This is a genomic window from Pseudomonas sp. IT-93MI4, assembly GCF_949767635.1.
GTDB lineage: Bacteria > Pseudomonadota > Gammaproteobacteria > Pseudomonadales > Pseudomonadaceae > Aquipseudomonas > Aquipseudomonas putida_A.
On record NZ_CATKPP010000006.1, the window covers coordinates 57,672 to 114,965 of the forward strand.

49 protein-coding genes and 1 riboswitch (2 of these 50 running past the window's edge) are annotated in these 57,294 nt (G+C 60.2%); of the genes, 28 read left to right on the forward strand and 21 right to left on the reverse strand.

The window, feature by feature from the left end; all coding sequences use genetic code 11:
• Positions 1 to 644, forward strand: the 3' portion of a protein-coding gene (locus tag ACM6I7_RS05105) for a gamma-butyrobetaine dioxygenase (RefSeq protein ID WP_414888091.1). It extends 520 nt beyond the left edge of the window; the window shows 644 of its 1,164 coding nt (coding positions 521–1,164); its start codon lies off the left edge, out of view; it ends in the stop codon at positions 642 to 644.
• A gap of 324 nt (positions 645 to 968) precedes the next feature.
• Positions 969 to 1,232, forward strand: a complete 264-nt coding sequence (locus tag ACM6I7_RS05110; protein ID WP_007962640.1) for a hypothetical protein — start codon at positions 969 to 971, stop codon at positions 1,230 to 1,232.
• Between the two features lie 87 nt (positions 1,233 to 1,319).
• Here the strand turns inward: ACM6I7_RS05110 and ACM6I7_RS05115 are convergent, their stop codons facing one another.
• Positions 1,320 to 2,423: a GlxA family transcriptional regulator gene (locus ACM6I7_RS05115; protein WP_007949927.1), complete on the reverse strand. Its 1,104-nt coding sequence runs from the start codon at positions 2,421 to 2,423 to the stop codon at positions 1,320 to 1,322.
• A 600-nt stretch (positions 2,424 to 3,023) separates the two neighbouring features.
• On the reverse strand, positions 3,024 to 4,400 hold the full coding sequence (locus ACM6I7_RS05120) for an L-serine ammonia-lyase (protein WP_007962642.1): 1,377 nt from the start codon (positions 4,398 to 4,400) through the stop codon (positions 3,024 to 3,026).
• Between the two features lie 436 nt (positions 4,401 to 4,836).
• Here ACM6I7_RS05120 and ACM6I7_RS05125 point away from each other — a divergent pair, with 436 nt between their 5' ends.
• From ACM6I7_RS05125 to choV, 3 genes are all read left to right on the forward strand, one after another.
• The gene (locus tag ACM6I7_RS05125) at positions 4,837 to 5,784 is read left to right on the forward strand and encodes a choline ABC transporter substrate-binding protein (RefSeq protein WP_027610641.1); all 948 of its coding nucleotides are present in this window, start codon (positions 4,837 to 4,839) and stop codon (positions 5,782 to 5,784) included.
• Between the two features lie 66 nt (positions 5,785 to 5,850).
• Positions 5,851 to 6,696 carry a choline ABC transporter permease subunit gene (choW, locus tag ACM6I7_RS05130; protein ID WP_007962645.1) on the forward strand — a complete coding sequence of 282 codons (846 nt, stop codon included), beginning with the start codon at positions 5,851 to 5,853 and terminating at the stop codon, positions 6,694 to 6,696.
• Positions 6,693 to 7,871 carry a choline ABC transporter ATP-binding protein gene (gene choV, locus ACM6I7_RS05135; protein ID WP_007962646.1) on the forward strand — a complete coding sequence of 393 codons (1,179 nt, stop codon included), beginning with the start codon at positions 6,693 to 6,695 and terminating at the stop codon, positions 7,869 to 7,871. Before choW ends, choV begins: the two co-directional genes overlap by 4 nt.
• A gap of 200 nt (positions 7,872 to 8,071) precedes the next feature.
• On the opposite strand, the gene betT is transcribed toward choV, so the two are convergent.
• Complete coding sequence (gene betT / locus ACM6I7_RS05140) at positions 8,072 to 10,069, reverse strand: choline BCCT transporter BetT (RefSeq protein ID WP_414888092.1); 1,998 nt, start codon at positions 10,067 to 10,069, stop codon at positions 8,072 to 8,074.
• Between the two features lie 428 nt (positions 10,070 to 10,497).
• Between betT and betI the strand changes: the two genes are divergently transcribed.
• From betI to yccS, 9 genes are all read left to right on the forward strand, one after another.
• On the forward strand, positions 10,498 to 11,118 hold the full coding sequence (gene betI, locus ACM6I7_RS05145) for a transcriptional regulator BetI (protein WP_041063389.1): 621 nt from the start codon (positions 10,498 to 10,500) through the stop codon (positions 11,116 to 11,118).
• A gap of 62 nt (positions 11,119 to 11,180) precedes the next feature.
• Positions 11,181 to 12,653 carry a betaine-aldehyde dehydrogenase gene (gene betB, locus ACM6I7_RS05150; protein WP_027610639.1) on the forward strand — a complete coding sequence of 491 codons (1,473 nt, stop codon included), beginning with the start codon at positions 11,181 to 11,183 and terminating at the stop codon, positions 12,651 to 12,653.
• A 152-nt stretch (positions 12,654 to 12,805) separates the two neighbouring features.
• A complete protein-coding gene (gene betA / locus ACM6I7_RS05155) occupies positions 12,806 to 14,509 on the forward strand; it encodes a choline dehydrogenase (RefSeq protein WP_027610638.1) in 1,704 nt (567 codons plus the stop codon).
• Positions 14,510 to 14,795: 286 nt separating this feature from the next.
• Positions 14,796 to 16,238 carry a TldD/PmbA family protein gene (locus ACM6I7_RS05160; RefSeq protein WP_027610637.1) on the forward strand — a complete coding sequence of 481 codons (1,443 nt, stop codon included), beginning with the start codon at positions 14,796 to 14,798 and terminating at the stop codon, positions 16,236 to 16,238.
• Entirely contained in the window at positions 16,238 to 17,575 is a 1,338-nt protein-coding gene (locus tag ACM6I7_RS05165; RefSeq protein WP_414888093.1) for a TldD/PmbA family protein, read from the forward strand. The genes ACM6I7_RS05160 and ACM6I7_RS05165 overlap by 1 nt, the downstream gene beginning before the upstream one ends.
• Positions 17,576 to 17,671: 96 nt before the next feature.
• Positions 17,672 to 19,174, forward strand: coding sequence for a multidrug transporter subunit MdtD (gene mdtD / locus ACM6I7_RS05170; protein ID WP_414888099.1), 1,503 nt, complete (start codon positions 17,672 to 17,674; stop codon positions 19,172 to 19,174).
• 281 nt (positions 19,175 to 19,455) lie between these two features.
• Positions 19,456 to 20,841 (forward strand): ATP-dependent RNA helicase DbpA, encoded by a 1,386-nt coding sequence (gene dbpA, locus ACM6I7_RS05175; RefSeq protein WP_007962660.1) that lies wholly within the window; start codon positions 19,456 to 19,458, stop codon positions 20,839 to 20,841.
• Positions 20,842 to 20,994: 153 nt separating this feature from the next.
• Positions 20,995 to 22,173 carry an NAD(P)/FAD-dependent oxidoreductase gene (locus ACM6I7_RS05180; RefSeq protein ID WP_027610634.1) on the forward strand — a complete coding sequence of 393 codons (1,179 nt, stop codon included), beginning with the start codon at positions 20,995 to 20,997 and terminating at the stop codon, positions 22,171 to 22,173.
• Between the two features lie 229 nt (positions 22,174 to 22,402).
• Positions 22,403 to 24,586 (forward strand): YccS family putative transporter, encoded by a 2,184-nt coding sequence (gene yccS / locus ACM6I7_RS05185; RefSeq protein WP_097089032.1) that lies wholly within the window; start codon positions 22,403 to 22,405, stop codon positions 24,584 to 24,586.
• 127 nt (positions 24,587 to 24,713) lie between these two features.
• Here yccS and ACM6I7_RS05190 read toward each other — a convergent pair whose 3' ends face one another.
• Complete coding sequence (locus ACM6I7_RS05190) at positions 24,714 to 25,451, reverse strand: substrate-binding periplasmic protein (protein WP_027610632.1); 738 nt, start codon at positions 25,449 to 25,451, stop codon at positions 24,714 to 24,716.
• A 256-nt stretch (positions 25,452 to 25,707) separates the two neighbouring features.
• On the opposite strand from ACM6I7_RS05190, the gene ACM6I7_RS05195 reads away from it, so the two are divergent.
• On the forward strand, positions 25,708 to 26,160 hold the full coding sequence (locus tag ACM6I7_RS05195) for a GNAT family N-acetyltransferase (RefSeq protein WP_097089030.1): 453 nt from the start codon (positions 25,708 to 25,710) through the stop codon (positions 26,158 to 26,160).
• A gap of 115 nt (positions 26,161 to 26,275) precedes the next feature.
• On the opposite strand, the gene ACM6I7_RS05200 is transcribed toward ACM6I7_RS05195, so the two are convergent.
• The 3 genes from ACM6I7_RS05200 to ACM6I7_RS05210 are packed head-to-tail and all read right to left on the reverse strand — an operon-like array spanning position 26,276 to position 29,251.
• The gene (locus tag ACM6I7_RS05200; protein ID WP_096795726.1) at positions 26,276 to 26,572 is read right to left on the reverse strand and encodes a winged helix-turn-helix domain-containing protein; all 297 of its coding nucleotides are present in this window, start codon (positions 26,570 to 26,572) and stop codon (positions 26,276 to 26,278) included.
• 20 nt (positions 26,573 to 26,592) lie between these two features.
• The gene (locus ACM6I7_RS05205; RefSeq protein ID WP_027610629.1) at positions 26,593 to 27,084 is read right to left on the reverse strand and encodes a M48 family metallopeptidase; all 492 of its coding nucleotides are present in this window, start codon (positions 27,082 to 27,084) and stop codon (positions 26,593 to 26,595) included.
• 43 nt (positions 27,085 to 27,127) lie between these two features.
• Positions 27,128 to 29,251 carry a putative bifunctional diguanylate cyclase/phosphodiesterase gene (locus ACM6I7_RS05210; protein ID WP_097089028.1) on the reverse strand — a complete coding sequence of 708 codons (2,124 nt, stop codon included), beginning with the start codon at positions 29,249 to 29,251 and terminating at the stop codon, positions 27,128 to 27,130.
• A gap of 333 nt (positions 29,252 to 29,584) precedes the next feature.
• Between ACM6I7_RS05210 and ACM6I7_RS05215 the strand changes: the two genes are divergently transcribed.
• Positions 29,585 to 30,253: a polysaccharide lyase family 7 protein gene (locus tag ACM6I7_RS05215; protein ID WP_097089026.1), complete on the forward strand. Its 669-nt coding sequence runs from the start codon at positions 29,585 to 29,587 to the stop codon at positions 30,251 to 30,253.
• Between the two features lie 92 nt (positions 30,254 to 30,345).
• Here ACM6I7_RS05215 and ACM6I7_RS05220 read toward each other — a convergent pair whose 3' ends face one another.
• The 8 genes from ACM6I7_RS05220 to tkt form a co-directional block, all read right to left on the reverse strand.
• The gene (locus ACM6I7_RS05220) at positions 30,346 to 30,735 is read right to left on the reverse strand and encodes a hypothetical protein (RefSeq protein ID WP_103369182.1); all 390 of its coding nucleotides are present in this window, start codon (positions 30,733 to 30,735) and stop codon (positions 30,346 to 30,348) included.
• A 319-nt stretch (positions 30,736 to 31,054) separates the two neighbouring features.
• Entirely contained in the window at positions 31,055 to 31,480 is a 426-nt protein-coding gene (locus ACM6I7_RS05225) for a hypothetical protein (RefSeq protein ID WP_414888094.1), read from the reverse strand.
• A gap of 620 nt (positions 31,481 to 32,100) precedes the next feature.
• Positions 32,101 to 33,165, reverse strand: a complete 1,065-nt coding sequence (gene fba / locus ACM6I7_RS05230) for a class II fructose-bisphosphate aldolase (RefSeq protein WP_003229012.1) — start codon at positions 33,163 to 33,165, stop codon at positions 32,101 to 32,103.
• A gap of 279 nt (positions 33,166 to 33,444) precedes the next feature.
• Positions 33,445 to 33,777, reverse strand: a complete 333-nt coding sequence (locus ACM6I7_RS05235; RefSeq protein WP_098966020.1) for an MliC family protein — start codon at positions 33,775 to 33,777, stop codon at positions 33,445 to 33,447.
• Positions 33,778 to 33,834: 57 nt separating this feature from the next.
• Positions 33,835 to 34,056, reverse strand: coding sequence for a hypothetical protein (locus ACM6I7_RS05240; protein ID WP_007961876.1), 222 nt, complete (start codon positions 34,054 to 34,056; stop codon positions 33,835 to 33,837).
• A gap of 34 nt (positions 34,057 to 34,090) precedes the next feature.
• Positions 34,091 to 35,254 (reverse strand): phosphoglycerate kinase, encoded by a 1,164-nt coding sequence (locus ACM6I7_RS05245; protein WP_027610625.1) that lies wholly within the window; start codon positions 35,252 to 35,254, stop codon positions 34,091 to 34,093.
• Positions 35,255 to 35,280: 26 nt separating this feature from the next.
• Complete coding sequence (gene epd / locus ACM6I7_RS05250; RefSeq protein WP_027610624.1) at positions 35,281 to 36,339, reverse strand: erythrose-4-phosphate dehydrogenase; 1,059 nt, start codon at positions 36,337 to 36,339, stop codon at positions 35,281 to 35,283.
• 180 nt (positions 36,340 to 36,519) lie between these two features.
• Positions 36,520 to 38,517 (reverse strand): transketolase, encoded by a 1,998-nt coding sequence (tkt, locus tag ACM6I7_RS05255; RefSeq protein WP_115988724.1) that lies wholly within the window; start codon positions 38,515 to 38,517, stop codon positions 36,520 to 36,522.
• 258 nt (positions 38,518 to 38,775) lie between these two features.
• Here tkt and ACM6I7_RS05260 point away from each other — a divergent pair, with 258 nt between their 5' ends.
• The 4 genes from ACM6I7_RS05260 (at position 38,776) to ACM6I7_RS05275 (ending at position 43,383) form a co-directional block, all read left to right on the forward strand.
• The gene (locus tag ACM6I7_RS05260; protein WP_097089016.1) at positions 38,776 to 39,771 is read left to right on the forward strand and encodes an ArsR/SmtB family transcription factor; all 996 of its coding nucleotides are present in this window, start codon (positions 38,776 to 38,778) and stop codon (positions 39,769 to 39,771) included.
• A gap of 18 nt (positions 39,772 to 39,789) precedes the next feature.
• Entirely contained in the window at positions 39,790 to 40,980 is a 1,191-nt protein-coding gene (gene metK, locus ACM6I7_RS05265; RefSeq protein WP_027610621.1) for a methionine adenosyltransferase, read from the forward strand.
• Positions 40,981 to 41,215: 235 nt separating this feature from the next.
• Positions 41,216 to 42,892 carry an NAD-dependent DNA ligase LigB gene (ligB, locus tag ACM6I7_RS05270; protein WP_414888095.1) on the forward strand — a complete coding sequence of 559 codons (1,677 nt, stop codon included), beginning with the start codon at positions 41,216 to 41,218 and terminating at the stop codon, positions 42,890 to 42,892.
• Positions 42,893 to 42,987: 95 nt separating this feature from the next.
• Complete coding sequence (locus tag ACM6I7_RS05275; protein ID WP_007961884.1) at positions 42,988 to 43,383, forward strand: DUF1090 domain-containing protein; 396 nt, start codon at positions 42,988 to 42,990, stop codon at positions 43,381 to 43,383.
• Positions 43,384 to 43,509: 126 nt separating this feature from the next.
• On the opposite strand, the gene ACM6I7_RS05280 is transcribed toward ACM6I7_RS05275, so the two are convergent.
• Positions 43,510 to 43,959 (reverse strand): c-type cytochrome, encoded by a 450-nt coding sequence (locus ACM6I7_RS05280; protein ID WP_027610619.1) that lies wholly within the window; start codon positions 43,957 to 43,959, stop codon positions 43,510 to 43,512.
• A gap of 128 nt (positions 43,960 to 44,087) precedes the next feature.
• On the opposite strand from ACM6I7_RS05280, the gene ACM6I7_RS05285 reads away from it, so the two are divergent.
• A complete protein-coding gene (locus ACM6I7_RS05285; protein ID WP_027610618.1) occupies positions 44,088 to 45,272 on the forward strand; it encodes a murein transglycosylase A in 1,185 nt (394 codons plus the stop codon).
• Positions 45,273 to 45,411: 139 nt separating this feature from the next.
• Here the strand turns inward: ACM6I7_RS05285 and ACM6I7_RS05290 are convergent, their stop codons facing one another.
• Entirely contained in the window at positions 45,412 to 45,795 is a 384-nt protein-coding gene (locus tag ACM6I7_RS05290) for an MAPEG family protein (RefSeq protein ID WP_027610617.1), read from the reverse strand.
• Positions 45,796 to 45,834: 39 nt separating this feature from the next.
• The gene (locus ACM6I7_RS05295) at positions 45,835 to 46,668 is read right to left on the reverse strand and encodes an EamA family transporter (protein ID WP_414888096.1); all 834 of its coding nucleotides are present in this window, start codon (positions 46,666 to 46,668) and stop codon (positions 45,835 to 45,837) included.
• Positions 46,669 to 46,823: 155 nt separating this feature from the next.
• Here ACM6I7_RS05295 and ACM6I7_RS05300 point away from each other — a divergent pair, with 155 nt between their 5' ends.
• Positions 46,824 to 48,086, forward strand: coding sequence for a cation:proton antiporter (locus ACM6I7_RS05300; RefSeq protein WP_103369190.1), 1,263 nt, complete (start codon positions 46,824 to 46,826; stop codon positions 48,084 to 48,086).
• 31 nt (positions 48,087 to 48,117) lie between these two features.
• Here the strand turns inward: ACM6I7_RS05300 and ACM6I7_RS05305 are convergent, their stop codons facing one another.
• Entirely contained in the window at positions 48,118 to 48,981 is an 864-nt protein-coding gene (locus tag ACM6I7_RS05305; RefSeq protein ID WP_097089010.1) for a LysR family transcriptional regulator, read from the reverse strand.
• Positions 48,982 to 49,072: 91 nt separating this feature from the next.
• Between ACM6I7_RS05305 and ACM6I7_RS05310 the strand changes: the two genes are divergently transcribed.
• Both ACM6I7_RS05310 and ACM6I7_RS05315 read left to right on the forward strand, forming a co-directional pair.
• Complete coding sequence (locus tag ACM6I7_RS05310; RefSeq protein ID WP_027610613.1) at positions 49,073 to 49,486, forward strand: VOC family protein; 414 nt, start codon at positions 49,073 to 49,075, stop codon at positions 49,484 to 49,486.
• 39 nt (positions 49,487 to 49,525) lie between these two features.
• Positions 49,526 to 50,815, forward strand: a complete 1,290-nt coding sequence (locus tag ACM6I7_RS05315; RefSeq protein WP_346649874.1) for a cation:dicarboxylate symporter family transporter — start codon at positions 49,526 to 49,528, stop codon at positions 50,813 to 50,815.
• Between the two features lie 2 nt (positions 50,816 to 50,817).
• On the opposite strand, the gene ACM6I7_RS05320 is transcribed toward ACM6I7_RS05315, so the two are convergent.
• Both ACM6I7_RS05320 and ACM6I7_RS05325 read right to left on the reverse strand, forming a co-directional pair.
• Entirely contained in the window at positions 50,818 to 51,714 is an 897-nt protein-coding gene (locus ACM6I7_RS05320; RefSeq protein ID WP_115988718.1) for a formate/nitrite transporter family protein, read from the reverse strand.
• Between the two features lie 174 nt (positions 51,715 to 51,888).
• Positions 51,889 to 52,296: an acyl-CoA thioesterase gene (locus tag ACM6I7_RS05325; RefSeq protein WP_027610610.1), complete on the reverse strand. Its 408-nt coding sequence runs from the start codon at positions 52,294 to 52,296 to the stop codon at positions 51,889 to 51,891.
• 196 nt (positions 52,297 to 52,492) lie between these two features.
• Positions 52,493 to 52,591, forward strand: a riboswitch (S-adenosyl-L-homocysteine riboswitch).
• Between the two features lie 23 nt (positions 52,592 to 52,614).
• Here ACM6I7_RS05325 and ahcY point away from each other — a divergent pair.
• The 4 genes from ahcY to ACM6I7_RS05345 all read left to right on the forward strand — a co-directional run.
• Entirely contained in the window at positions 52,615 to 54,024 is a 1,410-nt protein-coding gene (ahcY, locus tag ACM6I7_RS05330; protein WP_027610609.1) for an adenosylhomocysteinase, read from the forward strand.
• Between the two features lie 160 nt (positions 54,025 to 54,184).
• Complete coding sequence (metF, locus tag ACM6I7_RS05335) at positions 54,185 to 55,030, forward strand: methylenetetrahydrofolate reductase [NAD(P)H] (RefSeq protein ID WP_003229047.1); 846 nt, start codon at positions 54,185 to 54,187, stop codon at positions 55,028 to 55,030.
• A gap of 146 nt (positions 55,031 to 55,176) precedes the next feature.
• Positions 55,177 to 55,989: a substrate-binding periplasmic protein gene (locus ACM6I7_RS05340; protein WP_115988717.1), complete on the forward strand. Its 813-nt coding sequence runs from the start codon at positions 55,177 to 55,179 to the stop codon at positions 55,987 to 55,989.
• 221 nt (positions 55,990 to 56,210) lie between these two features.
• Positions 56,211 to 57,294: the 5' portion of a DEAD/DEAH box helicase gene (locus tag ACM6I7_RS05345; protein ID WP_027610606.1), read on the forward strand. It continues 782 nt past the right edge of the window; 1,084 of the gene's 1,866 nt are visible here — the first part of the coding sequence; its start codon is at positions 56,211 to 56,213; its stop codon lies beyond the right edge, outside the window.

Consider the following 57,294-nt stretch of genomic DNA (forward strand, 5'->3'; position numbering starts at 1 on the left):
AGCTGATCGCGCAGCGCATTTCGTTCATCCGCGAGAGCAACTTCGGCGTGCTGTTCAACGTGCAGTCCAAGGCCGATGCCGACAGCAACGCCTACACCGCTTTCAACCTGCCGTTGCACACCGACTTGCCGACTCGCGAACTGCAACCGGGTCTGCAATTTCTGCATTGCCTGGTGAATGATGCCGAGGGTGGCGAGAGTATTTTTGTCGACGGTTTTGCGATTGCCGACGCGTTGCGTCAGGAAGCACCGGAGCTGTTTCAGGCGCTGTGCGAAATCCCCGTGGAATTCCGCAACAAGGATCGCCACAGCGACTATCGCTGCCTGGCGCCGATCATTGCGCTGGACGCGTTGGGCCGGGTCGCGGAGGTGCGCATGGCAAACTTTCTGCGCGGCGCATTCGATACATCGGTGGAGCAAATGCCGCTGCTGTACCGGGCCTATCGGCGCTTCATCGCCATGACCCGTGAGCCACGTTTTCGCCTGATGCAGCGACTCAATCCGGGTGAACTGTGGTGCTTCGATAATCGCCGCACGCTGCATGCGCGCAATGCGTTTGACCCGGCCAGCGGGGCGCGGCATTTCCAGGGTTGCTACATCGATCGGGATGAGTTGTTGTCGCGGATTCTGGTGTTGCAACGGTAAACCGCGTCATCGTTCTTCGCGAGCCTGCTCGCGAAGGCGTCAGCGCCAACCACACCCCTCTCCCGGATTCACAGGCAAAAAAAGCCCCGATACAAGCCGTGACAGGATCGGGGCAGAGGGTACTGTTGAGGAGCTGCCAGTCGAGGGTGACCAAACCGTCTGTAGCGAGCTGAGGTCAGTGTGCCGACTCCCCTTGGCACTGAGTTAGCCGAAAACGACCTGTTCATAGCCGTCGCGGCCACTGCGACAAATCGCCCTTGCCGTGCCTCCACATGCCCACCAGAATCGAGTCACGACCTCCGTTGCCGAAGAAGGAAGCGCGCCATGATGTATGCCGATTTGATCGATCAGGAAGACTTGTTGGGCCAGCTCAAGGCATTGGGTTTTCAAGTACCGAGCGGTTCGACCGCCGAGCAGGCCTGTGAGTGTGCGGTGCGTGGTCTGGACAATGTTCGCGCGTTTGAATTGCGCAAGATGGTCAAGGACATGTACACCAGCGGCGCCAGTATCCAGCCTGCGGTGCGCCAGGCGATCGACAAGCAGTTGTTGCCGGCGTTGGCGGATTACCAGCAAAGCCATAGCGCCTGATAAATCCATTCGCGAGCAGGCTCGCTCCCACATTTGAAGTGCATTCCAGGTGGGAGCGAGCCTGCTCGCGAAGAACGATGACTCGGTCTACAGCCTTACGCTGGCAAACGTCGACTCATTACGCGCCTGACTCAACGCCGACATCGGCCCCGATAGCGGCGACATCACGATCGCCTGCGGCAGCGGCAGCATCGCCACTTGCTGGGTGGTGTTGGAGCCTACGCGTTCGTCACGCGGCGGAATGCCGAAGTATTCGCGATAGCACTTGGAGAAGTGCGGCGTCGAGACGAAACCACACACCGACGCGACTTCGATGATCGACATCGGCGTCTGCTTGAGCAGTTGCCGCGCGCGGATTAGGCGCAGCTTGAGGTAGTAGCGCGACGGCGAGCAGTGCAGGTATTTCTGGAACAGCCGCTCCAGCTGGCGACGCGACACGGCGACGTACACCGCCAGTTCGTCGAGGTCGATCGGCTCTTCCAGATTGGCTTCCATCAGCGCGACGATTTCCTGCAGTTTCGGCTGGTTGGTGCCGAGCATATGCTTGAGCGGCACACGCTGATGATCCTGCTCGTTGCGGATGCGTTCGTAGACGAACATTTCCGAGATCGCGGCGGACAGTTCGCGACCGTGATCGCGGCTGATCAGGTGCAACATCATGTCCAGTGGCGCGGTGCCGCCGGAACTGGTGAAACGGTTACGGTCGAGGGTGAACAGACGGGTGCTCATCGCCACGCGCGGGAATGCTTCCTGCATCGCCGCCAGACATTCCCAGTGCACACTGCAATCGAAACCGTCGAGCAGACCGGCGCAAGCCAAAGCCCAACTGCCGGTGCACACTGCGCCCAGACGCTTGGACTGACGCGCCTGGCTCTGCAGCCATGACACGTGTTCACGGGTCACGGTGCGTTGAATGCCGATCCCGCCGCAGACGATCACGGTGTCCAGGGGCGGAGCTTTGTGCATGGAGGCATCGGGGGTGATTTGCAGACCGTCACTGGCCCACACCTGACCGCCATCGACGGTCAGTGTGCTCCAGCGATACAGCTCACGACCGGACAATTGGTTGGCCATGCGCAGGGGCTCGACTGCGGAGGCCAGAGAAATCAGCGTGAAATTGTCCAGCAGCAGAAAGCCGATGGATTGAGGCGCACGGTTCTGGGGTTGGGCCCCGGAGTTGAACGACGTCATCGCGGTATCTCCTCACACAAAGCGGGTGATGGCCTCAGGCGGAGGCTCTTGTTATTGCCGGCGTTCTCGCGTGGGAGACGGGCTTTGTTATGACAGAGCAATTGCCATGCCTAAAATTGAATGGCTGTTCAATAACTCCTGAAAACGACGTCGCGACGTGTCTATTCAAGACGTCGGACACACGGTGTTTCGAAGTGCCATCAGCGGCGCCGAGAGCCCTGCCCCGCTGCCTGTGAGCAGATCGGTAGCACTTGTGGGAACGGGCTTGCGCGCAGTTGTTTCAGAGTGTCACCGCAAGCACGGGTGACGGACGGCAGGGAGTGCGAATGGCGCACTGCGAGTGGGAAAAGCTCTTATCTGATTGCGACGCGCTAAAAGGTGGCGCCTGCGGTTATGTGTGTTCCGTTAGCGAGCAGTTTTGACTGGTCTGACGCTTCCAAATCAAACATAAATCCTGTGGCGAGGGGATTTATCCCCGATCGGCTGCGCAGCAGCCGTAAACCATTCAGCGCGGTGTGTCAGGCAACACTCGATTGCAGGATTTGGGGCCGCTTCGCAGCCCATCGGGGATAAATCCCCTCGCCACAGGACATCTCGGTCTCAGCATTCTACGGCGCTAACCGCCAACCCACCCCGCGAGGTCTCTTTATATTTGTCATGCATATCCGCGCCGGTATCACGCATGGTGCGGATCACCCGGTCCAGCGAGATGAAGTGCTGACCATCGCCACGCAGGGCCATCTGCGCTGCGTTGATCGCCTTCACAGCGGCAATTGCGTTGCGCTCGATACACGGCACCTGCACCAGGCCGCCGACCGGATCACAGGTCAGGCCGAGGTTGTGTTCCAGGCCGATTTCCGCCGCGTTGCACAGTTGCTCCGGCGTCGCGCCGAGAATCTCCGCCAACCCCGCCGCCGCCATCGCGCAGGCCGAACCAACCTCGCCCTGGCAGCCGACTTCGGCACCGGAGATTGAGGCGTTCTTCTTGCACAGAATCCCCACCGCCGCCGCGCCCAGGAAGTAATCGACCACATTGGCGTCGGTGACCGCTTCGCTGAACTTCATAAAGTAGTGCAACACCGCCGGAATGATCCCCGCCGCACCATTGGTCGGTGCGGTGACCATGCGCCCGCCCGCCGCGTTTTCTTCATTGACCGCGAGGGCAAACAGGTTGACCCACTCCATGGCACTGAGGGTCGAGCCGATCACGTTGGGCTTGTTCAACTCCTGCAGGCTGCGATGCAACTTGGCCGCGCGCCGGCGCACATTGAGACCGCCGGGAAGGATGCCTTCGTGCTTGAGGCCCTGCTCGACGCAATCCTGCATCGCCCGCCACAGCTTCATCAGCCCGGCACGGATTTCCTCTTCGCTGCGCCAGACCTTTTCGTTGGCCATCATCAGTTCGGCGACGCGCAGGTTGTTCTTTTGGCACAGCTGCAGCAGTTCCACCGCGCTGGAAAAGTCATAAGGCAATTCGGTGCGATCCAGATCGACCACACCGCTGGATGCCTGCGCCTGATCCACGACAAAACCGCCACCGACCGAATAGTAGGTGTCGCGATGAATCTCGCCGTGATCGCCTTCGGCAACCAGAGTCATGGCGTTGGGATGGAACGGCAGGTTTTCATCGATCAGACGCATGTCGCGGGCCCAGACAAACGGCACCGACAGACGACCATCCAATAACAGCGTGTGAGTTTCACGCAGCGCCTGAATGCGCGGGCCGATCTGCGACGGGTCGATTGCGTCCGGCCATTCGCCCATCAGGCCCATGATTACTGCGTTGTCGCTGCCGTGGCCGATACCGGTAGCCGACAGTGAGCCGAACAGTTGCACTTCTATACGCCGTACCTGCTCCAGCAGGTGCCGGTCGCGCAGCGCTTCGACAAACAAGGCGGCGGCGCGCATCGGGCCGACGGTGTGGGAACTGGACGGGCCGATGCCGATTTTGAACAGGTCGAAAACGCTGATAGCCATTGCTGCAGAGCTCCTGAGGATGCCGTTCCCGGGCGTTAAGCGCCCGCTGGCGGAGCTGCTACGCTCAAGCTGCGATCCGCCGGAATGCCCGCATCATCAGGCTTTTGTCAGGTCGCTCGGCGTCTGACACCGACGCACTCATGCCCACCAACGCCGTGCCGGTTTCCTCCCGTGTTTTCGCCGTTTTTATGCGGCTCAGATGGCCAAACGGGGCGGAAAAAAGCTGTAAACGACGTCACTGACACTGGATGCGACCATCCCTGTACTGGATACGACCCACCCTGTAGGCGTCAGATTTTCACTGGTACATGATCGTTATGACTCGATTGCAAGGCGCCGTGGTAGAGCTGTCTCCAGAACGCCATCCAACCGCAACCTATAAGTGCGGTGGTCCACAGTCGGAACACTGCCAAAAAAAACACCAAGGAGTCCATCCATGAAAGGTTCCCCGTCGTTGTTGTTGGCCGCCATGCTGAGTCTGCCGTTACTGGCGCAAGCTGCAGAACCGGCGCAGTGCAGTACCGTTAACTTCTCCGATGTCGGCTGGACCGACATCACCGCCACCACCGCCACCACCTCGGTGGTGCTCGACGCCCTCGGCTACAAAACCAAGACCACCATGATCTCCGTGCCCGTGACCTACAAGTCGCTGGCCGACGGCAAGAACATGGACGTGTTCCTCGGTAACTGGATGCCGACCATGGAAAACGACATCAAGGCCTACCGCGATGCCGGCACCGTCGAAGTGGTGCGCACCAACCTCAAAGGTGCCAAGTACACCCTCGCCGTACCGCAAGCCCTGTACGACAAGGGCCTGCATGACTTCGCCGACATCGCCAAATTCAAGAAAGAGCTCGATGGCAAGATTTACGGCATCGAGCCTGGCAACGACGGCAACCGCCTGATCCAGAGCATGATCGACAAGGACGCTTTCGGTTTGAAAACCGCCGGCTTCAAGGTCGTCGAATCGTCCGAAGCGGGCATGCTCTCGCAGGTCGACCGCGCGCAGAAACGCGACACCGCCGTGGTCTTCCTCGGCTGGGCGCCGCACCCGATGAACAAGCGCTTCAAGATTCAATACCTGACCGGCGGCGATGACTTCTTCGGCCCCGATTTCGGTGCTGCCACTGTGGCGACCAACACCCGCAAGGGCTACACCACCGAATGCAGCAACGTCGGTCAGTTGCTGAAGAACCTGGAGTTCACCGTCGACATGGAAAGTACCCTGATGGGCAACATCCTCGACGACAAGATGAAGCCTGAAGCGGCCGCCAAGGCCTGGCTGAAAAAGAACCCTCAGGTGCTCGATACCTGGCTCGCTGGCGTGACCACCATTGACGGTAAACCAGGCCTGGAGGCCGTGAAAGCCAAGCTCGCACAGTAATTGCCTTACGCCGGGCGAGTTCGCTCGCCCGGGCTGTTTATTCCTTGCATGCGGACGTTCACTACCATGCTGATTGATCAGAAAATCCCTTTAGGCCAGTACATCGCGGGCTTCGTCGAATGGTTGACGCAACACGGCGCCAGCACCTTCGACGCAATCGCCGTGACACTGGAAACGATGATCCACGGCGTGACGTTTGCGCTGACCTGGTTCAATCCCTTCGTCTTGATCGGCCTCATCGCCCTGCTCGCGCATTTCATCCAGCGCAAATGGGGGCTGACTGTTTTTGTGATTGCCTCGTTCCTGCTGATCCTCAACCTGGGGTACTGGCAGGAAACCATGGAAACCCTCGCCCAGGTCATGTTCGCGACCCTGGTCTGCGTGGTCATTGGCGTGCCGTTGGGCATCGTCGCCGCCCACAAGCCGATGTTCTACACTTTAATGCGTCCGGTACTCGATCTGATGCAGACCGTACCGACCTTCGTTTACCTCATTCCTACCCTGACCCTCTTCGGGCTGGGTGTGGTGCCGGGCCTGATCTCCACGGTGGTGTTCGCCATCGCTGCGCCGATCCGCCTGACCTACCTGGGCATCCGCGATGTCCCGCAAGAACTGATGGACGCCGGCAAGGCCTTCGGCTGCTCGCGTCGCCAATTGCTCTCACGGATCGAACTGCCTCACGCCATGCCGAGCATCGCTGCCGGCATCACCCAGTGCATCATGCTGTCGCTGTCGATGGTGGTGATCGCGGCACTGGTGGGCGCCGACGGACTCGGCAAACCGGTGGTCAACGCACTGAACACTGCTGATATCGCCCTGGGCTTCGAAGCGGGCCTGGCGATCGTACTGCTGGCGATCATGCTCGACCGTATCTGCAAACAACCCGACGCCAAAGTAGGGGGTGACGCATGAGCATAATTCGCTTCGATAACGTTGACGTGATCTTCACCAAGGATCCGCGCGAAGCACTGAAACTTCTCGATCAAGGCTTGACCCGCAGCGAGATCCTGAAAAAGACCGGGCAGATCGTCGGCGTGGAAAAGGCCAGTCTGGACATCAACAAGGGCGAGATCTGCGTACTGATGGGCCTGTCCGGCTCCGGCAAGTCGAGCCTGCTGCGCTGCATCAACGGCCTCAACACCGTGAGTCGCGGCAAGCTGTTCGTCGAGCACGAAGGCAAGCAGATCGACATCGCCTCCTGCACCCCGGCCGAACTGAAAATGATGCGCACCAAACGCATCGCCATGGTGTTCCAGAAGTTCGCCCTGATGCCGTGGCTGACGGTGCGCGAGAACATCAGCTTCGGTCTGGAAATGCAGGGCCGACCGGAAAAGGAACGGCGCAAGCTGGTCGACGACAAGCTCGAACTGGTCGGCCTGACCCAATGGCGCAACAAGAAGCCCGATGAACTCTCCGGCGGCATGCAGCAGCGTGTCGGACTGGCCCGGGCGCTGGCGATGGACGCCGACATTCTGCTGATGGACGAACCGTTCTCGGCACTCGACCCGCTGATCCGTCAGGGTCTGCAGGATGAACTGCTGGAACTGCAACGCAAGCTGAGCAAGACCATCGTTTTTGTGAGTCACGACCTCGATGAGGCACTCAAACTGGGTAGCCGCATTGCGATCATGAAGGACGGCCGGATCATCCAGTACAGCGTGCCGGAAGAGATCGTACTGAACCCGGCGGACGACTATGTGCGCACCTTCGTGGCCCATACCAACCCGCTCAACGTCCTGTGTGGCCGCAGCCTGATGCGCACGCTGGACAACTGCAAACGCATCAATGGTTCGGTGTGCCTCGACCCGGGTGGCGATTCGTGGCTGGACCTGGCCGAAGGCAACACGATCAAGGGTGCGCGGCAGAACGGTTCGGTGCTGAACCTGCAGAACTGGGCACCGGGGCAAGCAGTGGAAGCCCTTGAGCGCAAGCCGACACTGGTGGACTCGAACATCGGCATGCGCGACGCGCTGCAGATTCGCTACCAGACCGGCAACAAACTGGTGCTGCACGACAACAACCATGTGGTGGGGATTCTGGGCGACAGCGAGCTGTATCACGCGTTGCTGGGCAAGAACCTGGGGTAAGAACCGCAGACACAAAAACGCCGCGAGAGGATCGCGGCGTTTTTGTTTGTCAGGGAATCAGGTCAAACCGTGTTGTGGCTGATGGCCCTTTCGCGAGCAAGCCCGCTCCCACAGTTAAAATGCATTCCAATGTGGGAGCGGGCTTGCTCGCGAAGAATGCGGCGCGGTGCATCAGACAGAAACACCGCACCACCTACAACTTAGCTATACACCCGGCCAAGGAGCTGCCGATGGCTTTCAAACTGATCGAGCACATCGCGTGTGATCTGATCCTGCGTGAAGCCCATCAGGTCGTAGTCCTGGCTGCCGTTGTGCAAATACACCTCGGCGCGGTAGTAACGCTGGCGCGCTTCATCGGACTGGGCCGATTCGGTCGGGGTCGCCAGGTAGCCGTCCAGGCTCACTTCATAGACGAAAGGGTTGCCCTCTTCCATCTCGACGCGCACGCCCATGCAACGCTTGGATTTGCCCAGCAGCGTCTGCACTTCCAGACCCTGTGCACGCAGTTGTGCAGCAGCGTCGTCCAGTGCCGGCGTCACATGTTTGTCCATGAAGCGCTGCACGACCGATTGGCTCGGTTGCAGATCCAGCTGCGTCAGACGCTCGCTGAAACCACGACGACCGCGCTCAGCCAGTTGCGCCTGCTCCTGTTCGATCTGCACGTCCTGGCGCATGGCCTTGTGCAGCCCGAACATGAAGAACACCAGCACCACCGAGAACGGCAGACCGGCCAGCACCACCATGGTTTGCATGGCTTCGAAGTTACCGGCGAACAGCAGACCGATGGTCACCAGCGTGATCACCACCGACCAGAAGATCCGCAGCCAGTGCGGCGCATCTTCATCAACGTTGCCGCCCTTGCAGGACAGATTCGCCATCATTACCGCGCCGGAGTCGGCGGGGGTCAGGAACAGCACGAAACCGACGAAGATCGACACGCCGATGACGACTTTCGACGCCGGGTAGTGTTCCAGCAACTGGTAGATCGCCATCGACGGTTGTTCCAGCGCCGTCTTGCCGAGTTCGACCGCCCCCTGGTTCATCACCAGATCCAGTGCCGAGTTACCGAAGATCGACAGCCACGCCAGGGTGAAACCCAACGGGATCAGCAGTACGCCAGCGACCAGCTCACGCACGGTACGACCACGGGAAATACGCGCGATGAACATGCCTACGAATGGTGCCCAGGAAATCCACCAGGCCCAGTAGAACAGGGTCCACAGGCCCAGCCAGCGGTCGGACTTGGCGCTGTCGCCTTCATAGACGTACAGGTCGAAAGTCTTCAGCACCACGCCGTTGAGGTAATCGCCGATGTTCTGCACGAAGCCGTTGAGCAGGTGCAGCGTCGGGCCGAACAACAGGACGAAAATCAGCAGACCGCTGAACAGCACGATGTTCAGGTTGGACAGACGACGGATGCCGTTTTCCACACCGGACACGGCAGCGATGGTCGCCACGGTGCTCATCACGATGATCACGATCAGCAGGTTGGTGTTGCTGTGCTCCATGCCGAACAGGTTTTCCAGACCCGAGGACACTTGCAGCGAACCGATCCCCAGGTTGGTCACCAGCCCCAGCAGGGTCACGAACATGCCGAAGCCGTCCACCGCGTGACCGGCGGCGCCTTTGACCCAACGCTCGCCGACCAGCGGATACAGCGCCGAACGCAGGGCCAGCGGCTGGTTATGACGGTAAGCGAAGTACGCCACAGCCAGACCGACCAGCGCATAGATCGCCCAGCCGTGCAGGCCCCAGTGCAGGAAGGTCAGTTGCACCGCCTGACGCGCGGCCAGGTTGGTGGCCGCTACGCCTTCCGGCGGATTGAAGTAATGGTCCAGCGGCTCGGACGCGCCGAAGTACAGCAGCGAAATACCGATACCCGACGAGAACAGCATCCCCGCCCAGGCGCCGTAACTGAAATCCGGGGTGTCGTCCTTGCTGCCCAGTTTGAGTTTGCCGTAGGAGGAAAACGCCAGGCCCACCACAAACACCAGGTACGCGGCGATCACCACCATGTAGTACCAGCCGAAGCTGCGCGACAACCAGGCCTGAGCGATACCCAACAATCTGCCGGCCTCTTGCGGGGCGATGATCAGAATGGCGGTCAACAACAGAATCAACGCGGTAGAGGTGTAAAACACCCAACCGTTGACCGTCACCTTCTCGGGCGGGGTCTTTATAAGAGAGGCAGAACTCATGGCACAAATGCTCCAGGCAGTGCGAGAGAAGAACACAAGGCAACACGGAACCCGACCAATCGGTTGGTTGGCAGCCGACCGGCGGGTGATATAAAGACACCCCGAAAAAAGCCCGAACCTGCCGAAATGGCGTTGCGAATCGCTTTCGTGGCCAAAGCTGTGCGGACGTTCATCCGAAACCTGGCCCCGAGCGTCTTGCCCATTCAACACGTCCATCGAACAGCGAACCGCGCCATGCCCCACGCAGGTTTCAAGCATTTTCGGATGTCGTTTTATCGCCATTTACAAGCAGAAAAAATCTGTAGGCAGCGACGATTTGTCGCAGATCTTATTCTTTGTTGATTGAACGTTCAATCAAAACAAAATAGACTGGCCCTCAATCCGATAGGCGTTTATCGCCCGTCGGAAGGCCTAAGGAGATGTGCAAGATGCCCAAGGTCGGTATGCAACCCATCCGCCGCCAACAACTGATCGAAGCCACGTTGCAGGCGGTCGATCAGGTCGGTATGGGGGACGCCAGCATTGCGCTGATCGCCCGTTTGGCCGGTGTCTCGAATGGCATCATCAGTCACTATTTTCAGGACAAGAACGGCCTGATTGCCGCCACGATGCGGTATCTGATGAATGTCCTCAGCGAGAACGTCACCGCGCGCCGGCAGGCGCTGGCAGACAGCAGCCCACGGGCGCATCTGCAGGTGATCATCGAAGGCAACTTCGACGCCAGCCAGGTCAATGGCCCGGCAATGAAAACCTGGCTGGCCTTCTGGGCCACCAGCATGCACCAGCCGTCTTTGCACAGGTTGCAGCGGATCAACGATCACCGTCTGTATTCCAACCTGTGCTGCGAGTTCCGCCGTGTGTTGCCGCTCGAAGATGCGCGCAGCGCCGCGCGTGGACTGGCAGCGTTGATCGACGGCTTGTGGTTGCGCGGCGCGCTGTCGGGAGACGCTTTCGACACGGCGCAGGCGCAACAGATCGCGTACGAATACATGGATTTCCAATTGGCCAAGCAGGTGAGCCAGAGCACACAGAAAACGCTCGGTACCTGAACCGCCACCGCAGTTTCAGCGCGGTGGTCGACGCCAACCACTAATGCACTTGCGAGGACACTATGGCCCGTTTCGAACTGCAAAAACTCTACATCGATGGCGCGTACTCCGACGCTGGCAGCGATGCCACTTTCGAAGCCATCAACCCGGCGAACGGTGAAGTCCTCGCCCAAGTGCAACGTGCGACCAAGGAAGACGTCGAGCGTGCTGTGGTCAGCGCTGAAAAGGGCCAGAAAATCTGGGCCGCGATGACCGCCATGGAGCGTTCGCGCATCTTGCGTCGCGCCGTCGACATCCTGCGCGAGCGCAACGATGAGCTGGCTGCTCTGGAAACCCTGGACACCGGTAAAGCCTTCTCCGAAACCAAATACGTCGACATCGTCACCGGCGCCGACGTGCTGGAATACTACGCAGGCCTGGTGCCGGCGATCGAAGGCGAGCAGATTCCGCTGCGCGACACTTCCTTCGTCTACACCCGTCGCGAGCCGCTGGGCGTGGTCGCCGGTATCGGCGCGTGGAACTACCCGATCCAGATCGCTTTGTGGAAATCCGCACCGGCCCTGGCCGCCGGTAACGCAATGATCTTCAAGCCAAGCGAAGTCACCTCGCTGACCACCCTGAAACTGGCCGAAATCTACACCGAAGCCGGCCTGCCAAACGGCGTGTTCAACGTGCTGACCGGCAGCGGCCGTGAAGTCGGCACCTGGCTGACCGAGCACCCGCGCATCGAGAAAGTCTCCTTCACCGGCGGCACCGACACCGGCAAGAAAGTCATGGCCAGCGCTTCGGCTTCGTCGCTGAAAGACGTGACCATGGAGCTGGGCGGCAAGTCGCCGCTGATCATCTGCGACGACGCCGACCTCGATCGTGCCGCCGACACCGCGATGATGGCCAACTTCTACAGCTCCGGTCAGGTCTGCACCAACGGCACTCGCGTATTCGTACCGAGCCACCTGAAAGCCGCGTTCGAAGCCAAGATTGTCGAGCGCGTCGCGCGCATCCGCATCGGCAACCCGGAAGACGAAAACACCAACTTCGGCCCGCTGGTCAGCTTCGCCCACATGGAAAGCGTGCTGGGCTACATCGCCAAGGGTAAAGAAGAAGGTGCCCGTGTGCTGTGTGGCGGCGAGCGTCTGACCGACGGTGAATTCGCCAAAGGTGCATTCGTCGCTCCGACCGTGTTCACCGATTGCACCGACGAGATGACCATCGTCCGTGAAGAAATCTTTGGCCCGGTGATGGCGATCCTCTCCTACGAGACCGAAGAAGAAGTGATCCGCCGCGCCAACGACACCGACTTCGGCCTGGCCGCCGGTATCGTCACCAAAGACCTGAACCGCGCGCACCGCGTGATTCATCAACTGGAAGCCGGTATCTGCTGGATCAACGCCTGGGGCGAGTCCGACGCGAAGATGCCGGTTGGCGGTTACAAGCAGTCGGGCGTGGGCCGTGAAAACGGCATCAGCTCGCTGACCAACTACACACGCATCAAATCGGTACAGGTCGAGCTGGGCGATTACGTCTCGGTGTTCTAAGCCCGAGTCTTGTATTGCTCGTGAGGCCGTCTTCGCGAGCAGGCTCGCTCCCACATTGAAATATGTCTCCTGTGGGAGCGAGCCTGCTCGCGAATCGAGTGCGCAGCACTCGCCGAGGCCCGACCTGACCACATCTAAAGAGGGTGCATTCAATGTCCCAAGAATTCGATTACATCATCATCGGTGCCGGCTCGGCCGGTAACACCCTGGCGACCCGTCTGACTGAAGACGAAGGCGTCACCGTGCTGCTGCTCGAAGCAGGCGGCCCGGACTATCGTTTCGACTTCCGCACGCAAATGCCGGCTGCACTGGCATTCCCGCTGCAAGGTCGTCGCTACAACTGGGCGTACGAAACCGATCCGGAGCCACACATGGACGGTCGTCGGATGGAGTGCGGTCGCGGCAAAGGCCTCGGCGGCTCCTCGCTGATCAACGGCATGTGCTACATCCGTGGCAACGCGATGGACTACGACGGCTGGGCGAAGCTGCCAGGCCTGGAAGACTGGACCTACCTCGACTGCCTGCCGTACTTCCGTAAAGCGGAAACCCGCGACATCGGCCCGAACGACTACCACGGTGGCGACGGCCCGGTCAGCGTGACCACGCCGAAGGCGGGCAACAACCCGCTGTTCCACGCCATGGTTGAAGCCGGCGTGCAGGCCGGTTACCCGCGCACCGAAGACTTGAACGGCTACCAGCAGGAAGGCTTCGGCCCGATGGATCGCACCGTGACGCCGAACGGCCGTCGTGCTTCCACCGCCCGTGGCTACCTCGACGTCGCGAAAAAGCGCTCGACCCTGACCATCGTCACCCACGCCCTGACCGACAAGATTCTGTTCGAAGGCAAACGTGCGGTCGGCGTGCGTTACCTGGTCGGTTCGGCGGAAGAGCGCGTTGAAGCCAAAGCGCGCAAAGAAGTCCTGCTGTGCTCCGGCGCCATCGCTTCGCCGCAGATTCTGCAGCGCTCCGGTGTCGGTCCGGCAAAACTGCTGGAAAGCCTCGACATCCCGGTGGTGCATGACCTGCCGGGTGTCGGTGAAAACCTACAGGATCACCTTGAGCTGTACCTGCAATACGCCTGCACCCAACCGGTCTCGCTGTACCCGTCGCTGCTCTGGTACAACCAGCCGGCCATCGGTGCCGAGTGGCTGTTCAACGGCACCGGCATCGGCGCCAGCAACCAGTTCGAAGCCGGCGGTTTCATCCGTTCGCGTCCGGAATTCGAGTGGCCGAACATCCAGTACCACTTCCTGCCGGTAGCGATTAACTACAACGGCAGCAACGGTGTGAAAGAGCACGGCTTCCAGGCACACATGGGTTCCATGCGTTCGCCGAGCCGTGGTCGCATCCAGTTGAAGTCCAAGGATCCGCGTCAGCACCCGAGCATCCTGTTCAACTACATGGCCACCGAGCAGGACTGGCAGGAATTCCGTGACGGCATCCGCCTGACCCGCGAAATCATGCAACAGCCTGCGCTGGACGCTTTCCGTGGCCGCGAAATCAGCCCGGGCATCGACGTGCAAACCGATGAGCAGCTGGACAAGTTCATCCGCGAGCACGCCGAAACCGCGTTCCACCCGTCCTGCTCGTGCAAGATGGGCACCGACGAGATGGCGGTTGTGGATGGCGAAGGTCGCGTGCACGGCATGCAGAGCCTGCGTGTGGTCGATGCCTCGATCATGCCGATCATCACCACCGGTAACCTGAACGCGCCGACGATCATGATCGCCGAGAAAATCGCCGACAAGATCCGTGGCCGCAAGCCACTGCCGCGTAGCAATGCTGCCTACTACGTGGCTGGCGGTGCGCCAGTGAAGGGCAAGCCGATGCGTGATATCACGCCTGTTGCTCAGTAAGACGTAATACCGCGTCACGGCTAATCGCGAGCAGGCTCACTCCTACAAGGATCTCCAGCGACCACACATTATGTGGACACTGGAGATTAACTGTAGGAGTGAGCCTGCTCGCGATGAGGCCCTGCAATTCAATACCCCTCCCCCCTGCTGCACAGTAAATCCTCCTACACCCCCTCTTCACTTGATCCTACCCCCACGCAGGCCTACTCTAGACCTCGCGCAATCGTTTCACCCCTCCCCCGCCGAATCGCTTCACCCCGCAACTCCATAACAAGGAGGTTCCCGAATGTTCGATTTCCACCCCCAGCTCAAGCAGCGCTTCGCTGCCTTGCGCACGGGCGCCGAGTTTTTTTCCCTGCGGTATGTACGCGAGTCCGGCCAGTACCTGTCGGTGCGCAAGAACGTCGCCGAGCCGCCAAGCCTGAGCCGCGACGAAGGCGCGATGCTCACTGTGCGCGTCAACGGCGTCGAGGCTTACGCGGCGACCAACGACCTGTCGCAGCAAGGCCTGCAAGCCGCCCTTGAGCGCGCCGAACAGCAGGCCCGGCGACTGAAGCCGCACGCCTTGCTCGACCTGCGCAACCAGCCGGTGTCGAGCGATCGCGCCGACTACTTTTCGCCCAATCTTGAGCAACCCTTCCCGTCCCTGAGCGAATGCTTCGAGCTGCTCGGCGCGGAATCCGCCTCGGTGCCAAAGGATGAGCGCCTGGTGAATTGGGAAGCGAGCATCGGCATCACCCACGTCGAGCAGATCTACCTGAGCAGCGCCGGCGCCGAATTGCGCCAGGCCCAGCGCTTCGTCTATCCAGGCCTCGACGTCACCGCCTACGACGGCCACGACAGCCAGACCCGTTCCCTCGGCCGCGAGAACTTCGGCCAGCAGGGTGGCGCGGACGTGATCAGCCGTTGCGGCCTGGTCGGCGCCGGCCCGAAGGTGGCCGATCAGGCCCTGCAACTGCTGCTCGCGCCGAACACCCCGCAAGGCCCGCGCGATCTATTGCTGATGCCGGACCAGATGATGCTGCAGATTCACGAGTCGATCGGTCACCCGCTGGAGCTCGACCGCATCCTCGGTGACGAGCGCAATTACGCCGGCACCAGCTTCGTCAAAACCAGCGACTTCGGCAGCCTGCAATACGGCTCGAAGCTGCTCAACGTGACCTTCGATCCGGACATTCCCGAAGAGCTGGCCAGTTACGGCCACGACGACGATGGCAGCAAGGCCAGCAAGCAATTCCTGATTCGCGAAGGCTTGCTGTTGCGGCCATTGGGCGGCGCGCTGTCGCAGTTCCGCGCTGGTCTCGACGGGGTTGCCAACAGCCGCGCCTGCGGCTGGAACCGGCCGCCGATCGACCGCATGGCCAACCTCAACATCGAGCCGGGCGATCAGTCGCTGACGCAACTGATCAGCGGCATCGAGCACGGCATTCTGATGAGCACCAACCGTTCGTGGTCGATTGACGATGCGCGCAACAAATTCCAGTTTGGTTGCGAGTGGGGTCAGTTGATCGAGAACGGTGAACTCAAGGGTGTGGTGAAAAATCCGAACTACCGGGGCATTTCCGCGCACTTCTGGAAGAGTCTGCGCGCGGTCGGCAATGCCGGCACCCGAATGGTGCTGGGCACGCCAAACTGCGGCAAGGGCGAGCCGAACCAGGTGATCCGCGTCGGCCACGCTTCACCGGCCTGCGTATTCAGCAACGTTGATGTATTTGGGGGAGACGCCTGATGAGCATTTCGAAGAGTCAGTCCGACGCCTTCAAGGTCATGGTCAATTGGCTGCGCGACAGCGTGCGCGAGCCGGAACAATTCACCCTCAGTTACGCCGCCGAATCCTCGGCGTTCGTACGGTTCAATCACGCCAAGGTGCGTCAGGCCGGCCAGGTGCAGCAAGCCGACGTCGGGCTGAAGCTGATCAATGACGGCCGCCATGCCGACCTGCACATCACCCTGTCCGGTGATCAGGAAGCCGATCTGCAACGCCTCTCCGAAGGCCTGCAACAACTGCGCGAAACCCTGCCGCTGCTGCCACAGGATCCCTACCTGCTGCTCAACCACAACGGCTGGCAGAGCAACAACGTGCAGGAACATCCGCTACCGGACACCGAGCAGGTGGTCGAGGAAATCTGCAGCGCTGCTGAAGGTCTGGATCTGGTCGGCTTCTATGCTGCCGGCCCGATCAGCCGCGGTTTTGCCAGCTCCTCCGGGGCGTTCGGCTGGCATCAGGCCAACAGCTTCAACTTCGACTTCAGCCTGTTCCACGACAATGGCGAAGCGGTGAAAGCCAGCTACGCCGGGCACGAGTGGAGTAGCGAAGGCTTCGCCCACCGCTTCCAGCAGGCCCGCGAGCAACTGGCATTCCTCGGTCGACCGTTGCGGACTCTGGCACCGGGGCAATACCGCGCGTACCTGGCGCCGGCCGCGCTGGAAGAAATCATGGGCATGCTCAGCTGGGGCGGTTTCTCGGCGCAGTCGATTGCCAGCAAGAGCAGCCCGCTGCAGAAGCTGTATGTCGGCGATCAGGCGTTCAGTCCGCTGGTCTCGCTGGATGAGCAAGTCAGCGGTTCGTTGAGCCCGGCATTTTCCGGCGAGGGTTATCCGCGCAGCGATCTGCGGCTGATCGTCGAAGGCAAGGCCGGTGATCAACTGGTCGGTTCGCGCAGTGCCGCCGAATACGGCCTGACCGCCAACGGCGCCGGCGGCGGTGAAATGCCAAGTGCACTGAACATGGCCGCCGGTGATCTGTCACAGGCAGAGATCCTCAAGCAGTTGGGCACCGGGCTGTACATCAGCAATCTGTGGTACCTGAACTACTCGGATCAACCAGCGGCGCGCCTGACCGGCATGACTCGCTTCGCAACTTTCTGGGTCGAGAACGGCGAGATTCAGGCGCCGGTCAGCACCATGCGCTTCGACGACAGCGCCTACAGCCTGCTGGGTTCGCAGCTGGAAGCATTGACCGCCGAGCGTGAGTTGCTGCTGTCGGCGAGCACGTATAGCCAGCGCAATACCTCGTCGGCACTGCTGCCGGGGGCGCTGGTGAGCCGACTGACCTTGACCCTGTAATACCAGGATCTCCAAAACACTGGAGATCTACTGTGGGAGCGGGCTTGCTCGCGAAAGCGTCGTGTCAGTCACTAACAACATCGACTGATTCACCGCATTCGCGAGCAAGCCCGCTCCCACCAAAAGCCTGCGCATCAACGCCCAACCACAAGAGGTTCCATGCCCACTCGCCCGCCTCTCGACGCCATCACCGCCCGCTGGTTGCCGTGGGTCGTCGCCATTGCATTCTTCATGCAGTCCCTCGACGGGACCATTCTCAACACCGCCCTGCCGGCCATGGCCCGGGATCTGGCCGAAGACCCGTTGCGCATGCAAGGTGTGGTCATCGCCTACATGCTCACCGTGGCCTTGCTGATTCCGGCCTCGGGCTGGATCGCCGACCGCTTCGGCACCAAGAAGATTTTCTTCGGCGCGATCCTGCTGTTCAGTTTCGGCTCGCTGCTCTGCGCGTTATCCAGCAGCCTGAGCATGCTGGTCGGCGCGCGGGTGATCCAGGGTCTGGGCGGCGCATTGATGCTGCCGGTCGGACGGCTGGTGGTGCTGCGCGCCTACCCGCGTTCGGAACTGGTGCGGATCATGGGCTTCATCACCATTCCCGGCCTGCTCGGCCCGCTGATCGGCCCAACCATGGGCGGATGGATGGTGCAGTACCTGACGTGGCACTGGATCTTTTTGATCAACCTGCCGGTCGGTGTTCTCGGCTGCTACGCGGTGTGGAAATTCATCCCCGACCTGCGCGGTACTGAACGCACGCGCTTCGATAGCCTCGGTTTCCTGCTGTTTGGCGCGGCGATGATCCTGATCACCATCGCCATGGAAGGTCTGGGCGAATTGCACTTGCCGCATCTGCGGGTGATGTTGCTGCTGTTCGGCGGTCTGGCCTGTCTGGCGGCGTACTGGCTGCGCGCCGGGCGTATCGAGAATCCGCTGTTCGCCCCGTCGTTGTTCAAGACGCGAACCTTCGCGGTCGGAATCATCGGCAACCTGTTCGCCCGCCTGGGCAGCGGCGCCCTGCCGTTTCTGGTGCCGTTGCTGCTGCAGGTGGCGCTGGGTTATTCGCCATCGCAAGCCGGGATGAGCATGCTGCCGCTAGCGGCTGCGGCGATGTTTGCCAAGTGGATGGCGCGGCCGCTGATCGAACGCCTCGGCTATCGCATTGTGCTCACCGGCAACACTCTGGCGCTGGGGATCATGCTGGCGAGCATGGGCCTGGTCAGCGAGCAGACGCCGTACTGGCTGCTGTTGTGCCTGCTGGCGGTTCTCGGCGCGATCAACTCGCTGCAATTCACCGCGATGAACACCGTAACCCTGATCGACCTCGACGACGCCAGCGCCAGCAGCGGCAACAGCTTGCTGTCGGTGGTGGCGCAATTGTCGCTGAGTCTGGGCGTAGCCTGCGCCGGTGCATTGCTCGGCGGGTTTACGGCGGAGATCGGCAACGATGGCGTCGAGACCGTGCTGGGCGCGTTCCAGCTGACGTTTGTCACGGTCGGAATCATGGCGATGCTGGCAGCGACGATCTTCTCGCAACTGTCGAAAGAGGACGGTCGCCGGGTCAAACGCCCGGATGAACATCCGGATGAGCACATCGAACACTAGGCAGTGTCATGTCTGGTGGAGGCTTTTGTAGTGAGGGGATTTATCCCCGATGGCTGCGCAGCAGCCCCAGAATCTGCCACCTCAGTACATCAGGCTGATCGCATTCAACCTTTTCAGGGGGTGCTGCGCACCCCATCGGGGATAAATCCCCTCGCCACAGGTTTATCTTCATTCAAGAAAAGCTTGGGCGAATGAATTCAGGCACTGTTCGTCCAGAACTTTCGAGGAAAGTGGCACGGGGCTGCTACACTGCGCGACATTTTGTTTTGCAGGCCAGTCCCGTGACCACCATCGCCACCGCTTTTAATACTCTGCCGCTGTCCGCCGCCATGCTGGCTAACCTCGAATCCCTCGGTTATGCCCAGATGACGCCGATCCAGGCGCAGAGCTTGCCGGTGATCCTCAAGGGGATGGACCTGATCGCCCAGGCCAAGACCGGCAGCGGCAAGACCGCCGCGTTCGGCATCGGCCTGCTCAACCCGATCAACCCGCGTTACTTCGGTTGCCAGGCGCTGGTGATCTGCCCGACCCGTGAGCTGGCCGACCAGGTCGCCAAGGAAGTCCGGCGTCTGGCCCGTGCCGAAGACAACATCAAGGTCCTGACCCTGTGCGGCGGCGTGTCGTTCGGCCCGCAGATCGCTTCGCTGGAGCACGGCGCGCACATCATCGTCGGCACCCCGGGGCGTATCCAGCAACACCTGCGCAAGGGTTCGCTGGTGCTCGACGGCCTGAACACGCTGATCCTCGACGAAGCCGACCGCATGCTCGACATGGGCTTCTACGACGCCATCGAAGACATCATCGAAAAGACTCCGGCACGCCGCCAGACCCTGCTGTTCTCCGCCACGTACCCGGTGGGCATCAAGCAACTGGCGTCGAAATTCATGCGCGATCCGCAAACGGTGAAAGCCGAAGCGTTCCATGACGACACGCAGATCGAGCAGCGCTTTTACGAAATTTCTCCGGAAGAGCGCATGAGCGCAGTGACCAAAGTCCTGCACCACTTCCGCCCGGCTTCCTGCGTGGCGTTCTGCTTCACCAAGCAGCAAGTGCAGGAAACCGTTGACCACCTGACCTCCAAGGGCATTTCCGCCGTCGGCCTGCACGGCGATCTGGAACAGCGTGATCGCGATCAGGTGCTGGCGATGTTCGCCAACCGCAGTACGTCGGTCCTGGTCGCCACCGACGTCGCCGCCCGTGGTCTGGACATCGACGCGTTGGACATGGTGATCAACGTCGAACTGGCCCGCGACTCGGAAATCCACATTCACCGCGTTGGCCGTACCGGTCGTGCCGGCGAGAAAGGCATTGCGGTCAGCCTCGTTGCGCCGTCCGAAGCGCATCGCGCGCAAGCCATCGAACAGCTGCAGAAAGCTCCGCTGAACTGGGATCAGGTCGATAACCTCAAGTCCCAGGGCGGCGCCCCGCTGCAGCCACCGATGAGCACCCTGTGCATCGCCGGCGGGCGTAAAGACAAAGTGCGTCCGGGCGACATCCTCGGCGCACTGACTGGCGATGCCGGCATCCCCGGCGCGCAGGTCGGCAAGATCGCGATCTTCGACTTCCAGTCGTATGTGGCCGTTGAGCGCACCGTGGTCATGCAGGCGCTGCAGCGCTTGAACAACGGCAAGATCAAGGGCCGTTCGCTGCGCGTGCGGGTTTTGTAAGCGATCTTCCAAGCAAAGAAGATCCCCTGTGGGAGCGGGCTTGCTCGCGAATGCGGTGTATCAGGCGACTTATGTGTCAACTGACACACCGCTTTCGCGAGCAAGCCCGCTCCCACAGTTTGTTTTGTAGCGACCTACCAAGAGGACACCGTTTTGCGCTCTACCGAAGTCGTGATCATTGGCGCTGGCGCCGCAGGGTTGATGTGTGCACTGACCGCCGCCGGGCGTGGGCGTCAGGTGCTGCTGCTCGACCACGCGAACAAGGCCGGCAAGAAAATCCTGATGTCCGGTGGTGGCCGCTGCAATTTCACCAACATGTACACCGAGCCGAGCAATTTCCTCTCGCACAATCCGCATTTCTGCAAATCGGCACTGGCGCGCTACACCCAGTGGGATTTCATCGGCATGGTCGCCAAGCACGGCGTGCCGTACCACGAGAAGAAACTCGGTCAGCTGTTCTGCGATAACAAATCCAGCGACATCCTCGGCATGCTGCTCGACGAGTGCGATCAGGTCGGCGTCGAGCTGCACCTGGACACCTCGATCCAGACCATCGAGAAGGTCGAAAGCGGTTACCTGCTCGACACCACCCTCGGCCAGGTTCAGTGCCAATCGCTGGTGATCGCCACCGGCGGGCTGTCGATCCCGACGCTGGGCGCTACCGGTTTCGGTTATCAGGTCGCCAAGCAGTTTGGCCATGAACTGCTGCCGACCCGCGCCGGACTGGTGCCGTTCACCATCACTGATCAGCTCAAGGAACTCTGCACCGAGCTGTCCGGTACTTCGGTGGATTGCCTGGTCAGCTGCAACGACCAGAGCTTTCGCGAGAACATTCTGTTCACTCACCGTGGTCTCAGTGGCCCGGCGATTCTGCAGATCTCGTCGTTCTGGGAGCCGGGCGACACCGTGGAGATCAACCTGTTGCCGGATCACGACACCGCGGCATGGCTGCAGCAGCAAGTAGCCGAACGCCCGAACAGCGAGCTGAAAACTTTGCTTGGTGAGATCTTCACCAAGAAGATGGCCAATCTGCTGGCGGACAACTGGTTCGTGTCCAAACCGATGAAGCAGTACACCCACGCCGAACTGGCGCAGATCGCCGACAAGCTCGGCAGCTGGAAAGTCGTCCCGGCCGGCACCGAAGGCTATCGCACCGCCGAGGTCACGCTGGGTGGCGTCGATACCCGCGAAGTGTCGTCCAAGACCATGGAGTCGCTGAAAAGCCCGGGGCTGTATTTTGTCGGCGAAGTGCTCGACGTCACCGGGCATCTGGGGGGGTTCAACTTCCAGTGGGCCTGGGCCTCGGGGTACGCTGCTGCGCAGTACGTCTGATCCAAAATCAAACGCAAGACCTGTGGGAGCGAGCCTGCTCGCGAATGCGGTGTATCAGTCGACATCAATGTTGAATGACGCTCCGCTTTCGCGAGCAGGCTCGCTCCCACAGTGGTTTGTGGTGTAAGTAAAAGGAACACTTTTTGCTGTCAGATGTGATCGGCGCCATTGCGTCGGCGTCATTACTGGCTCAATTTAGCGGCATCGCCTCGGAAGGCCTTCGCACTTCATGTCCTCGACCTCGTTTCGTCAGTCTTTGCGGCGCCTGTGGGCGCTGGATAAATTCAGCTACAGCGTGCGGGTGTTCATCGCCCTGACCGGCAGCATGGCGCTGTGTTGGTATCAGGATGAAATGGGCCTGCTGATCCCGTTGTTCCTCGGGATTATCGCCAGCGCCCTGGCCGAGACCGACGACAGTTGGCAGGGGCGCCTCAACGCCCTCGCCGTGACGCTGGTATGTTTCAGTATCGCCGCGCTGTCGGTGGAACTGCTCTTCCCCTACCCCATCGTGTTCGCCATCGCCCTGGCCTTGGCCAGCTTCGGCCTGACCATGCTCGGCGCACTCGGCGAGCGTTATGGCGCGATTGCCTCGGCGACCTTGATTCTGTCGGTCTACACCATGATCGGCGTGGATCAGCGCGGCGGCGCGGTCACCGATTTCTGGCACGAACCGATGCTGCTGGTGGCGGGTGCCGCGTGGTACGGCCTGCTCTCGGTGCTGTGGCAAGCGATGTTTTCCAACCAGCCGGTGCAGCAGAGTCTGGCGCGGCTGTTCCGTGAACTGGGTTTCTACCTGAAGCTGAAAGCCTCGCTGTTCGAGCCGATCCGCCAACTGGACGTCGAGGGGCGACGGCTGGAACTGGCGCAGCAGAACGGTCGAGTGGTAGCGGCGCTGAACAGCGCCAAGGAAATCATTCTGCACCGGGTCGGCAACGGTCGCCCGGGGTCGAAAGTCAGTCGCTATCTGAAGCTGTATTTCCTCGCTCAGGACATCCACGAACGCGCCAGCTCTTCGCACTATCCGTATAACGCGCTGGCCGATGCGTTCTTCCACAGCGACGTGCTGTTCCGCTGCCAGCGTTTGTTGCGCCAGCAGGGCAAGGCCTGCCGCGCGCTGGCCGAATCGATCCAGATGCGCCAGCCGTTCGTCTACGACGCCAGTTTTGCCGAAGCGCTGACAGACCTCGATGCCTCCCTTGAACACCTGCGCATCCAGAGCAATCCGGCGTGGCGCGGTCTCCTGCGCTCGCTGCGTGCCCTGGCAGCCAACCTCGGCACCCTCGACCGTTTGCTCAGCGATGCGAGCAACCCCGACGCACTGGCGGACGCCACCGACAGCAGCCTGCTCGACCGCTCGCCGCGCAACCTCAAGGACGTGTGGGTTCGCCTGCGTACGCAACTGACACCGACGTCCTTGCTGTTCCGTCATGCCCTGCGTCTGCCGCTGGCGCTGAGTATCGGCTATGGCATGGTGCACCTGATTCACCCGTCGCAGGGTTACTGGATCATCCTCACCACCCTGTTCGTCTGCCAGCCGAACTACGGCGCGACCCGGCGCAAGCTCGGTCAGCGGATTCTCGGCACCGCCATCGGCCTGACCGTGGCGTGGGCGCTGTTCGATCTGTTCCCCAGCCCGCTGGTGCAGTCGTGCTTCGCGATCGCCGCCGGGGTGGTGTTCTTTACCAACCGCACCACGCGCTACACCCTGGCGACCGCCGCCATCACCATCATGGTGCTGTTCTGCTTCAACCAGATCGGTGATGGCTACGGGCTGTTCCTGCCGCGCCTGTTCGATACCCTGCTCGGCAGTCTGATCGCCGGCCTGACGGTGTTCCTGTTCCTGCCGGACTGGCAGGGCCGACGCCTGAACAAGGTGCTGGCCAACACCCTGACCTGCAACAGCATCTACCTGCGCCAGATCATGCAGCAATACGCCGCCGGCAAGAGCGACGACCTCGCCTATCGCCTGGCCCGCCGCAACGCGCACAACGCTGATGCGGCGCTGTCGACAACGCTGGCGAACATGCTCATGGAGCCGGGGCATTTCCGGAAGGAAGCGGATGTCGGTTTCCGTTTTCTGGTGCTGTCGCACACCTTATTGAGTTACCTGTCAGGGCTTGGCGCACACAGGGAAACCCAATTGCCAGCCGATGTGCGTGAGCAGTTGATTGAAGGCGCCGGGGTGAAACTGGCGACGAGCATTGACGAAATCGCCCAGGGCCTGGCAAACAAACAGCCGGTGGCGATTCAGAGTGACGAAGAGGAAGCACTGGCCAACGAGCTGGAGCAGATGCCCGACGAGATCGATGAAGGACAGCGACTGGTGCAGACGCAACTGGCGCTGATCTGCCGGCAATTGGGGCCGCTGCGGACGTTGGCAGCGCACCTGATCAAGGACACCCGCGAGGCTTAAGGTGACCGGACTGGCCCCATCGCTGGCAAGCCAGCTCCCACATGGTTTGTGTACACCGCAATACCTGTGGGAGCTGGCTTGCCAGCGATGAGGGCATCAGCAACAACGCAACTCTGGTATCAGATGCTCACATCCCATGCTGGCGCAGCAACTTGTCATAACTCCCATCCGCCTTCATCGCCGCAATCGCCTTATCAAACCCGGCCACAATCTGCTCATGCTGCGGATTCTTCAGGCTTACCAGAATATGCAGGCTGTTCTCGCTCAACGGCTTGGGCAGAAACTCCACGGCGTTGCGCACTTTGGCTGATTCGCGGGCCAGGTAATAGCGCGCGACGTATTCATCTTCCAGGGTCAGCTTGACCCGGTCCGCCGCCAGCATGCGCACGGCCATGGCGAAGTTATGCACAGGGACTTTCTCCAGTGCGGTATCGGCATCGAAGGCCTGCGAGTAGGCATAACCGCGCACCACCGCCACCGGGTAGGTGTGCAGTTGTTCCAGGCTGCCGTACTCCAGCGGCGTGTCCTTGCGCTTGAGAAAGCGGATGCGGTTGAGCAGGTATTCGCCAGAGAACTGGCCGATTTTGGTCCGTTCGTCGTTGTACCAGGCGTTGACCAGCACGTCGTATCGTCCTTCGCCCACCCCCAGCAGTGCCCGCGCCCAAGGTACCTGTTCATAGTCGCTGGCATAACCGGCCCGCGCCAGCGCGGTGCTGACGATGTCGGTGGCCAGGCCACCGTTGACCAGCGTGTCATCGGTAAAGGGCGGCCAGATATCAAACACCAGTCGCAACTTCTCCGCTGAGGCGGTTTGGGCCAGCAAGAGCAATCCGATCAAAGCAAAGGCTCGATGCAGTCGCGGCATGCTTGAAAATCCTTAGCGGGCGGGCTGCCCAGCGTGTTTTCAGTCAAAACCCCAAGGCCCCTTACCGGCGAAACCCAGGCCCTAACAGTAGCTCATTGAAGCCAGTGCACAGCGCTTTCCAGCAGATTACACAAAGCAGCCGCTATCGCGAGAAAGGAATGATGGCATTTTGACCTTTGTCACAGACTGTTCCGCCATACAGACATCCAGGGCCTGTGCGCTTAGTATCGGGCGACGGAGTTCAAGGAGTCGGAAGATGACAATCGAGTGGGTCTGCAAGCATCACAGTGATCTGGGCAAAGAAGAGTTGTACGCACTGCTGAAGCTACGCTCGGAAGTGTTCGTGGTCGAACAGAAATGCGCCTACCCGGACCTCGACGGCCAGGATCTGGACGGCGATACCCACCATTTGATGGGCTGGGAAGACGATCAGTTGATGGCCTATCTGCGCCTGCTTGATCCCGAGTCCCAGAGCGGTGACGTGGTGATTGGCCGCGTGATCATCGCGCCGCAGGGCCGCGGCAAAGGGCTGGGGCATGTGATGATGGAACACGCGCTGAAACAGGCCGGGAAGCATTGGCCGCAGGTGCCGATCTATCTGTCGGCGCAGGCGCATTTGCAGGGGTATTACGGCAGGTACGGGTTTGTGGTGGCGGGTGAGGAGTATCTGGAGGATGACATTCCGCACATAGGCATGCGTCGCCCATAAGAGCCCCTTCGCGAGCAAGCCCGCTCCCACATTTGATTGCATTCCATCTGAAGGAACTCGATCGACTGTGGGAGCGGGCTTGCTCGCGAAGGCGTCAGCTCAGGCACTGCAAAACTCAGGGATACTCCAGCACAGTCTTGATCTGCCGCAGATTACGCTCGATCCACCCGCGATCAATCGCTCCCCACTCGCGAATCCGATAGCGCCCGGCATGGTTGCGCGCGCCCTCTTCCTGCTCGAATTCACAGACGATGTCCAGATCCGCCAGCGCGGCGATCGTGTCCTGCGCCGTGCGCCGGGGCATGCCGGTCACTTCGGTCAGCGCCGGGACGCTTGGGGCCAGGCCGCTGTCGATCAGGTAGGCCACGTACAGGCGCCGGTAAAAACTGCTTTTGGTCTTGCTGACGTCCATCTACCCGCTCCTTGTTGCGGCTATTGCAGGTCCCGCCACGTCAGGTATACCCGCAGATCGAACTCGATCTGGTGATACCCCGGCAGCATGTGTTCGCACAATTTATAGAAGGCCTTGTTGTGGTCCGATTCCTTGAAGTGCGCCAGTTCGTGCACGACGATCATCTTCAGGAACTCGGGGGCCGCCTCCTTGAACAACGAGGCGATGCGAATCTCTTTCTTGGCCTTGAGCTTGCCGCCCTGCACCCTTGAGACCGTGGTGTGCAGGCCCAGCGCACGGTGCGTCAGGTCGAGGCGGTTGTCGAACAGCACCTTGTCGATGGCCGGTGCGTTGCGCAGGTATTCCTGCTTCAGGTCCAGCGCGTAGCTGTACAGCGCCTTGTCGCTCTGCACATCGTGACGCCCCGGATAGCGTTGACTCAGGTACTCACCCAGACGCTGTTCGGCGATCAGTTGGCGCACCTGATCCTGCAATTGCGCGGGATAGGCCTGGAGGTATTTCAACGCAGTCATGGGCACGGCAATACGGTTCGAAAAGAGCGCCAGTGTAACGAATTCAAACCGGCAGCGCGCTCCAGTCGAAGGGCTCGGCGAAGCTGGCGGCGTCTTCGGAGGTCAGCGGACGCGCCACCAGGAAACCCTGCACATATTCGCAGCCATGCGCTTGCAGCCATTGATACTGTTCGATGGTTTCCACGCCTTCGGCGATCACCAGCAAGCCGTACTGTTTACACAGATTGATCACGTTGCTGACCAGCGCCGCGTCGCGCGTCGAATCCGGCAGCCGCGCAATCAGGTGTCGATCAAGCTTGAGCGTGTCCAGCTCCAAATCACGCAGATGCGCCAGCGAGCACGGCCCTGAACCGAAATCATCCAGCGCCACCCGCACCCCGAGATTGCGCAGCAGGCGCAGCTGTTTGCGGGTCTCGTCGGGGTTGTGCATCAGCGCGTCTTCGGTGATTTCCACCTCCAGTTGCCGTGGCTGCAACGAATGCCGCTCCAGCACCTGGCGCAACTCGGTGACCAGGTTCGGCAGCCCGAACTGGGTATTGCTCAAACTCACGCCAAGTACCAGATCCTCGGCGAACAGGGTTTCCCAAGCTTTGCGCTGGCCGGCGCCGCGATGATAGATCCAGCTGCCCAGCCGGCTGATCAGCCGCGCCTCTTCCAGTAATGGCAGGAACAACCCCGGCGGCACATCGCCGACGCTCGGATGCTGCCAGCGCAGCAGCGCCTCGAAACCGCGGATCTGCCCGCTGTCGATCGCCACTTGCGGCTGATACACCAGATTGAAATCACGGTTCTCGATGGCGTTGCGCACGCTCTCTTCAAGCATCAGCCGAGAGCGGGCGCGGCCGTTCATTTCGTGATCGTAAAAACGATACTGCTGACGCCCGGCGCGCTTGGCTTCGTACATGGCAATGTCGGAGGCGCGCAGCAGGCCGTCGAGGTTCGAGCCGCAGTCCGGGTAAGTGGCGATGCCGATACTCGCGCCGAGGGCAATATCCAATCCCTCGATCTGCTGACAGATCGACACCCGCTCGATGAGCTTCTCGGCAATCTTCGCCGCCTGCTCGGGGAACTCCAGATCGAGCAACGCCGTGAACTCGTCACCGCCCATGCGCGCGAGAATATCGAACGGCCTTAAGCACGCCTTCAACTGCTCGGAGACCCAGCGCAGCACCCGGTCGCCGGCATCGTGGCCAAGGGAATCGTTGACCCGTTTAAAGCCATCGAGATCCAGATACAGCAGCACCCAACTGCTGTCGCTGCGTTCACCGCGCAGCAGCAGGTTTTCCACCGTCTGATAAAAGCCCCGGCGATTGAGCAGACCGGTCAACGGATCGGTGACCGCTTGAAATTCCAGCTGCTGATGCAGGTGACGCACCACTGACATGTCCAGCACCGTCACCACCATCGCCCGCTGCTCGGCCGGCAACGGCGCGCAGGACAACGCCACCGGCACCTGTTGCCCCGGCGCCGTGCGTAACAACGCATCGTGCAGACGCAAGGTCTCACCGCGTTTATAGCCGGCCAACAGCTCGGAATCAGCCCACAGCGGGATGTGCGGTTTCTGCAGATAATCGAGAAATTCCTTGCCCTCCAGCTCTTTCACCGGCGCATTCAGCAGCCGCGAAATCGCCGGGTTGGCGAAGCGGATCAAACCGTCCTCGCCGAGCACCAATATTCCTTCCGCCGCGTTATCCAGCACCGAGGCATTGAAGGCCCGCGCGACCTCCAGATCATGACTCAGGCGCTGCAAGGCGCGGCGGTTGCGCTGGTGTTCGAGCAACGCCTGGACTTTCGGTTTGAGGATCTGCGGATCGAACGGTTTGAACAGGTAATCCACCGCGCCACTGGCGTAGCCCTTGATCACGGCGTCCTGGGACTGTTCGTTGGCGGTAAGGAAAATGATCGGCGTGAGGCGTGTGCGCTGGCTGCCGCGCATCAATCGCGCGACTTCAAAGCCGTCCATGCCCGGCATCTGCACATCCAGCAGCACCAGGTCGACGTCGTGTTCGAGCAGCAGATTGAGTGCCTCGAAGCCGGAGGCGGCGGTCATGACGTGCCAATCCTGACGCTGCAGCAACGCGCGCATGCTGATCAGGTTTTCAGGGTAATCATCAACGATCAAAAGGACAGAGCTGCCTTCACCTGGCTGGGGTTGCGCGCATTCCATGCTGCTTCTCTTGTCGGGACATCTCTTGTCGGACTATCGGCCGGTTCTTGGGAAAACCGTACAGTTACTGAGCCATCACTCTAGTCGCGGATCTGTGAAAGCAGAAGCTGTCACGCCGCCATCATTTAGCCAAAGCGGCGACTTACCGACTAACGGTCACCCCTGCAGCCCCCGAAAACCGGCACAGATGGCATTTCGACAGGATGTTGGCGCCAATCATCTGCCAAACGGGCGTTAACAAAAAACTCCTCTACGCTTATAACTGCCGCCCGAAAAGGCGCGGGCTAGAGCTTCTGGCACTCGCGTTCAGGATGAATTGAGTGGAAAACCGACATGATCGATCTCGCAACCTGGAACCTCAGCGTTCCCGTCGGCAGTCCGCCGTACACCGTCGAAACCTCCAAACTGGTGAATGGCTTCAAGGATCAGTACTTCCATTCCGACACCGGCACCCTGTTTTTCTGGTCACCGGTGACCGGGTCAAAAACCGAAAACGCCATCTACCCGCGCACCGAACTGCGCGAAACCTTCAGCAACGGCACCCTGCGCAACTGGTATTACCCGGACGCCGACAACACCTTGCGCGCAACCCTCGCGGTGAACAAGGTGCCCAGCTCGGGCAAGATCGTCATCGGCCAGATCCACGCGTATGAAAGCCAGAAGCCGATGGTCAAGCTCGAATACCAGTACAAGACCAAGACCGAAACCGGCAACCTGGTGATCAAGGTGCGCATGCACCCCGATGACGACGAAAGCCGCGTCATCACCCTCGCCACCGGCATCAAACTCGACCGCGAATTCAACTACCTGATCCACCTCAGCCCCGGCGGTGCACTGGGTGTGAGCGCAGCGGGTTATCAGTGGGATTCACAAGTCAGCGCGACGTGGCGCAACAAGCCGCTGTACTTCAAGGCCGGGGTGTATGTGCAGGACAACACCGGGTATACCAGTGAAGGTGGGCAGGTGACGTTTACCAAGCTGGATATTGATCACGATAAATAGTACTAACATCGCTCAACCATCGGACAATGTAAAGATCAATAAACTGGCAGACTCCAAGAGTCTGCCGTATTACTTAAGGCCAGTATCAAAAACTAACGCCTGAACGTAAACGTCCCCTTAGCTGACAACTTTCCTTCAACGAGGTCGAACTCGCCTACAGGATACGGGCTTACCTGTGTCAATCTCAACATACCGCTTGCATACTTATCATTTTCAATGCCATCAAATTCTAAATGCGCTCTCACGGGCTCATCTTTTCCGTCCAGCGTGTACACGTCAACCGCAAGATTATCTCTGAATTTAAGGTTCATATAATAACTATGTCCACCTAGCTCCCTTTGCTTCGTATTAATATAAAAAAACCCATCCCTATGGGTTAGGTGGCCTCCGCCCTCAAATTTTTGCTCATCATAACCTTCATGCTTGAATGTAACTTCCATGAATTCAGGAATTTCTATTTTGATGCTTTTATTAGTGCTCATATTTTTCATCCGAAAAGTAAGTAAAACAGAAGAATAACCACCTACCAGCGACAGTACACCTGTAATATCTGACAGGCGCTTATATCCGTTCGCATTTGGTAGCTGGCCTTGAACTACAAAAAACAAGCAAAGCCCTAACTTTCCATACTACCGACATCAACTATACGAGTGCTGGCGACTCAAACAGATCCGCCCCCGCTTCCTGCGTTTACCAAGCTGGATATTTATCACGATAAATAGAACTTATAGCCCTCAACTATCGGACAATGCAAAGCTTAATAAACCAGCAGACCGCCGGCACAGTTTTAACCGGTATCGACTAAGACCACTTCATGTACTCAAATTCACCTGCTGCTGAGAAGACGCCTTCTTCATAGATATCAAAGGTGCCTTTTGGGTAATCTCCACTTCTTGACAAATTAAACTTGCCGCTAGCCTGCCGATCACCATTTATATCATCAATCTCCAAATGCGCGCTAACGGGTGTATCTTTTCCACCCAGCTCATAATTCTCGTCAACTTCAAGGCCTGCCTTAAAGGACAATGACAAATAATACTTGTGACCTTCAAACTCTCGGTACTTTGGAGAAAGTTGAAAAGACTTTTCCCCCTTATATAAAAAACCATAATCTATAAATTTCATCGAATGCTCACCATATTTTTGATGCTTGTAGGTGATTTTCATAGAACCAAATAAGGAGTCGTCAACGCCAGCGTCACCTTTTATTTCTTTTTCGTTTTTCATTTCTATCTTTCCGAGGGACAAGTGAAACCCGATAGTAGGCGGCTCCATATTTCCGCACACCTGTAATATCTGACAGGTACTTATATCCCTTTGAAATAACAAATCCGCCTTTAACAAAGAAATCACTGGACAACCCGGACGTGCGACATACCAATCACTCACCCATAAGAAACCCGCCTATCGGCGGGTTTCTTATATGGACAGCTATTGCCTCAATCCATCACGATGTAAAAAAGAAGTCACATGTCTGTGGATTCTAAAGCCAGGGGCTTACTCGGGTTGCTTAGGGCGTGTGAAAGGAGCTGGCCCCTTGGAGTTTTTGAGGTCTTCCGTTTTTGGCTCAACTGGCTGGGTAGCCGGGGCCGAGCCTTTGGATTTAACGTCCTTTGTAGTCATTGCTGTGTACTCCATTACGAGGTGGAGTCTTATCTTGTGAGTATCGCTTGAGGCTGCCTACTGTCAGATCTGACAGTCATTGAGATCTATTGGAAATAAGCAAAACTCAGTTAGATCAACTTATCATGCACTCCTCATGAACAGTGTCGCTACGCGAAAAAATCACACCCAAAAAAAAACCCGCCTCTCGGCGGGTTTTTATCAGCGCAGCTTAACGTTCAGGCTTAGTTAACCTTGGCGTTCAACTCACCCTTCAGATAACGCTGGAACATCGCTTCCAACGAGATCGGCTTGATCTTCGAAGCATTACCGGCAGTACCGAACGCTTCATAACGAGCGATACACACATCACGCATCGCCGTCACGGTTGCGCCGAAGAATTTACGTGGGTCGAATTCGCTCGGATTGGTGGCCATCAGGCGACGCATTGCGCCGGTGGATGCCAGGCGCAGGTCGGTGTCGATGTTGACCTTGCGCACGCCGTACTTGATGCCTTCGACGATTTCTTCAACCGGTACGCCGTAGGTTTCTTTGATGTCGCCGCCGTACTGGTTGATGATCGCCAGCCACTCTTGTGGCACCGACGAGGAACCGTGCATCACCAAGTGGGTGTTCGGGATGCGCTTGTGGATTTCCTTGATGCGGTCGATCGCCAGCACGTCGCCGGTAGGTGGCTTGGTGAACTTGTAGGCGCCGTGGCTGGTGCCGATGGCGATGGCCAGGGCATCGACCTGGGTCTTCTTGACGAAGTCAGCGGCTTCTTCCGGGTCGGTCAGCATCTGGCTGTGATCCAGAACGCCTTCAGCGCCGATGCCGTCTTCTTCACCGGCCATGCCGGTTTCCAGCGAACCCAGGCAGCCCAGCTCGCCTTCTACCGAAACGCCGCAGGCGTGAGCCATGGCGACGGTTTGTTGGGTAACGCGGACGTTGTATTCGTAGTCGGTCGGGGTCTTGCCGTCTTCGCCCAGGGAGCCGTCCATCATTACCGAGCTGAAGCCCAGTTGGATCGAGCGCTGGCAGACGTCAGGGCTGGTGCCGTGGTCCTGGTGCATGCACACCGGGATGTGCGGGAATTCTTCGATCGCGGCCAGGATCAGGTGACGCAGGAATGGCGCGCCGGCGTATTTGCGAGCGCCGGCCGAAGCCTGGACGATCACCGGGGAGTCAGTCTTGTCAGCGGCTTCCATGATGGCGCGCATCTGCTCAAGGTTGTTGACGTTGAAGGCTGGAACGCCGTAGCCGAACTCGGCTGCGTGGTCCAGCATCTGGCGCATGCTGATAAGTGCCATTGTGTGTGTCTCTCCCGGTTGAGGGTCGTTAATCGTGCCAGCCTGCCGGAGCGGCGGCGGCTATTCAAGTGATTGCAGATCGGGGGTCGAAGCCCGGTCTGGTGATTCGGTGTTACCAAAATCTTGTGAACAACAGAGAACCCTGTGGGAGCGGCGGTGCGACGATTCGACTTGCTCGCGAATGCGGATTTACATTCAACATTGATGCAAGCTGATCCACCGCCTTCGCGAGCAAGCCCGCTCCCACATTTTGGATCTATGTGAATCAATTCAATCGTCTTACTCGGCCTTGCAGCCGCGGCCAATCAGGTCATTGGTGGCGACCCAATACACCAGGCCTTCGTCACCCTTGACGTGAAACGCCAGCATGCCGTCGCTGTACAGCACGCCCGAGGCGCCCGGCTCTTCTTTCAGGCGATAGACCTGATCACCGCCGCCCAGCCGAACATCGACTTCCTTCTGGCCGGCATTGGCGTAGCGCCACAGCACTTTGGCCTGGCTGTCGCAGGTCCAGGTGGTCCAGCTGTCCGCAGGTGCGGACGACTGAAACAGGTTCAACTGCGCGCAACCGCCCAACAATGCCAACGCCGCAATGGCGATCAAGCCTTTCATCCGTGTTCCTCGACTGACAACCAACGCCGCCAGCCCTGAGTTAAAGAGTCAGACCGGTCAAGGACAACCATGTTCCTTGGCCGGGGTTTGCGTCTCGTATTTGTCCAGACCGTCCGGCCCCGAGCGCTTGTTCAGCACCGGGTTGGTTTCGGCCTGCCAGTCGGCCTGGTAGCAGCCTTTCTGTGCCGCATCCGGCGCAGGTGTCGCCTCGGCCTTCGGGTTACTCCCGCAGGCCGCCAGCGTACCGGTGAGCAACAACAGCGCTAACGACTTGACCATCTGAACACTCCTTTGCCTGGCCAAACGGGCGGCCTCAGGCCTTGGCCCGGCTTTCCAGGACTTCAACGGCCGGCAGCACCTTGCCTTCGACGAATTCGAGGAACGCGCCGCCACCGGTGGAAATGTAGGAGATTTGCTCGGCCACGCCATATTTATCGATGGCCGCCAGGGTGTCGCCACCGCCGGCGATGGAGAACGCGGCGCTGTCAGCGATGGCCTGGGCCAGCACCTTGGTGCCGTTGCCGAACTGGTCGAATTCAAACACGCCGACCGGGCCGTTCCACAGAATGGTTTTCGACGATTTCAGCAGTTCGGCGAAGTTGGCCGCGGTTTGCGGGCCGATGTCCAGAATCATGTCGTCAGCGGCAACGTCAGCGATCAGCTTGACGGTGGCTTCGGCGCTTTCCGCGAACTCCTTGGCAACCACCACGTCCACCGGCAGCGGTACGCTGACCTTGGCGGCGATGGCGCGCGCGGTGTCCAGCAGGTCCGGCTCGTACAGCGACTTGCCGACCGGGTGACCGGCGGCAGCCAGGAAAGTGTTGGCGATGCCGCCACCGACGATCAGCTGATCGCAGATCTGGCTCAGGCTGTTGAGTACGTCGAGTTTGGTCGACACCTTGGAGCCGGCAACGATCGCAGCCATTGGCTTGGCCGGTGCGCCCAGTGCCTTGCCCAGTGCGTCCAGCTCAGCGGCCAGCAACGGGCCGGCAGCGGCGACTTTGGCGAACTTGGCCACGCCGTGGGTCGAACCCTCTGCGCGGTGCGCGGTGCCGAAGGCGTCCATCACGAACACGTCGCACAGGGCGGCGTATTGCTGGGCCAGCTCGTCAGCGTTCTTTTTCTCGCCCTTGTTGAAGCGCACGTTTTCGAACAGCACGATGTCGCCGGCCTTGACGTCAACGCCGCCCAGGTAATCGGCCACCAGCGGCACGTCGCGGCCCAGGGCCTTGCTCAGGTAGTCAGCGACTGGCTTGAGGCTGTTCTCGGCGGAGAACTCGCCTTCGGTCGGACGGCCCAGGTGTGAGCACACCATCACCGCCGCACCTTTTTCCAGGGCCAGCTTGATGGTCGGCAGCGAAGCCAGGATACGCGCATCGCTGGTGACAACACCGTCCTTGACTGGGACGTTGAGGTCTTCGCGAATCAATACGCGCTTACCTTGCAGATCGAGGTCGGACATCTTCAACACGGTCATGGGTCGCACTTCCTGAGTAGCTGTTCTTAGAGAGCAGGTTTTTTTGAAATCGCTGTTTGCAGATAGTGGTCTGCAACGTCCAGCATTCGGTTGGCAAAACCCCATTCGTTGTCGAACCAGGCCAGGATGTTCACCAGTTTGGGGCCGGAAACACGGGTCTGACTGGCATCGACGATGGCCGAATGTGGGTCATGGTTGAAATCACAACTGGCGTGCGGCAACTCGGTATAGGCCAACAGGCCTTTGAGCGGGCCGTTGGTGGCGGCCTCGCGCAGGATCCGGTTGACCTCGTTGGCATCGGTCGCGGTGGCGGTCTGCATCGTGATGTCGAGGCAGGACACGTTGACCGTCGGCACGCGTACGGCTTTGGCCTGAATTCGCCCGGCAAGTTCCGGCAGCAGACGCTCGATGCCACGTGCCAGACCAGTGGACACCGGGATCACCGACTGAAACGCCGAACGGGTGCGGCGCAGGTCTTCGTGGTGATAGGCGTCGATCACCGGCTGATCGTTCATCGCCGAGTGAATCGTGGTGATCGACACGTAATCCAGGCCGATCGCCTTGTCCAGCAGCCGCAACAGCGGCACGCCGCAGTTGGTGGTGCAGGAGGCGTTGGACACCAGCAGTTCATCGCCAGTCAGGCAATCCTGATTGACGCCGAAGACGATGGTGGCGTCGACATCCGCCTCGCTGGCCATCGGTTGCGAGAACAGCACGCGTGGCGCGCCGGCGTCGAGGAAACGCTGGCCGTCTTCACGGGTGTGGTAAGCGCCGGAGCACTCCAGCACCAGGTCGACGCCCAGCGCCGCCCAGTCAATGCCTTCGGGGGTGGCACTGCGCAGGACCTTCACGCAGTCGCCATTAATATGCAGACAATCGCCGTCTACTCGCACTTCGCCGGGAAAGCGGCCGTGGGTGGAGTCGAAGCGTGTCAGGTATTCGATGCTGGCCATGTCCGCCAGATCGTTGATCGCGACAATTTCAAACCCGGCCTTCTCGCCACGCTCGAACAACGCACGCAAGACGCAACGACCAATCCGGCCGTAGCCGTTGAGTGCAACTTTGTAGGGACGCGGTTGAGGCATGGGGTTCTCGATTACCGTTTGATTCCGTTATTGCAGTGGTGTCTGAACCACCGATTTCGCGAGCAAGCCCGCTCCCACATTGGATCAGGGTTGTGCACACTGTTTGTGTCACACAACAAATCCCCCTGTGGGAGCGGGCTTGCTCGCGAAGGCGTCAGTCCAGACGACGCAACTTCTGGATCAGTCTTCCAGCAGCTCTTCAGCCTGACCCAGGATGTTTTCCAGAGTGAAGCCGAACTCTTCGAACAGTGCCGAAGCCGGAGCCGATTCGCCGTAAGTGGTCATGCCGATCACGCGACCTTCCAGACCCACGTACTTGAACCAGAAGTCGGCGTGAGCCGCTTCGATCGCAATACGTGCGCTGACCTGCAGCGGCAAAACCGATTGCTTGTAGCCGGCGTCCTGCGCATCGAACACGCTGGTGCAAGGCATGGAAACCACGCGCACCTTGCGGCCTTGCTCGGTCAGCTTGTCGTAGGCCTGAACGGCCAGACCGACTTCCGAACCGGTGGAAATCAGGATCAGCTCAGGCTCGCCTGCGCAGTCCTTCAACACGTAGCCACCGCGGCTGATGTCGGCGATCTGGCCGGCATCGCGTTCCTGGTGCTGCAGGTTCTGACGCGAGAAGATCAGCGCCGAAGGGCCGTCCTTACGCTCCAGCGCATTTTTCCAGGCCACTGCCGATTCAACGGCATCGGCTGGACGCCAGGTGTCGAGGTTCGGCGTGGTCCGCAGGCTGGTCAGTTGCTCGATCGGCTGGTGCGTCGGGCCGTCTTCGCCCAGACCGATGGAGTCGTGGGTGTAGACGTGGATCACACGCTTCTTCATCAGCGCCGACATGCGCACCGCGTTGCGCGCATATTCCATGAACATCAGGAAGGTCGCGCCGTAAGGCACCAGGCCACCGTGCAGGGACACGCCGTTCATGATCGCGGTCATGCCAAATTCGCGCACGCCGTAGTACATGTAGTTGCCGCTGGCGTCTTCAGCGCTGACGCCTTTGCAACCTTTCCACAGGGTCAGGTTGGAACCGGCCAGGTCAGCCGAACCGCCGAGCAGTTCCGGCAGCAGCGGGCCGAACGCGTTCAGGGTGTTCTGGCTGGCCTTACGGCTGGCGATGGTTTCGCCTTTGGCCGCCACTTCAGCAATGTAGGCCGAGGCTTTTTCCGCGAAGTCAGCCGGCAGTTCGCCGCTCAGACGACGGATCAGCTCGTTGGCTTCGGTCGGGAACGCCGCGGAGTAGGCAGCGAAACGCTGATCCCACTCGGCTTCGGCAGCGCGACCTTTTTCCTTGGCATCCCACTCGGCATAAATGTCGGCCGGGATTTCGAACGGGCCGTGGTTCCAGTTCAGCGCCTGACGGGTCAGAGCGATTTCCGCGTCCCCCAGTGGGGCGCCGTGGCAGTCTTCCTTGCCCTGCTTGTTCGGCGAACCGAAACCGATGGTGGTCTTGCAGCAGATCAGGGTCGGCAGCGGGCTCTTGCGCGCGGTTTCGATGGCGGTCTTGATCTCTTCCGGATCGTGACCGTCGACGTTACGGATCACCTGCCAGTTGTAGGATTCGAAACGCTTCGGGGTGTCATCGGTGAACCAGCCTTCGACTTCACCGTCGATGGAGATGCCGTTGTCATCGTAGAAGGCGATCAGCTTGCCCAGGCCCAGCGTACCGGCCAGGGAAGCGACTTCGTGGGAAATGCCTTCCATCATGCAGCCATCACCGAGGAACACGTAGGTGTGGTGATCAACGATGTTGTGGCCAGGACGGTTGAACTGCGCACCCAGGACTTTTTCCGCCAGGGCGAAGCCGACGGCGTTGGCCAGACCCTGACCCAGCGGGCCGGTGGTGGTCTCGACGCCCGGGGTGTAACCGAATTCCGGGTGACCCGGGGTGCGGCTGTGCAGTTGACGGAACTGCTTGAGGTCGTCGATCGACAGGTCGTAACCGGTCAGGTGCAGCAGCGAGTAGATCAACATCGAGCCGTGGCCGTTGGACAGCACGAAGCGGTCACGGTCGGCGAACGACGGGTTGCTCGGGTTGTGCTTGAGGTAGTCGCGCCAAAGTACTTCGGCGATATCTGCCATACCCATAGGGGCACCGGGATGGCCGCTGTTGGCTTTTTGCACGGCATCCATGCTGAGGGCACGAATGGCGTTGGCACGCTCACGACGGCTAGGCATCGCTGATCTCCTGGGTGTGAATAGATTGAAACGGAAAAAAGGAGGGCATTTTCCCTCACCGGAGCGCCTCGGGGCAATGACAGATAGTCATCCGAGGGCGTTTTTCCCGTGCTGGACGGCGGTTTCGTCTGGTGAAACCTTTCCGCTGTTCGTTTGTAGAGTTAACCAGCCAGGGAGAAGTGCCATCTATCGAGCAATATCAAAACTTTTTGATATTGCCCTTGCGGCGATTTCCCACCGTCACTAGACTGCTGCCCCATGAACTTACGCGTGCCTTCCATTCGCCATGACGACTGCGACGAGCTGGCGGCCCTGTGCAAGGCCGGTGGCGACCCACTGCGCCTGAATGTATTGCGCGCGCTGGCCAACGACTCGTTCGGCGTACTGGAGCTGGCGCAGATTTTCGGCATCGGTCAGTCCGGCATGAGCCACCACCTAAAAGTGCTGGCCCAGGCCGATCTGGTGGCGACACGCCGTGAAGGTAACGCGATTTTCTATCGCCGCGCCCTGCCCCACACCGAATTGCTGGGCGGCAAGTTGCACGCCGCATTGTTAGAAGAAGTCGACAATCTGGCGCTGCCGGACGACGTGCAGACGCGCATCGCCCAGGTCCACGGACAACGCGAAGCCGCCAGTCAGGACTTTTTCACCCGGGTTGCGGAGAAATTCCGCGCCCAGCAAGACTTGATCGCAGGCCTGCCGCAGTACCGTGACAGTGTGCTGGCCCTGCTCGACAAACTGAACTTCAATGGTGCTGCCACGGCCATTGAAGTCGGCCCCGGCGATGGTGCTTTCCTGCCGGAACTGGCCCGCCGCTTCGGCACCGTAACCGCGCTGGACAACAGCCCGGCGATGCTCGAACTGGCGCGTCAGGTATGTGAACGTGAACGGCTGGCTAACGTCAGCCTGCAATTGGCCGATGCATTGAATGGCACCAGCCTTCAGGCCGATTGCGTGGTACTGAACATGGTGTTGCACCATTTCGCCGCGCCGGCCGAAGCGCTCAAGCACATGGCCGGCCTGCTGCAACCGGGCGGTAGCCTGCTCGTGACAGAGTTATGTAGCCACAACCAGAGTTGGGCCAGGGAGGCCTGCGGTGATCTGTGGTTGGGGTTTGAACAGGACGATTTGGCCCGTTGGGCCACCGCTGCGGGACTCGTTCCCGGGGACAGCCTCTATGTAGGCTTACGTAATGGTTTCCAGATCCAGGTTCGCCACTTTCAGCGACCGGCTGGCGACACTCACCATCGGTAAATTCAGGAAAACATCGAGATGAGCGAATACTCCCTCTTCACCTCCGAGTCCGTGTCTGAAGGACATCCGGACAAAATCGCCGACCAGATTTCCGATGCGGTGCTGGACGCCATTATCGCCCAGGACAAACACGCACGCGTTGCCGTGGAAACCCTGGTCAAGACCGGCGTGGCTATCGTTGCCGGTGAAGTGACCACCAGCGCCTGGGTCGACCTGGAGCAGATCGTTCGTGACGTGATCTGCGACATCGGCTACACCAGCTCCGAAGTCGGCTTCGACGGCGCGACCTGCGGCGTGATGAACATCATCGGCAAGCAGTCCCCTGACATCAACCAGGGTGTTGACCGTGCCAAGCCTGAAGATCAGGGCGCCGGCGACCAGGGCCTGATGTTCGGCTACGCCAGCAACGAAACCGACGTGCTGATGCCAGCGCCGATCACCTTCTCGCACCAGCTGGTGCAGCGCCAGGCCGAAGCCCGCAAATCGGGTCTGCTGCCGTGGCTGCGTCCGGACGCCAAGTCGCAAGTGACGTGCCGTTACGAAGGCGGCAAGGTTGTCGGTATCGACGCCGTTGTTCTGTCGACCCAGCACAACCCTGAAGTGTCCTACAAAGACCTGCGCGAAGGCGTGATGGAGCTGATCGTCAAGCACGTGCTGCCTGCAGAACTGCTGAGCAAAGACACCCAGTTCCACATCAACCCGACCGGCCAGTTCATCATTGGCGGCCCGGTAGGTGACTGCGGCCTGACCGGTCGCAAGATCATCGTCGACAGCTACGGCGGCATGGCCCGTCACGGCGGCGGCGCATTCTCCGGTAAAGATCCATCGAAGGTTGACCGTTCGGCTGCCTACGCTGGCCGTTATGTTGCCAAGAACATCGTGGCTGCCGGCCTGGCCGAGCGTTGCGAGATTCAGGTGTCCTACGCCATCGGTGTCGCTCAGCCGACTTCGATCTCGCTGAACACCTTCGGTACCGGCAAGATCAGCGATGACAAGATCATCAAGCTGGTGCGTGAAGTGTTCGACCTGCGTCCATACGCGATCACCACCATGCTCGACCTGCTGCACCCGATGTACCAGGAAACTGCAGCCTACGGCCACTTCGGTCGTGCTCCGCAGACCAAGACGGTTGGCGAAGACACCTTCTCCACCTTCACCTGGGAAAAAACCGACCGCGCCGACGCTCTGCGTTCCGCTGCTGGTCTGTAAGCCCTCCCCGGCGGCAAAAAAGCCCCGCACGGTTCGCGCCGTGCGGGGCTTTTTCATGCCTGAAATACCCTCCCAATATCAATAAAGCCCCCCTGTGGGAGCGGGCTTGCTCGCGAAGAGGCCAGTGCTGGCGACCCGAGTTTGGGCATGGAAACACAATGCAAAACACCCACCCGGGGCCTCTCTGAATCCTCGCCTAGCCTTAAAGCATTCCCCCTGAGCAAGGACGCTCAAAATGCTTGCCACGCTGCGCCTGTTTTCAGTTCTTTTGCTGAGTTTCACCCCTCTGATCGCCCATGCAGCCTGCCCCGACTGGTCAACCGACAAGGCGCAAATTGAAGTCTCGGCCCTGCAACAGCAAATCGACCAATGGGACGACGCCTACCACCGCGAAGGTCGCTCGCTGATTGCCGACGAACTCTACGATCAATCGCGCCTGCGGCTCACCGAATGGCGCCAGTGCTTCCAGCAACCCGCAGCGCCCGAGCCCTTGCGCAGCGCGTCTGGTTCTATCGCGCATCCGATCGCCCACACCGGTCTGGACAAGCTTCACCAAGCGGCTGCCGTTCAAGCATGGTTAAAGGATCGTCAGGAGGTCTGGGTGCAACCCAAGGTAGATGGCGTGGCGGTCACGCTGATTTACCGTCGCGGCCTGTTGCAGCAAGCGATCAGTCGCGGCGACGGTATCAGCGGCCAGGACTGGACGGCATCGGCGCAAAGGATCGCCGCCATTCCGCAACAATTGACTCAACCGCTGGACCTGTTGGTGCAGGGCGAACTCTACTGGCGCCTGAATCAACATGTGCAGGCCAGCGCCGGCAGCGCCAACGCCCGCGCCACCGTTGCCGGACTGATGAGCCGTAAATCCTTGAGCACAGAACAGGCGTCCGGGATCGGCCTGTTCGTCTGGGACTGGCCGCAGGGGCCGGCGAATCTGCCCGAAAGAACAGCGGCACTGGCGACATTGGGTTTCGCCACGACGGCGCCATTCAGTCAGGCCATCGCCAACCTTGAAGAGGCGCAGCAGTGGCGTGAGCACTGGTATCGATCACCCCTGCCCTTCGCCACTGACGGCATTGTCCTGCGCCAGAGCCAGCGCCCACCGGCTGAGCGTTGGCAGGCGAGCGCGCCCTACTGGGCCGTCGCCTGGAAATACCCGTTTGCCCGGGCGCTGGCCGAGGTGCGCAAAGTGAACTTCAAAGTAGGTCGCAGCGGACGCATCACGCCGGTATTGGAGTTGTCGCCAGTGATGCTCGATGACCGCGAGATCAGACGCGTCAGCGCCGGCTCCCTCAAGCGCTGGCAGACGCTGGATATCCGCCCCGGTGATCAAGTGGCAATCAGCCTGGCCGGGCTGACCATTCCACGACTCGACAGTGTGGTGTTGCGCACCACCGAACGGGCCGCTCTCGAGATTCCCGACACGCGCGATTTTCACGCCTTGAGCTGCTGGCAACCGACACCCGGTTGTGAGAGCCAGTTTCTCGCGCGCCTGACCTGGCTCAGTGGCAAGCAAGGGCTGGCGCTGCAGAATGTCGGGCGCGGTACCTGGGAGAAACTTCTGGAAACAGGCCGCCTGAACAACCTGCTGGATTGGTTGACCCTCGACGAGCCAGAGCTTGCTAACATTGCCGGCTTCGGCGAGCGCAGCAGCGCACGTCTGATCAACAGTTTTCACAGCGCCCGCCAACGGCCGTTCACCCAGTGGCTCAAAGCATTGGGTTTACCGCCAACCGGTCAGGCACAACTGGCCGACTCGTGGCAGGCGCTGGCACAACGCGACACCGAACAATGGCAGGCAGAAGCCGGAATCGGCCCGGGCCGCGCGGCGCAATTGAGCGCATTCTTCCGCGACCCGCAGGTGCTGGCCTTGAGTGACACATTACGCGCCGCCGGAATCGACGGTTTCTGATCACGCAATCCCCCGGCAGCCGGGAACCCAAGGGCCGTCAGACGCTCAAACAGCGCAGTGCCCCCGACCCGACTGCCTTTGCACATGGAGCTTTTATGAAATTTCTTGCACCGCTTGCCTTGCTGACTCTCTGTGGCGTTCTGGCCGCGCCTGTGATGGCTGACGAAGATGCACCGGGCCTGACCGGTTGCGCCGCGAAGAAGCAGGGCATCATCAATCAGCTCGAGCAGGCGAAATCCCGGGGCAACACCGATCAGCAGGCCGGTCTGCAAACCGCTCTGGATGAAGTGACCAAGAACTGCACCGATGCCGGCCTGAAGAAAGAACGCGAAAACAAGGTGCTGGAAGCCAAGCACGAAGTGAGCAAGCGTCAGGCGGATCTCGACAAGGCGATGAAGAAAGGCGATCCGGAGAAGATCAACAAGCGCAAGGACAAGCTCGCCGAGTCGCGCAAAGAGCTGCAGGATGCGCTGGACCAGATCGACAAGTAACCGTTAATGCGGGGAATTTGATGCCCTCTTCGCGAGCAAGCCCGCTCCCACATTTGATTTGTGAACGACACAGATCCAGTGTGGGAGCGGGCTTGCTCGCGAAGGCGTCAGCTCAAACAACAGAAATCAATGATCGCGAAACTCTTTATGGCAAGCGCTGCAGGCATCCTCAACCTTCTGCACCGCAGGCCCGAGGTTACTGGCCTTGTACGGCTGAACCTTGCTGGCGATCACCAGTTCACCGGTGGCCGCCTCAAGGTTACGGGCCAATTCCTGAAAGCGGGCCTGACGCAGCCAGACATCGTCCTTGGCGCTGGTGTGATCTTCTTCACGCACCTGCGGGAAATGCTTCCACGGTTCATGCGACAACGCATCAAGCTTCACCGCGCCTTCGGCGAATTTCGGCCCGTCGAACGGAATGCGTCCGCGCAACATGCCGCCCAGGTCTTCGCCGGTCTTGAGCATCTGCTTGAAGATCGCCTTGCGTTGCCCCAGCGGAGAATTCGGATCGACGCCGCCACAGGCGGACAAGGTCAGACAGGCCAGCAATACAACAGAAATTCTTTTAAGAGTCATGGTGGCTTCAGGTCACGGAATTCGGCGGCCAGTATCCTCGCGTCGCCGACAAACACCAATAGCCCTATTAAAAATACGGGTTGCCGGAGCGCATGGAGCACTTGGGCAACCGGCACAGGAATCACTCCATGAACAGCCGTTTCAAGGCCTGGCGTCACCCACTGATCGCAACCCTGCCACTGCTGGCAATCCTTGCCGGCTGCACCGGTGGCGACACTGCCAAACCGAAAACCCATGCCTTGGCCACTTATTCCAGCGCCACTTGGGAAGCCTTGCCGGCGGTGTCCGACAGCGATCTGGTGGCCGGTTTCGGTTCATGGCGCAGCGCCTGCACCCGACTCAAGGCTGATCCGGTCTGGGGCGGCACCTGCGCGGCAGCCGCCAACGTGCCGCAAAGCGCCAACGAGATTCGCGCGTTCCTCAAGCAGAACCTCGACGTGTTCGGACTGCGCGCCGAGCATGACAACCCCAACGGTCTGATCACCGGTTACTACGAACCGGTCTACCCCGGCAGCCTGACGCCCACCGAGGTGGCGAACGTGCCGGTGTACGGCGTGCCGGAAGACATGATCATCGTCTCGCTGGACAGCATTTACCCGGAACTGAAGGGCAAGCGCCTGCGTGGCCGTCTCGAAGGCCGAGTGCTCAAGCCGTATGACGACGCGGCGACCATCGAGTCCAAAGGCGTCAAAGCGCCGGTAGTGGCGTACCTGACCGATCCAATGAACCTGCAGTTTTTGCAGATCCAGGGTTCCGGGCGGATTCAGACGCCGGATGGCAAACAACTGCGCATCGCCTACGCCGACCAGAACGGCCACCCGTATCGACCGATTGGTCGCTGGCTGGTCGAGCAAGGCGAGCTGAAGAAAGAAGACGTGACCATGAGCGCGATCAGCAACTGGGCCAAGGCCAATCCGTCGCGCATTCCGGAACTGCTGGGCAGCAACCCGAGCTACGTGTTTTTCACTCGCAACCCGGACAGCAACGAAGGCCCACGCGGCTCGCTCAATGTGCCGCTGACCGCCGGCTACAGCGCAGCGGTGGATCGCAAGGTGATTCCGTTGGGCAGCCTGCTGTGGCTGTCGACCACCCGTCCGGACGGCAGCGCTTTGGTTCGCCCGGTCGCGGCGCAGGACACCGGTGGCGCGATTGCCGGCGAGGTGCGTGCGGATCTGTTCTGGGGCACCGGCGATGCTGCCGGGCAACTAGCCGGGGACATGAAGCAGCAGGGGCAGATCTGGATGCTCTGGCCTAAAGGTGCGGCGTTGCCGCAAGTACCGCAGGTGGCCGATACGGTTAAGGACAAGCCTTAAGCGCTCGGCGCCAGAGCTACCGCCTTCGCGGGCAAGCCCGCTCCCACAGGGTTCTTTGGTGTACACAGGATTTGTGCTCGCCATTGATACCTGTGGGAGCGGGCTTGCTCGCGAAGAGGCCGGCAGCAACACCCGAGATTCAGACCGACACAAAGAAGAACGCAGCAATCAGCCCCATCCCGACAAACCACACCAGCGACCGCAAGATCGCCCAATCCGCCAGGTAGCAGATGATGTACAGCAGGCGACTGGTGATAAACAGCACCGCCAGCACATTCACTGTCACTAGCTGCGCCGTGCCCACCAGATGCGCAACAATCACTGCGGCAGCAAATGCCGGCATCACCTCGAAGCTGTTCAACTGCGCCGCATGCGCCCGTCGGGCGACGCCGCCCACGCTATCGAGAAAATCCCGAGGATCATGATTGTCACTGAGCCTGAAACCGCCCGAGACCTTGGCCACAATCGTGCACACATACGGCAGGAAAATCGCGATCAACACACACCACAGAGCCACCGTCATAAAGCCGTCCTTCTTCGAGTGATAGAGAGTTGCGGGCAGTCAGAACTTCATCACCAGCATGCCGATCAATACCAGCCCACAGGCTAAGAGCCGCGGCCTGCCGAAAGGTTCTTTCAGGTACCGCATGCCGAACAGCACCACCAGAATCACGCTGATCTCACGCAATGCCGCCGCCTCGGCAATCGAGCCCAACTGCATCGCCCACAGCACCAGAGCGTAGCTGAACAACACGCAGAACCCGACCGCCAGCCCGAGCTTCCACTGCTCGCGCCAGAACACCAGAAATGCCGGGCGTTTGGCGACCCATGCCAGCAACGGAAACGGCCAGGCGCTGAGCAGCGTGACCCAGACCAGGTAATCCAGTGGATGCGACCAGCGCCGCAAGGCCTGACCATCGATGTAGGTGTAGCAACCGATGCACAAGCCGATCAGCGCCACCACCGGTAGCATCGACCAAGGGAGATGTTTGCCACCACCGCCCTGCCAGAGCAGGCAGGCCATGCCCAGCGGAATCAGCATGATCCCGAGGATCTGCTGCGCAGTGAGCACTTCACCGGCGAAGATCAGGGTCAGCGCCAGCACCACCAACGGCGACAAGCCACGCATCAGCGGGTAGACCAGCCCGAGGTCGCCGACCCGATAAGCTTGAATCAGCAGATAGCGATACAGCAGCTCGAATGCCGCGGAAGCCAGAATCCACGGCCAGATTTCCGTCGGCGGCAGGCTGATGAATGGAAATGCCAGCGCCACGAACAGCAGCGCCACCGTGTCCATGCACGCCACCACCAGCAACCGTTCGGCACTGAACTTGATCAGGGTATTCCACGTCGCATGCAACAGCGCCGCCATTAACACCAGAACTGTCGCCGCCACGTCCCACTCCTTGATTTTTTTGTTGACCCTACACCAATGTCTGCGGCTGACCAACCGAGGGAACGTGATTGTGTCCCCACCCCGAAACAGCCCATCCAACCTTTGCACCGAAGAATCGGGGCGCTGTCTTTCCACCCCTATCCAATGGAGCCCGGATGCTAGAACTTGTCGCCGCTTTTATCTGCCTCACCACCCTTCTCACCTTCGTCAATTACCGTTTCATCGGCCTGCCGCCGACCATCGGCGTTATGGTCACCGCACTGATGTTCTCCCTGCTGCTGCAAGGCCTGAGCGTGCTCGGCTATCCCGGCCTCGAAGAGCGCGTGCAGCAACTGATCGGCCAGATCGACTTCGGCGATCTGCTGATGAACTGGATGCTGTCGTTCCTGCTGTTCGCCGGCGCCCTGCACGTCAACCTGAACGACCTGCGCAGCTATCGCTGGCCCATCGGCCTGTTGGCCACTTTCGGCGTGCTGATTGCCACCGTCGTGATCGGCAGCCTCGCTTTTTACATCTTTGCCCTGTTCGGCTGGCACGTGAGCTTCCTCTACTGCCTGCTGTTCGGCGCGCTGATTTCGCCGACCGACCCGATCGCGGTGCTCGGCGTACTGCGTACCGCCAATGCCTCGAAGCCGCTGAAAACCACCATCGTCGGCGAGTCGCTGTTCAACGACGGCACTGCCGTTGTGGTGTTCACCGTGCTGCTGGGCATCGCCCAACTGGGTGAGACGCCGACCCTCAGCGCCACGGCCATGCTGTTCGTGCACGAAGCCCTTGGCGGCGTGCTGTTTGGCGGACTGATCGGTTATGGGGTGTACCGGATGATCAAAAGCGTCCAGCAGCATCAGATCACGGTGATGCTGACCCTGGCGCTAGTGATCGGCGGTTCGGCGATGGCCACCGAGCTGCACGTCTCGGCGCCGATTGCGATGGTGGTGGCCGGTCTGATCATCGGCAACCTGGGGCGCAACCTGGCGATGAACGACATGACCCGCAAGTACCTCGACGGCTTCTGGGAGCTGCTCGATGACATGCTCAACGCGCTGCTGTTCGCACTGATCGGCATGGAGCTGTTGCTGCTGCCGTTCAACTGGGCGCACGTGGCGGCGGCCAGTTTGCTGGCGCTGGCGATCCTGCTGTCGCGCCTGCTCACCGTGGCCCCGGCCATTGTCCTGCTGCGGCGCTGGCGCACGGTGCCGCGCGGCACCATCCGCATCCTGACCTGGGGCGGTTTGCGCGGCGGGGTCTCGGTGGCACTGGCGCTGGCCCTGCCGCTGGGCCCGGAGCGCGATCTGCTGCTGAGCATCACCTACATCGTGGTGCTGTCGTCGATCCTGCTGCAGGGTCTGACCATCGGTAAACTGGTCAAGCACGCCACCCGTGACGAGCCGACGACCGTGGCTGAACCCGCACACTGATGTATCACCGCAGCGCCGTCGTGCCCCCCCCTCACGACGGACCGCACAGCAAATCAAGCAGATGCCGCATCGCCAATGGGCGGTGCGGCGTCGAGCCATGCATCACCACCAATTCGCGCGCATGACGCTGCCCGTCCTCGACCGGTAATACGTACATCCCTTCCAGCCTCATCCCTGCCCACTGCGGCACCAGCGATACGCCCATCCCCTGCGCGACCAGCATGACGATCGTTTCCAGCGCATCCAGTTCGCACAGCACGTTGGGCTCGATGGCGTGTTCATCGAGGTAGCGCTGAGCAATCTGCCCACCCCACGAGCGTGCGTCATAACGAATGAACGGATGAACGCGCAACAGCGTTTCCAGCGACTGCCCGGCGTACGCGGCTGGAGCCACCAGAATCAGCGGCTCTACCTTGAGTACGACCAGTGCCAATGCCTTGGGCGGCTGGAATGGAGGCCTGACCAGAATCGCTGCGTCCAACTCCCCTGCAAGCACCTTCTCGTAAAGACTTTTCGAGTCACCCGGGGTGATCTTCAGCTTCAAATCAGGTGCTGCAAGCGCCAATCGCTCGATCAAGGTGGGTAACACGCCGGTCAGCGCTGTGGAAATTGCACCGATTGTCAGCTCACCGGCCAACCCATCGGGATGCAGATCGCTCTGTAGATCCTGGGCCAATTCGATGATCGCCCTGATCTTCGGCAGAATCAGCAGGCACTGGTCCGAGGGCCTGGCTGCGTGCGCGGTACGCAGCAGTAACGTGCAACCCAGCAATCTCTCGAGCGCCTGGACGCGCTGACTGATAGCCGCCGCAGTGCGACTCTCGCGCCGTGCCGCTGCCGCAATCGAACCGGTCTCGACCACCGCCACCAGACTTTTCAGAAACCGTACATCCATAAGTTTTCCTTTCGCTCAGAACAAGGCGAAGTCGTTATGCCCCGCCGCACGGTCTGTTTACCCTGAGCGCTCCTTCACTTGGGGACATCGCATGAACAGACCTTTTCACGCTGCATACCATGTTTGCGACCTGGAACAGGCGCGGACTTTTTATCGAGATGTGTTGGGCTGCACCGAAGGCCGCAGTACCGAGACATGGGTCGACTTCGACTTTTTCGGCAATCAGCTCTCGCTTCATGTGGGCACGCCCTTCACCACGACCCGTACCGGCCAGGTTGGCGATCACAAAGTATTGATGCCGCACATTGGCGTCGTCCTGCCGCTGGAGGAGTGGCTGGAGCTGGCCGATCGTTTGAGCCGCCTCGGCACAACGTTTGAAATCCCTCCGGTGATCCGCTTCGCCGGCGAACCCGGCGAGCAGCGCACGATGTTCTTTCTCGATCCCAGCGGCAATCCGATCGAGGTCAAGGGTTTCAAGGACTTCGACGGTCTCTTCGCACACTGAGCTTCACCCCAACAAACACAACAACAAAAGGGGCACATCATGACTACCAGGAAACCCACCAGTCTGGTCACCCGCATCATGCTCGGGCTGGCAGCCGGAATAATCGTCGGCATCCTTCTCAACCAGTTTCCCGAACACAAGATCTGGTTCATCGACAATTTGCTGCAACCGGCCGGTGACCTTTTCATCAGGCTGATGAAAATGATCGTCGTACCGTTGGTCTTTGCGTGCATGGTCGTCGGCATCGCCGGGGCAGGCAGCACCAGGGCATTGGGCCGGGTCGGGATAAAGACGCTGGTTTATTTCTTTACCATCACCAGCATTGCCATCGTCTTCGGACTGATCGTCGGCAATGTTTTTCAGCCCGGCGCCGGCGCGGACTTCAGCAGCACCCTGCAATCACCGGCCATTGGTCTGGCGAATACGGGGGACACACAGAACCTGGGCCGAACTCTGGTGAACATCGTGCCGGACAACATCGTCCTGGCCATGTCCCAGGGCAAGCTGCTCTCCGTGCTGTTTTTCGCGATCCTGTTCGGCTGTGCCCTGTCGATGCTGCCCGAGCCGCAGAAGGCGCCATTGATCGCCGTGATTCAGGCGGTATCGGACACCATGTTCAAGGTCACGCATCTGGTCATGCACTATTCACCCATCGGCATCTTCGGCCTGATCGGGGTCACCGTGGCCAGCTTCGGCCTCAGTGCATTACTGCCGCTGGCGAAGCTGATCGGCATCACTTACGTCGCGGTGTTGCTCTTCGCGTTGGGCGTGCTGGGACTGGTGGCGCGGATGGCCGGCATTCGCTTTTTCCACCTGATTCGGGAAATACGCAGTGAATTGATACTGGCTTACAGCAGTGCTGCGTCGGCCACGGTGATGCCACAACTGATCGAGAAAATGGAGAAGTATGGCGCTCCGCGCCCGATCACCAGCATGGTCATTCCACTGGGGTACTCGTTCAACCTTGATGGCGCCTCGCTGTTCGCGGGACTGGGCACGCTGTTTATCGCCCAGGCGTACGGGATTGATCTGGGTCTGGCGGATCAGGCCATGCTGGTGCTGATCATGGTGTTGACGTCAAAGGGCGCGGCGGGAGTGCCGGGTTTCATGTTCATCATACTCACAGCGACCCTGACCACCGCCGGTTTGCCAGTGGAAGGCGTGGCAATCATCGCCGGCGTCTACCGCTTGATGGACATGCCGGTCACCGCGCTCAATGTGTTGGGCAATGCACTGGCACCGCTGGTCATAGCGCGCTGGGAGGGACAGCTCAAGGCACCTGAAAGCGAACCGACGACAGACCCGGTCAGCCCGCCGTTCAAGGCCTGAAACTATCGGGGCTTGCTGTCGGATTCATCTTCGCGGGGTTTGCCGGAGTTCGGTTTATCCGTCTTGGGCGCCCCGCTTTCGCTGCGGATCTGCGCATGGCTGATCAGGGCGAAGATGAAACTGCCGCCGATGATATTCCCCGCCAGCGTGGGCCCGGCAAACACCATCCAGAAATCACTCCACGGCAGCTCGCCGGCAAACACCAGATACGACACTTCCGCCGAACCGACCACGATGTGGGTGAAGTCGCCCAGCGCCATCAGGTAGGTGATGAGGATGATGATCCACATCTTCGCGCTCTCCATGGACGGGATCATCCAGACCATGGTGGCGATCATCCAGCCTGAGACGATGCCCTTGGCGAACATCTGACTGGCGTGGTTTTCCATGACCTTGCGGCCGATTTCAAGGAAGGCGTGATCAGTCTTGGTGTCGAAGATCGGCAGCTCGAGCATCACGTACGCCACCAGAATCGTCCCGCACAAATTGCCGAACAGGACAACGCCCCACAAGCGGATCAGCCGACCGAAATTGGCCAGGGTCGGTTTGGTCATCACCGGCAGAACCGCGGTGAGGGTGTTTTCGGTGAACAGCTGCTGGCGGGCGAGAATCACCGCGAGGAAACCGGCGCAGTAGCCGAAACTGGCGATGACCTTGAATTCGTCGCCCTCGGGCAGGCGCGAATTGAGCAGGCCCATGCCCATCAGCGACAGACCCATGGTCAGCCCGGCGGCCAGCGCCGACCACCACAACGCGGCAATGCTGCGCTCCAGTTCCTGATCGCCCTGAGTGCGGATGATTTCATGCAGAACCGCCGCGCGGGGCGGCTGGTTTTTCTCGACTTCGTGTTGTTCGTCGGTCGAGAGGTTGGGGGTCTTGCCGTCTGTCGGGGTGGTCATGGCGTGGAAACCGTGGGGGTGGTGTTTACCTACGACCCCGGCGGTTCATGGCTGTTCAGTGGCCAGATGATTCTTCGCTGACTGAACAACCGCATTCGCGAGCAGGCTCGCTCCCACAGGTACAACGCAATCCATGTGGGAGCGGGCTTGCTCGCGAAGGGCGCGCCGCCGATGTTACTTGCTGACCAGTTCATCTTCCTTGAACTGGTCTTTGACGTACTTGATCTCGGTGCGACCGTGCGGCGCCGGCAGGCCGTCTTCGCCGAGGTTGACGAAGACCATCTTCTCGACCGTGAGGATGCTCTTGCGGGTGATCTTGTTGCGCACTTCGCAGGTCAGGGTGATCGAGGTGCGGCCGAACTCGGTGGCAGTGATGCCCAGTTCGATGATGTCGCCCTGGCGCGAGGCGCTGACGAAGTTGATTTCGGAAATGTACTTGGTCACCACGCGCTGATTGCCCAACTGGACGATCGCGTAAATCGCCGCTTCTTCGTCGATCCAGCGCAGCAGGCTGCCGCCGAACAGGGTGCCGTTGGGGTTCAGGTCTTCGGGTTTTACCCATTTGCGGGTGTGGAAATTCATGTTCACTCCTGAGCGTTTGCCGAAAGATGGCGCCATCTTGGCAGACCGAGCGGTCAGGCTCCATGAGCCTTCTACTATGGTCGCTATTAGCGATCTTCATCTGGCCGACAGAAACCCTTTGGAAGATCAGTCTAGACGGCTATAATCGCCCCCGTTTCAAAACGGTAACCTTCACTTGCTACCGTTTTCCCGCCACCTGTCCGAGGGGCGCTGCAGCAGGATCAACCTGTCAGGCTCGGATGGGGCGTTGACTGGCCACGGCCGGACACTAAACGCACAACGGCGCCCATTCGCATACATTACGAATGGAGGCTCTTCATGAGCGCTGTTATCACGCCTGCAGATTTTAACGATTACAAAGTTGCCGACATGTCCCTGGCTGCCTGGGGCCGTCGCGAAACCATCATCGCCGAGTCGGAAATGCCGGCCCTGATGGGTCTGCGCCGCAAGTACGCCTCCGAGCAGCCGCTCAAGGGCGCGAAAATCCTCGGCTGCATCCACATGACCATTCAGACTGCCGTGCTGATCGAAACCCTGGTTGCCCTGGGTGCCGAAGTACGCTGGTCGTCCTGCAACATATTCTCGACTCAGGATCAGGCCGCTGCGTCCATCGCTGCCGCCGGCATCCCGGTTTTCGCCTGGAAAGGCGAGACTGAAGAAGAGTACGAGTGGTGCCTGGAGCAGACCATCCTGAAAGATGGCCAGCCATGGGACGCCAACATGATCCTCGACGACGGCGGCGACCTGACTCAGCTGCTGCACGACAAGTACCCACAGGTGCTGGACCGCGTTCACGGCGTGACCGAAGAAACCACCACCGGCGTTCACCGCCTGCTGGACATGCTGGCAAAGGGCGAGCTGAAGATCCCGGCGATCAACGTCAACGACTCGGTGACCAAGTCCAAGAACGACAACAAGTACGGCTGCCGTCACAGCCTGAACGATGCGATCAAGCGCGGCACCGACCACCTGCTGTCCGGCAAGCAAGCGCTGGTCATCGGTTACGGTGACGTGGGTAAGGGTTCGGCCCAGTCCCTGCGTCAGGAAGGCATGATCGTCAAGGTTTCCGAAGTTGACCCGATCTGCGCCATGCAGGCCTGCATGGACGGTTTCGAACTGGTTTCGCCGTTCATCGACGGCATCAACAACGGCACCGAAGCAAGCATCGACAAAGCGCTGCTGGGCAAGATCGACCTGATCGTGACCACCACCGGTAACGTCAATGTTTGCGACGCGAACATGCTCAAAGCCCTGAAGAAGCGCGCTGTTGTCTGCAACATCGGTCACTTCGACAACGAAATCGACACCGCTTTCATGCGCAAGAACTGGGCATGGGAAGAAGTGAAGCCACAGGTACACAAGATCCACCGTACCGGCCCGGGCGCTTTCGACGCACAGAACGACGACTACCTGATCCTGCTGGCCGAAGGCCGTCTGGTGAACCTGGGCAACGCCACCGGTCACCCGAGCCGCATCATGGACGGTTCGTTCGCCAACCAGGTACTGGCGCAGATCTTCCTGTTCGGCCAGAAGTACGCCGACCTGTCGCCAGCCGAGAAAGCCGAGCGTCTGACCGTTGAAGTACTGCCGAAGAAACTCGACGAAGAAGTGGCCCTGGAAATGGTGCGCGGCTTCGGCGGCGTGGTCACTCAACTGACCAAGCAACAGGCTGACTACATCGGCGTCACCGTCGAAGGCCCGTTCAAGCCGCACGCTTACCGCTACTGATTGACGCGGCGGCCTGCTCTCCCTGTGGGAGCGGGCTTGCTCGCGAAAGCGGTCTGTCATTCAGCATTGATGTTGCCTGACCCGCCGCTTTCGCGAGCAAGCCCGCTCCCACATGGGCGGTGCAAGCCTCACAGGCTTCGTGTTTCCAAGGGTATTTCCCATGTCCCAAGACCGTCGCTACAGCTTCGAGTTCTTCCCGACCAAGACCGATGCTGGGCATGAAAAACTGCTCAACGTTGCCCGTCAGTTGGCAACGTACAACCCCGACTTCTTCTCCTGCACCTATGGCGCTGGTGGTTCGACCCGTGATCGCACCCTCAACACCGTTCTGCAACTGGAAAGCGAAGTCAAAGTACCGGCCGCCCCGCACCTGTCGTGCGTCGGCGACAGCAAGGACGACCTGCGCGGCCTGCTGAACGAGTACAAGGCGGCCGGCATCAAGCGCATCGTTGCGCTGCGCGGTGACCTGCCGTCCGGCATGGGCATGACCAGCGGCGAGCTGCGTCACGCCAACGAACTGGTTGAATTCATTCGTGAAGAAACCGGTGATCATTTCCACATCGAAGTTGCCGCTTACCCGGAGATGCATCCGCAAGCGCGTAATTACGAAGACGATCTCGCCAACTTCGTGCGCAAGGCCCGCGCCGGTGCCGACAGCGCGATCACCCAGTACTTCTTCAACGCCGACAGCTACTTCTACTTCGTCGACCGTTTGCAGGCGCTGGGCGTGGATATTCCAGTCGTGCCGGGGATCATGCCGATCACCAACTACAGCAAGCTGGCGCGTTTCTCCGATGCCTGCGGTGCGGAAATTCCGCGCTGGATCCGCAAGCAACTGGAAGCCTATGGCGATGACAGCCAAAGCATTCAGCGCTTCGGCGAGCAAGTTGTCAGCGAAATGTGCGAACGCCTGCTGCAAGGTGGCGCACCAGGGCTGCACTTCTATTCCATGAACCAGGCTGAGCCTAGTCTGGCGATCTGGAATAACCTGAAGCTGCCACGTTAAGCACTAAAAGAAAGATCAAAAGATCGCAGCCTTCGGCAGCTCCTACAGGGGTGTCGTTGCTGCGATTTTTTGCTTTTGAATCCCCGAATTAGAGCTTGTGCAGGCACTTTCTGGCTCTTTCGCGTTTCTCGTCGTAATCTCAAGCCATGCCTTTTTTCGCGCAGTTACTCACCGTGCTGGTTTTTGCTTGCCTGAGCTTTGCCGCTCGGGGCGAGAAATTGCGTATTGTCACCGAGCCGTGGGCACCTTACGTCTACGAAGAGGGCGGCAAGAACCTCGGACTGGACTACGAAACCACCGCCATTGTGTTCAAGCGCCTGGGGATTGAGGTCGAATGGCAGTTCCTGCCGTGGAAGCGCTGCCTGTCGATGCTCGAGACCGGCCAGGCCGACGGCGCACTGGACATCTTTCACAGCGACGAGCGCGATGCCACCCTGCTCTACCCCATCGAACCGCTGTCGGACGTCGAGTTCGTGATGTTCTACGCCAACGACCGTCCCCATCCGTTCCGCCAGCTCGAAGACCTCAAAGGCCTGACCATCGGCACTTCGCCGGGCTATCTGTACAGCCCGGATTTCAGTCAGTCGACACTGTTTACCCGTGAACCGGCACCGACCCACGAAGCCAACTTCGGCAAACTGCTGCGCGGACGCATCGACTTGCTGATCACCGATCGCCGCGTGGGTCAGCATTTGCTCGATCAACTGAATATTCGCGATCAAATCACCGAAAACCCCACGGTCATCAGCCGTCAGAGCCAATATCTGGCGGTTCGACGCAATGCCGGGATGGACTTGCTGGTGGCGCGTTTCGGTGCCGAACTCAAGCGTTTCAAGCGCGAACCGGCCTACGCCGAGCTCAGCGCACGCTATGGCGCCGCCCCGGTCGATGCCGTGCCGCTGGGCAATGCTTCGGCCAGCCGCAAAACCGTTGAGCAGCAGGAAAGCAGCGCGCAGTGATTGCTCTGTTATACTCCGGCGTTCCCGCCAGGCTCACGCCCGGACGCCCGGAACCGTAACAGGCCTCTCGACCCGCTACAGCGCAGCTTTCAGCCCGCGCGAGCGCTCCTGACGTGCCTTCGGAACCGCAGCAGGACCGGACGGGATCGCGTCCTCTTAAACGCGATTCGCGCCAGGCAAGACTCCCATTGGGCCAAGCCCTAACTAAAACAGGATTACTCATGTCCTTTGCTTCCCTCGGTCTCTCCGAGGCTTTAGTCCGTGCCATCGAAGATGCGGGCTATACCGAGCCTACTCCGGTGCAACAGCGGGCCATTCCCGCCGTGTTGCAAGGTCGCGACCTGATGGTTGCGGCACAGACAGGTACCGGTAAAACCGGCGGTTTCGCCCTTCCGATCCTGGAGCGGTTGTTCCCCAACGGTCACCCGGACAAATCCCAGCGTCATGGCCCGCGCCAACCGCGCGTTCTGGTCCTGACCCCGACCCGCGAACTCGCGGCCCAGGTACACGAGAGCTTCAAGATCTACGCCCGTGACCTGAAATTCGTCAGCGCCTGCATCTTCGGCGGCGTCGGCATGAATCCGCAGGTCCAGGCCATGTCCCGTGGCGTTGACGTGCTCGTCGCGTGCCCGGGTCGTCTGCTCGACCTCGCCGGCCAGGGCAGCGTCGATCTGTCCCACGTCGAAATCCTCGTCCTCGACGAAGCCGACCGCATGCTCGATATGGGCTTCGTCCACGACGTGAAGAAAGTCCTCGCGCGTCTGCCGGCCAAGCGTCAGAACCTGCTGTTCTCGGCAACGTTCTCCAAAGACATCACCGATCTTGCCGGCAAGCTGCTGCACAACCCGGAACGCATCGAAGTCACGCCGCCGAACACCACGGTCGAGCGCATCGAGCAACGCGTGTTCCGTCTGCCGGCCAGCCACAAGCGTGCCCTGCTGGCGCACCTGATCACCGCCGGCGCCTGGGAACAGGTACTGGTGTTCACCCGCACCAAGCACGGCGCCAACCGTCTGGCCGAGTACCTGGACAAACACGGCCTGCCGGCTGTGGCGATCCACGGCAACAAGAGCCAGAACGCCCGCACCAAAGCCCTGGCCGATTTCAAGGCCGGTGAAGTGCGCATCCTGGTCGCGACCGACATCGCCGCGCGCGGTCTGGACATCGACCAGTTGCCACACGTGGTCAACTTCGAGCTGCCAAACGTCGATGAAGACTACGTGCACCGTATCGGCCGTACTGGCCGCGCCGGTCGTTCGGGCGAGGCGATCTCGCTGGTGGCCCCGGACGAAGAAAAACTGCTGA

What these genes read in the sequence shown, in the direction of transcription:
- ligB (WP_414888095.1), top strand. Translation starts at nt 41,216, where the DNA reads ATGCTTGCCACGCTGCGCCTGTTTTCAGTTCTTTTGCTGAGTTTCACC.
- ACM6I7_RS05290 (WP_027610617.1), bottom strand. Translation starts at nt 45,795, where the DNA reads ATGACGGTGGCTCTGTGGTGTGTGTTGATCGCGATTTTCCTGCCGTAT.
- ACM6I7_RS05320 (WP_115988718.1), bottom strand. Translation starts at nt 51,714, where the DNA reads ATGACCACCCCGACAGACGGCAAGACCCCCAACCTCTCGACCGACGAA.
- metK (WP_027610621.1), top strand. Translation starts at nt 39,790, where the DNA reads ATGAGCGAATACTCCCTCTTCACCTCCGAGTCCGTGTCTGAAGGACAT.
- yccS (WP_097089032.1), top strand. Translation starts at nt 22,403, where the DNA reads ATGTCCTCGACCTCGTTTCGTCAGTCTTTGCGGCGCCTGTGGGCGCTG.
- betI (WP_041063389.1), top strand. Translation starts at nt 10,498, where the DNA reads ATGCCCAAGGTCGGTATGCAACCCATCCGCCGCCAACAACTGATCGAA.
- ACM6I7_RS05225 (WP_414888094.1), bottom strand. Translation starts at nt 31,480, where the DNA reads ATGAAAAACGAAAAAGAAATAAAAGGTGACGCTGGCGTTGACGACTCC.
- ACM6I7_RS05165 (WP_414888093.1), top strand. Translation starts at nt 16,238, where the DNA reads ATGAGCATTTCGAAGAGTCAGTCCGACGCCTTCAAGGTCATGGTCAAT.
- ACM6I7_RS05220 (WP_103369182.1), bottom strand. Translation starts at nt 30,735, where the DNA reads ATGAGCACTAATAAAAGCATCAAAATAGAAATTCCTGAATTCATGGAA.
- ACM6I7_RS05125 (WP_027610641.1), top strand. Translation starts at nt 4,837, where the DNA reads ATGAAAGGTTCCCCGTCGTTGTTGTTGGCCGCCATGCTGAGTCTGCCG.
- ACM6I7_RS05115 (WP_007949927.1), bottom strand. Translation starts at nt 2,423, where the DNA reads ATGACGTCGTTCAACTCCGGGGCCCAACCCCAGAACCGTGCGCCTCAA.
- choW (WP_007962645.1), top strand. Translation starts at nt 5,851, where the DNA reads ATGCTGATTGATCAGAAAATCCCTTTAGGCCAGTACATCGCGGGCTTC.
- ACM6I7_RS05120 (WP_007962642.1), bottom strand. Translation starts at nt 4,400, where the DNA reads ATGGCTATCAGCGTTTTCGACCTGTTCAAAATCGGCATCGGCCCGTCC.
- metF (WP_003229047.1), top strand. Translation starts at nt 54,185, where the DNA reads ATGTCCCAAGACCGTCGCTACAGCTTCGAGTTCTTCCCGACCAAGACC.
- ACM6I7_RS05205 (WP_027610629.1), bottom strand. Translation starts at nt 27,084, where the DNA reads ATGACTGCGTTGAAATACCTCCAGGCCTATCCCGCGCAATTGCAGGAT.
- ACM6I7_RS05325 (WP_027610610.1), bottom strand. Translation starts at nt 52,296, where the DNA reads ATGAATTTCCACACCCGCAAATGGGTAAAACCCGAAGACCTGAACCCC.
- ACM6I7_RS05310 (WP_027610613.1), top strand. Translation starts at nt 49,073, where the DNA reads ATGAACAGACCTTTTCACGCTGCATACCATGTTTGCGACCTGGAACAG.
- epd (WP_027610624.1), bottom strand. Translation starts at nt 36,339, where the DNA reads ATGCCTCAACCGCGTCCCTACAAAGTTGCACTCAACGGCTACGGCCGG.
- ACM6I7_RS05240 (WP_007961876.1), bottom strand. Translation starts at nt 34,056, where the DNA reads ATGGTCAAGTCGTTAGCGCTGTTGTTGCTCACCGGTACGCTGGCGGCC.
- choV (WP_007962646.1), top strand. Translation starts at nt 6,693, where the DNA reads ATGAGCATAATTCGCTTCGATAACGTTGACGTGATCTTCACCAAGGAT.
- betT (WP_414888092.1), bottom strand. Translation starts at nt 10,069, where the DNA reads ATGAGTTCTGCCTCTCTTATAAAGACCCCGCCCGAGAAGGTGACGGTC.
- ACM6I7_RS05285 (WP_027610618.1), top strand. Translation starts at nt 44,088, where the DNA reads ATGAACAGCCGTTTCAAGGCCTGGCGTCACCCACTGATCGCAACCCTG.
- ACM6I7_RS05260 (WP_097089016.1), top strand. Translation starts at nt 38,776, where the DNA reads ATGAACTTACGCGTGCCTTCCATTCGCCATGACGACTGCGACGAGCTG.
- ACM6I7_RS05110 (WP_007962640.1), top strand. Translation starts at nt 969, where the DNA reads ATGATGTATGCCGATTTGATCGATCAGGAAGACTTGTTGGGCCAGCTC.
- ACM6I7_RS05245 (WP_027610625.1), bottom strand. Translation starts at nt 35,254, where the DNA reads ATGACCGTGTTGAAGATGTCCGACCTCGATCTGCAAGGTAAGCGCGTA.
- ACM6I7_RS05235 (WP_098966020.1), bottom strand. Translation starts at nt 33,777, where the DNA reads ATGAAAGGCTTGATCGCCATTGCGGCGTTGGCATTGTTGGGCGGTTGC.
- ACM6I7_RS05275 (WP_007961884.1), top strand. Translation starts at nt 42,988, where the DNA reads ATGAAATTTCTTGCACCGCTTGCCTTGCTGACTCTCTGTGGCGTTCTG.
- ACM6I7_RS05305 (WP_097089010.1), bottom strand. Translation starts at nt 48,981, where the DNA reads ATGGATGTACGGTTTCTGAAAAGTCTGGTGGCGGTGGTCGAGACCGGT.
- ACM6I7_RS05340 (WP_115988717.1), top strand. Translation starts at nt 55,177, where the DNA reads ATGCCTTTTTTCGCGCAGTTACTCACCGTGCTGGTTTTTGCTTGCCTG.
- ACM6I7_RS05190 (WP_027610632.1), bottom strand. Translation starts at nt 25,451, where the DNA reads ATGCCGCGACTGCATCGAGCCTTTGCTTTGATCGGATTGCTCTTGCTG.
- ACM6I7_RS05300 (WP_103369190.1), top strand. Translation starts at nt 46,824, where the DNA reads ATGCTAGAACTTGTCGCCGCTTTTATCTGCCTCACCACCCTTCTCACC.
- ahcY (WP_027610609.1), top strand. Translation starts at nt 52,615, where the DNA reads ATGAGCGCTGTTATCACGCCTGCAGATTTTAACGATTACAAAGTTGCC.
- ACM6I7_RS05315 (WP_346649874.1), top strand. Translation starts at nt 49,526, where the DNA reads ATGACTACCAGGAAACCCACCAGTCTGGTCACCCGCATCATGCTCGGG.
- ACM6I7_RS05160 (WP_027610637.1), top strand. Translation starts at nt 14,796, where the DNA reads ATGTTCGATTTCCACCCCCAGCTCAAGCAGCGCTTCGCTGCCTTGCGC.
- betA (WP_027610638.1), top strand. Translation starts at nt 12,806, where the DNA reads ATGTCCCAAGAATTCGATTACATCATCATCGGTGCCGGCTCGGCCGGT.
- tkt (WP_115988724.1), bottom strand. Translation starts at nt 38,517, where the DNA reads ATGCCTAGCCGTCGTGAGCGTGCCAACGCCATTCGTGCCCTCAGCATG.
- ACM6I7_RS05280 (WP_027610619.1), bottom strand. Translation starts at nt 43,959, where the DNA reads ATGACTCTTAAAAGAATTTCTGTTGTATTGCTGGCCTGTCTGACCTTG.
- ACM6I7_RS05210 (WP_097089028.1), bottom strand. Translation starts at nt 29,251, where the DNA reads ATGGAATGCGCGCAACCCCAGCCAGGTGAAGGCAGCTCTGTCCTTTTG.
- betB (WP_027610639.1), top strand. Translation starts at nt 11,181, where the DNA reads ATGGCCCGTTTCGAACTGCAAAAACTCTACATCGATGGCGCGTACTCC.
- ACM6I7_RS05200 (WP_096795726.1), bottom strand. Translation starts at nt 26,572, where the DNA reads ATGGACGTCAGCAAGACCAAAAGCAGTTTTTACCGGCGCCTGTACGTG.
- ACM6I7_RS05195 (WP_097089030.1), top strand. Translation starts at nt 25,708, where the DNA reads ATGACAATCGAGTGGGTCTGCAAGCATCACAGTGATCTGGGCAAAGAA.
- fba (WP_003229012.1), bottom strand. Translation starts at nt 33,165, where the DNA reads ATGGCACTTATCAGCATGCGCCAGATGCTGGACCACGCAGCCGAGTTC.
- ACM6I7_RS05215 (WP_097089026.1), top strand. Translation starts at nt 29,585, where the DNA reads ATGATCGATCTCGCAACCTGGAACCTCAGCGTTCCCGTCGGCAGTCCG.